47 protein-coding genes and 1 rRNA gene (1 of these 48 running past the window's edge) are annotated in these 57,671 nt (G+C 50.0%); 41 read left to right on the top strand and 7 right to left on the bottom strand.

The window, feature by feature from the left end; translation table 11 throughout:
* From argB to GON22_RS26230, 6 genes are all read left to right on the top strand, one after another.
* Window positions 1-421 carry the 3' portion of an acetylglutamate kinase gene (argB, locus tag GON22_RS21030; protein ID WP_160398081.1) on the top strand. 356 nt of this gene lie to the left of the window's left edge, so the window shows 421 of its 777 coding nt (coding positions 357-777); its start codon lies off the left edge, out of view; it ends in the stop codon at window positions 419-421.
* A 67-nt stretch (window positions 422-488) separates the two neighbouring features.
* Window positions 489-1,712, top strand: coding sequence for an acetylornithine transaminase (locus GON22_RS21025; RefSeq protein ID WP_237179281.1), 1,224 nt, complete (start codon window positions 489-491; stop codon window positions 1,710-1,712).
* A 38-nt stretch (window positions 1,713-1,750) separates the two neighbouring features.
* Complete coding sequence (gene argF / locus GON22_RS21020; protein WP_160398080.1) at window positions 1,751-2,707, top strand: ornithine carbamoyltransferase; 957 nt, start codon at window positions 1,751-1,753, stop codon at window positions 2,705-2,707.
* A gap of 64 nt (window positions 2,708-2,771) precedes the next feature.
* Window positions 2,772-4,007 carry an argininosuccinate synthase gene (locus GON22_RS21015; protein WP_160398079.1) on the top strand — a complete coding sequence of 412 codons (1,236 nt, stop codon included), beginning with the start codon at window positions 2,772-2,774 and terminating at the stop codon, window positions 4,005-4,007.
* Window positions 4,008-4,135: 128 nt separating this feature from the next.
* Window positions 4,136-5,560 carry an argininosuccinate lyase gene (gene argH, locus GON22_RS21010; protein ID WP_160398078.1) on the top strand — a complete coding sequence of 475 codons (1,425 nt, stop codon included), beginning with the start codon at window positions 4,136-4,138 and terminating at the stop codon, window positions 5,558-5,560.
* A gap of 223 nt (window positions 5,561-5,783) precedes the next feature.
* Entirely contained in the window at window positions 5,784-5,873 is a 90-nt protein-coding gene (locus GON22_RS26230; protein WP_237179280.1) for a putative holin-like toxin, read from the top strand.
* A gap of 203 nt (window positions 5,874-6,076) precedes the next feature.
* On the opposite strand, the gene GON22_RS21005 is transcribed toward GON22_RS26230, so the two are convergent.
* Window positions 6,077-7,546, bottom strand: coding sequence for a VanW family protein (locus GON22_RS21005; RefSeq protein ID WP_160398077.1), 1,470 nt, complete (start codon window positions 7,544-7,546; stop codon window positions 6,077-6,079).
* 138 nt (window positions 7,547-7,684) lie between these two features.
* Complete coding sequence (locus GON22_RS21000; protein ID WP_160398076.1) at window positions 7,685-8,542, bottom strand: hypothetical protein; 858 nt, start codon at window positions 8,540-8,542, stop codon at window positions 7,685-7,687.
* Between the two features lie 296 nt (window positions 8,543-8,838).
* On the opposite strand from GON22_RS21000, the gene ftsE reads away from it, so the two are divergent.
* The 7 genes from ftsE (at window position 8,839) to GON22_RS20965 (ending at window position 17,491) form a co-directional block, all read left to right on the top strand.
* Entirely contained in the window at window positions 8,839-9,525 is a 687-nt protein-coding gene (gene ftsE, locus GON22_RS20995; protein ID WP_160398075.1) for a cell division ATP-binding protein FtsE, read from the top strand.
* The gene (gene ftsX / locus GON22_RS20990; RefSeq protein WP_160398074.1) at window positions 9,515-10,432 is read left to right on the top strand and encodes a permease-like cell division protein FtsX; all 918 of its coding nucleotides are present in this window, start codon (window positions 9,515-9,517) and stop codon (window positions 10,430-10,432) included. The genes ftsE and ftsX overlap by 11 nt, the downstream gene beginning before the upstream one ends.
* A 12-nt stretch (window positions 10,433-10,444) precedes the next feature.
* Window positions 10,445-11,659 (top strand): peptidoglycan DD-metalloendopeptidase family protein, encoded by a 1,215-nt coding sequence (locus tag GON22_RS20985; RefSeq protein WP_160398073.1) that lies wholly within the window; start codon window positions 10,445-10,447, stop codon window positions 11,657-11,659.
* Between the two features lie 183 nt (window positions 11,660-11,842).
* Entirely contained in the window at window positions 11,843-13,306 is a 1,464-nt protein-coding gene (locus GON22_RS20980; protein WP_160398072.1) for a S41 family peptidase, read from the top strand.
* A 157-nt stretch (window positions 13,307-13,463) separates the two neighbouring features.
* The gene (locus GON22_RS20975) at window positions 13,464-13,625 is read left to right on the top strand and encodes a hypothetical protein (RefSeq protein ID WP_160398071.1); all 162 of its coding nucleotides are present in this window, start codon (window positions 13,464-13,466) and stop codon (window positions 13,623-13,625) included.
* Window positions 13,626-13,648: 23 nt separating this feature from the next.
* Window positions 13,649-15,139 (top strand): PDZ domain-containing protein, encoded by a 1,491-nt coding sequence (locus GON22_RS20970; protein WP_160398070.1) that lies wholly within the window; start codon window positions 13,649-13,651, stop codon window positions 15,137-15,139.
* A gap of 162 nt (window positions 15,140-15,301) precedes the next feature.
* Window positions 15,302-17,491 (top strand): alpha-galactosidase, encoded by a 2,190-nt coding sequence (locus GON22_RS20965; protein ID WP_160398069.1) that lies wholly within the window; start codon window positions 15,302-15,304, stop codon window positions 17,489-17,491.
* A gap of 113 nt (window positions 17,492-17,604) precedes the next feature.
* On the opposite strand, the gene GON22_RS20960 is transcribed toward GON22_RS20965, so the two are convergent.
* A complete protein-coding gene (locus GON22_RS20960; RefSeq protein WP_160398068.1) occupies window positions 17,605-17,955 on the bottom strand; it encodes a RidA family protein in 351 nt (116 codons plus the stop codon).
* Between the two features lie 504 nt (window positions 17,956-18,459).
* Here GON22_RS20960 and GON22_RS20955 point away from each other — a divergent pair.
* The 12 genes from GON22_RS20955 (at window position 18,460) to GON22_RS20900 (ending at window position 30,221) form a co-directional block, all read left to right on the top strand.
* On the top strand, window positions 18,460-19,182 hold the full coding sequence (locus GON22_RS20955) for an IMP cyclohydrolase (protein ID WP_160398067.1): 723 nt from the start codon (window positions 18,460-18,462) through the stop codon (window positions 19,180-19,182).
* A 258-nt stretch (window positions 19,183-19,440) separates the two neighbouring features.
* Window positions 19,441-19,686 (top strand): acyl carrier protein, encoded by a 246-nt coding sequence (locus GON22_RS20950; protein WP_160398066.1) that lies wholly within the window; start codon window positions 19,441-19,443, stop codon window positions 19,684-19,686.
* Window positions 19,673-22,000: a beta-ketoacyl-[acyl-carrier-protein] synthase family protein gene (locus GON22_RS20945; protein WP_336604345.1), complete on the top strand. Its 2,328-nt coding sequence runs from the start codon at window positions 19,673-19,675 to the stop codon at window positions 21,998-22,000. The genes GON22_RS20950 and GON22_RS20945 overlap by 14 nt, the downstream gene beginning before the upstream one ends.
* Entirely contained in the window at window positions 21,997-23,502 is a 1,506-nt protein-coding gene (locus tag GON22_RS20940; protein ID WP_160398064.1) for a class I adenylate-forming enzyme family protein, read from the top strand. The genes GON22_RS20945 and GON22_RS20940 overlap by 4 nt, the downstream gene beginning before the upstream one ends.
* 12 nt (window positions 23,503-23,514) lie before the next feature.
* Window positions 23,515-24,072 (top strand): adenine phosphoribosyltransferase, encoded by a 558-nt coding sequence (locus GON22_RS20935; protein WP_202113385.1) that lies wholly within the window; start codon window positions 23,515-23,517, stop codon window positions 24,070-24,072.
* 42 nt (window positions 24,073-24,114) lie between these two features.
* Window positions 24,115-24,666: an orotate phosphoribosyltransferase gene (locus tag GON22_RS20930; RefSeq protein ID WP_160398063.1), complete on the top strand. Its 552-nt coding sequence runs from the start codon at window positions 24,115-24,117 to the stop codon at window positions 24,664-24,666.
* 23 nt (window positions 24,667-24,689) lie between these two features.
* Complete coding sequence (gene tmk / locus GON22_RS20925) at window positions 24,690-25,334, top strand: dTMP kinase (RefSeq protein WP_160398062.1); 645 nt, start codon at window positions 24,690-24,692, stop codon at window positions 25,332-25,334.
* A 1-nt stretch (window position 25,335) separates the two neighbouring features.
* A complete protein-coding gene (locus GON22_RS20920) occupies window positions 25,336-25,995 on the top strand; it encodes a hypothetical protein (RefSeq protein ID WP_160398061.1) in 660 nt (219 codons plus the stop codon).
* A 104-nt stretch (window positions 25,996-26,099) separates the two neighbouring features.
* Entirely contained in the window at window positions 26,100-27,119 is a 1,020-nt protein-coding gene (locus GON22_RS20915; RefSeq protein ID WP_160398060.1) for an ABC transporter ATP-binding protein, read from the top strand.
* Window positions 27,119-27,910, top strand: a complete 792-nt coding sequence (locus GON22_RS20910) for an ABC transporter permease (RefSeq protein ID WP_160398059.1) — start codon at window positions 27,119-27,121, stop codon at window positions 27,908-27,910. Before GON22_RS20915 ends, GON22_RS20910 begins: the two co-directional genes overlap by 1 nt.
* A 3-nt stretch (window positions 27,911-27,913) precedes the next feature.
* Window positions 27,914-28,708 (top strand): ABC transporter permease, encoded by a 795-nt coding sequence (locus GON22_RS20905; RefSeq protein ID WP_160398058.1) that lies wholly within the window; start codon window positions 27,914-27,916, stop codon window positions 28,706-28,708.
* 40 nt (window positions 28,709-28,748) lie between these two features.
* A complete protein-coding gene (locus GON22_RS20900; protein WP_160398057.1) occupies window positions 28,749-30,221 on the top strand; it encodes a nucleotidyltransferase family protein in 1,473 nt (490 codons plus the stop codon).
* A 266-nt stretch (window positions 30,222-30,487) separates the two neighbouring features.
* Here the strand turns inward: GON22_RS20900 and GON22_RS20895 are convergent, their stop codons facing one another.
* Complete coding sequence (locus tag GON22_RS20895; RefSeq protein WP_160398056.1) at window positions 30,488-30,646, bottom strand: hypothetical protein; 159 nt, start codon at window positions 30,644-30,646, stop codon at window positions 30,488-30,490.
* Between the two features lie 255 nt (window positions 30,647-30,901).
* Here GON22_RS20895 and GON22_RS20890 point away from each other — a divergent pair, with 255 nt between their 5' ends.
* Both GON22_RS20890 and GON22_RS20885 read left to right on the top strand, forming a co-directional pair.
* Window positions 30,902-31,342: a MarR family winged helix-turn-helix transcriptional regulator gene (locus GON22_RS20890; protein ID WP_160398055.1), complete on the top strand. Its 441-nt coding sequence runs from the start codon at window positions 30,902-30,904 to the stop codon at window positions 31,340-31,342.
* 47 nt (window positions 31,343-31,389) lie between these two features.
* Window positions 31,390-34,617, top strand: a complete 3,228-nt coding sequence (locus tag GON22_RS20885; protein WP_160398054.1) for an MMPL family transporter — start codon at window positions 31,390-31,392, stop codon at window positions 34,615-34,617.
* A gap of 63 nt (window positions 34,618-34,680) precedes the next feature.
* On the opposite strand, the gene GON22_RS20880 is transcribed toward GON22_RS20885, so the two are convergent.
* Window positions 34,681-35,493, bottom strand: coding sequence for a flagellar motor protein MotB (locus GON22_RS20880; protein WP_160398053.1), 813 nt, complete (start codon window positions 35,491-35,493; stop codon window positions 34,681-34,683).
* Window positions 35,474-36,271 (bottom strand): flagellar motor protein, encoded by a 798-nt coding sequence (locus tag GON22_RS20875; protein ID WP_160398052.1) that lies wholly within the window; start codon window positions 36,269-36,271, stop codon window positions 35,474-35,476. The genes GON22_RS20880 and GON22_RS20875 overlap by 20 nt, the downstream gene beginning before the upstream one ends.
* Before the next feature lie 74 nt (window positions 36,272-36,345).
* Here GON22_RS20875 and uvrB point away from each other — a divergent pair, with 74 nt between their 5' ends.
* From uvrB to GON22_RS20855, 4 genes are all read left to right on the top strand, one after another.
* On the top strand, window positions 36,346-38,499 hold the full coding sequence (uvrB, locus tag GON22_RS20870) for an excinuclease ABC subunit UvrB (protein WP_442954394.1): 2,154 nt from the start codon (window positions 36,346-36,348) through the stop codon (window positions 38,497-38,499).
* Between the two features lie 45 nt (window positions 38,500-38,544).
* Window positions 38,545-41,433, top strand: a complete 2,889-nt coding sequence (uvrA, locus tag GON22_RS20865) for an excinuclease ABC subunit UvrA (protein ID WP_160398051.1) — start codon at window positions 38,545-38,547, stop codon at window positions 41,431-41,433.
* Between the two features lie 171 nt (window positions 41,434-41,604).
* Window positions 41,605-41,889: a spore coat protein GerQ gene (locus tag GON22_RS26615; RefSeq protein WP_336604344.1), complete on the top strand. Its 285-nt coding sequence runs from the start codon at window positions 41,605-41,607 to the stop codon at window positions 41,887-41,889.
* Between the two features lie 213 nt (window positions 41,890-42,102).
* Window positions 42,103-42,327, top strand: a complete 225-nt coding sequence (locus GON22_RS20855; RefSeq protein ID WP_160398049.1) for a hypothetical protein — start codon at window positions 42,103-42,105, stop codon at window positions 42,325-42,327.
* Between the two features lie 100 nt (window positions 42,328-42,427).
* Here GON22_RS20855 and GON22_RS20850 read toward each other — a convergent pair whose 3' ends face one another.
* Window positions 42,428-43,396, bottom strand: coding sequence for a sugar phosphate isomerase/epimerase family protein (locus tag GON22_RS20850; RefSeq protein WP_160398048.1), 969 nt, complete (start codon window positions 43,394-43,396; stop codon window positions 42,428-42,430).
* Window positions 43,397-43,638: 242 nt separating this feature from the next.
* Between GON22_RS20850 and GON22_RS20845 the strand changes: the two genes are divergently transcribed.
* From GON22_RS20845 to GON22_RS20800, 10 genes are all read left to right on the top strand, one after another.
* Window positions 43,639-46,170: a U32 family peptidase gene (locus tag GON22_RS20845; RefSeq protein ID WP_160398047.1), complete on the top strand. Its 2,532-nt coding sequence runs from the start codon at window positions 43,639-43,641 to the stop codon at window positions 46,168-46,170.
* Between the two features lie 129 nt (window positions 46,171-46,299).
* Window positions 46,300-47,391: a GerAB/ArcD/ProY family transporter gene (locus GON22_RS20840; RefSeq protein ID WP_160398046.1), complete on the top strand. Its 1,092-nt coding sequence runs from the start codon at window positions 46,300-46,302 to the stop codon at window positions 47,389-47,391.
* A gap of 30 nt (window positions 47,392-47,421) precedes the next feature.
* Window positions 47,422-49,005, top strand: coding sequence for a spore germination protein (locus GON22_RS20835; RefSeq protein ID WP_160398045.1), 1,584 nt, complete (start codon window positions 47,422-47,424; stop codon window positions 49,003-49,005).
* Between the two features lie 3 nt (window positions 49,006-49,008).
* A complete protein-coding gene (locus GON22_RS20830) occupies window positions 49,009-50,115 on the top strand; it encodes a GerAB/ArcD/ProY family transporter (RefSeq protein WP_160398044.1) in 1,107 nt (368 codons plus the stop codon).
* Window positions 50,112-51,350 (top strand): Ger(x)C family spore germination protein, encoded by a 1,239-nt coding sequence (locus GON22_RS20825; protein WP_160398043.1) that lies wholly within the window; start codon window positions 50,112-50,114, stop codon window positions 51,348-51,350. The genes GON22_RS20830 and GON22_RS20825 overlap by 4 nt, the downstream gene beginning before the upstream one ends.
* Window positions 51,351-51,353: 3 nt before the next feature.
* The gene (locus GON22_RS20820) at window positions 51,354-51,611 is read left to right on the top strand and encodes a hypothetical protein (RefSeq protein WP_160398042.1); all 258 of its coding nucleotides are present in this window, start codon (window positions 51,354-51,356) and stop codon (window positions 51,609-51,611) included.
* An 86-nt stretch (window positions 51,612-51,697) separates the two neighbouring features.
* Window positions 51,698-52,402, top strand: a complete 705-nt coding sequence (locus tag GON22_RS20815) for a heptaprenylglyceryl phosphate synthase (RefSeq protein ID WP_160398041.1) — start codon at window positions 51,698-51,700, stop codon at window positions 52,400-52,402.
* 232 nt (window positions 52,403-52,634) lie between these two features.
* Complete coding sequence (pcrA, locus tag GON22_RS20810) at window positions 52,635-55,046, top strand: DNA helicase PcrA (RefSeq protein ID WP_160398040.1); 2,412 nt, start codon at window positions 52,635-52,637, stop codon at window positions 55,044-55,046.
* Window positions 55,047-55,101: 55 nt separating this feature from the next.
* Window positions 55,102-57,171: an NAD-dependent DNA ligase LigA gene (ligA, locus tag GON22_RS20805; RefSeq protein WP_160398039.1), complete on the top strand. Its 2,070-nt coding sequence runs from the start codon at window positions 55,102-55,104 to the stop codon at window positions 57,169-57,171.
* Window positions 57,172-57,545: 374 nt separating this feature from the next.
* Window positions 57,546-57,671, top strand: a 16S ribosomal RNA gene (locus GON22_RS20800); the annotation flags it as partial.

Here is a 57,671-nt window from a genome sequence, read left to right as displayed (position 1 = left end):
CTTTGTCGGTGACGTAACGGACGTGAATGCTGCGGTTATCGAAGGCGTTATGGCGATGGGCTATATTCCAGTTATCGCGCCGATTGGCATCGACGATGCCGCGCAGCGGTACAACATCAACGCCGACACGGCGGCGGGCGCAGTTGCTTCGCATCTGGGTGTTGAGCGAATGATCGTTGTGACCGACGTGCCTGGCATTATGAATGGCGAGAAGGTTGTGCTTCCGACGGTAACGGTGGAGCAGATTGAGGCGATGATCGCGAGCGGTGAAATCTACGGCGGCATGATTCCGAAGGTGCGCGCAGCGATTCAATGCATTCAAGGGCGCGTGAGCGAGGTCGTTATCGTCAAAGGCGAGGAGCCGGGCGTGTTGACGCGCGCGGTGCTCGAAGGCAACGTAGGCACGCGGATCGTGCGCTAAGGCTAGAATGAGCGCTTGCGGGCGATAGCGTTTTGATTATTTTAGGCAAGTGAGAGGGGTAGTTCATATGAGCGAAGCGGTGAAGCAAGCCGCAGCAGCGAGCGGGCAACAGAATGGACAAGCAGGCGTAACGGACGCGCTGCTCCCGACGTATGCAAGATTTCCAATCTCGCTCGTGAAGGGCGAAGGAAGCTGGGTCTGGGACGATAAAGGGACCAAATACCTCGACTTCGTAAGCGGCATCGCCGTTACGAATCTGGGCCATGCGCCGAAGCGCGTGAAGGAAGCGCTCGTGAAGCAGCTGGACGAGCTGTGGCATGTGTCGAACCTGTTCCACATTCCGAATCAAGAAGATGCGGCGCGCCTCATTACGGCGAATAGCAGTGCGGATGCGGTATTCTTCTGCAACTCTGGTGCGGAAGCGAACGAGGCGGCGATCAAGCTGGCACGCCGTTATCAGCAGTTGGTGCTGGGCAACGGCCGTTATGAGATCGTTACGTTCGCGCAGTCGTTCCACGGACGGACGCTGGCAACGCTGACAGCGACGGGGCAAGAGAAGGTGAAGGAAGGCTTCGCGCCTTTGCCAGAAGGGTTCAAATACATCCCGCTGCATGACTTGGCTGCGCTGGAAACGGCTGTGACGGACAAGACGGCAGCTGTGATGCTGGAGATCGTTCAAGCGGAAGGCGGCGTGTTGCCGGTCGATCCGGCTTATCTGCACCGTCTCGTGAAGCTGTGCCGCGAACGCGGCGTGCTGCTGATCGTCGACGAGATCCAGACGGGCATGGGACGCACAGGCAAGCTATTCGCACATGAGCACTACGGCATCGAGCCGGACATTTTCACGATGGCCAAAGGGCTCGGAAGTGGCTTCCCGGTTGGCGCAATGGGCTGCAAGGAGCAGCTTCGCGAAGCGTTCGGTCCAGGCAGCCACGGTTCGACGTTCGGCGGCACGCCGATTGCGACGGCTGCGGTCAAGGCGACGCTTGAGACGGTGCTTGAGGAAAACCTGGCAGAGCGTGCTGCGCAGCAGGGCGAATATTTGATGGAACAGCTTCGTACGAAGCTGAAGCATAATGATTTTGTTAAGGATGTGCGCGGGCTCGGCTTGCTGATTGGCATCGAATGTGCGGAGCCGGTTGGAGCGATCATTACAGAAGCGCAAGGCAAGGGGTTGCTCGTGCTTTCCGCTGGACCGAATGTATTGCGCCTGCTGCCGAATTTGCTCGTTACCAAAGAGGAAATCGACCAAGCGGTTGCAATCCTGGCAGAGCTGCTTAACGGCCGCTAAGGCAGAGTTTACTATATAAGAAGTAGGGGGTACGATTCATGCAGCATACGTTGAATGAAGAATTGGCTCTTTCGCTCAAAGGCCGCGACTTTCTCGCACTGGCAGATTACGCGCCGGAAGAAGTCCGTTACCTGATCGATCTGGCTATCGATATTAAGAAGAAGCACAAAGCGGGCGAAGTTTACCAGCCGCTGAAGGGCAAAACGCTCGGCATGGTATTCGAGAAGTCTTCGACGCGTACGCGCGTATCGTTTGAAGTCGGCATCTACCAGTTGGGCGGCCAAGGGCTGTTCCTAAGCCGCAATGACTTGCAGATCGGTCGCGGCGAGCCGATTTGGGACACAGGCCAAGTGTTGTCGCGTTACCTCGACGGCATCATGATCCGTACGTTCGCGCACAAGATCGTCATCGATCTGGCCCGCAGCTCAACGGTTCCGGTCATCAACGGCCTGACGGATGCGGCGCATCCTTGCCAAGCGCTGTGCGATTACCAGACGGTTCTTGAGCACAAAGGGCGCCTTGAAGGGCTCAAAATCGCCTACATCGGCGACGGCAACAACATGACGCACTCGCTGCTCATGGGCGCTGCCAAGCTCGGCATGAACATGTCCGTCGCGTCGCCAGAAGGCTACGAGGCAGATCCAGACATCGTCGCACAGACGAAGGCTGTAGCTGCGGGCACGGGCTCGCAAATCCATGTGTGCCGCGATCCGCGTGAAGCGATCGAAGGCGCGGACATCGTTTACTCCGACGTATGGGCGAGCATGGGCTTCGAGGCGGAGCAGAAGGAACGCGAAATCGCGTTCGCGAACTACCAAGTGAATGAGGAGCTCACGAAGTACGCGAAGAGCGACTACCTGTTTATGCACTGCCTGCCAGCACACCGCGGCGAAGAAGTGAGCGAGGGCGTTATCGACGGCAAGCACTCGATCATTTATGACCAAGCAGAGAACCGCCTGCACGCGCAGAAAGCAATCATGGCTGCAATTATGTAAGCCTGTTAACCTATAGATTTCAGATTTCTACGACATTATCGATCATAGAGGAGCGTTAGCAATCATGGCAAAAGAGAAAATCGTGCTTGCCTACTCGGGCGGCTTGGACACATCGGTTATTTTGAAATGGCTCAAAGAAACATACGACGCAGAGATCATCGCCTTCACAGCGGATATCGGCCAGAGGGAAGAGTTGGACGGCCTTGAGGCAAAAGCACTTGCAACCGGCGCATCCAAAGTGTACATCGACGACCTGACGGAAGAGTTCGCAAGCGACTTCATCTATCCTATGTTCCAAGCAGGCGCGCTGTATGAAGGCCAATACCTGCTCGGCACGTCCATCGCGCGTCCGCTCATCGCGAAGCGCATGGTTGAGATCGCCCGTGCAGAAGGCGCAACGGCAATCGCGCACGGCGCAACGGGCAAAGGCAACGACCAAGTTCGCTTCGAGCTGACGGCTGCTGCGCTTGCACCAGAAATTCAAGTAATCGCGCCATGGCGCAATGAAGAGTTCCGCGCACAATTCCCAGGCCGTGCAGAGATGATCGCTTACGCCGAGAAGCATGGCATTCCGGTAACGGCATCGGCATCGAAGCCTTACTCCACGGACCGCAACCTGCTGCACATCAGCTTTGAGAGCGGCATGCTGGAAGATCCTTGGTTCGATCCAAGCGCGGATTCCTGCAAAGATATGTACGTATTGAGCGTTTCGCCAGAGGACGCGCCAGACCAATCCGAGTATGTTGAACTGACGTTCGAGCAAGGCAACTGCGTCGCGCTGAACGGCGAGCGCCTGAGCCCGCTGGGCGTAATGGACAAGCTAAACGAGCTTGGCGGCAAGCACGGCATCGGCCGTGTCGACATGGTGGAGAACCGTTTCGTCGGCATGAAGAGCCGCGGCGTATACGAGACGCCAGGCGGCACGATCCTGTTCACGGCCCATCGCAAAATGGAGTCGCTCACGATGGACCGCGACGTTATGCACCTTCGTGACGGCTTGATCGCGAAATATGCTACGCTCGTTTACAACGGCTTCTGGTTCGCGCCAGAGCGCCTTGCGCTGCAAGCATTGGTACAAGAAAGCCAGAAGAACGTGACGGGCGTCGTTCGCCTGAAGCTGTACAAAGGCAATGTCATCGGCGCTGGCGTGCAAAGCCCAGTGAGCTTGTACAACCCAGACATCGCTACGATGGAAGCCGACCCTACGCAAGCGTATGACCAAGGCGATGCAACAGGCTTCATCCGCCTGAATGCACTGCGATTGAAAGTTTCTTCCGGCGTTGAGCAAAACAACAAGTAATTCAATTTCCCGCGTGGTGCGCTACTCGGCCGCGCGGGTTCACGATACGTATAGGCACGAAACAGGGATAAGGGTCGAAATCGACGACTCTTATTTCTGTGTATAAGGACGAAGAGGAGTGTTACAACGTGAGCAAATTGTGGGGCGGACGTTTTACGAAAAAAACCGACCAACTGGTTGAGGAATATACGGCTTCCATTACGTTTGACAAAGAGCTGGCGGAAGAGGATGTGCAAGGAAGCGTGGCACACGTCACGATGCTCGGCAAGCAAGGCATCCTGCCTGCTGACGACGTAGACACGATCAAGGACGGCTTGCACCGCGTGCTCCAGCGCATTAAGCGCGGAGATTGGGAATATGCAATCGCGGACGAAGATATTCACATGAATATCGAGAAAGCGCTGATCGACGATGTCGGCCCTGTCGGCGGCAAGCTTCATACGGGACGCAGCCGCAATGACCAAGTGGCGACCGACATGCACTTGTACCTGCGCAAGCGTGTCGTTGAGTTCGTTGATCTGCTGCACAAGCTGCAATCGGCGCTCATCGAGCAAGCGAAAGCGAACATCGATACGATTATTCCGGGCTACACGCATTTGCAGCGCGCGCAACCGATTCTGTTCGCCCATCACCTGATGGCGTACGTGTCGATGTTCGGCCGTGATGCGGAGCGCCTGCAAGACAGCTACAAGCGCATCAACACGCTGCCGCTGGGCGCAGGCGCGCTCGCGGGCACGACGTTCCCGATCGACCGCCATTTTGTTGCCAAGCAGCTTGGCTTCGACCGCGTGTATGAGAATAGCCTGGACGCGGTAAGCGACCGTGACTTCATCCTTGAATTCCTGTCCCATGCGTCGATCATCATGATGCATCTGTCCCGCCTGTCAGAGGAACTGATCCTCTGGTCGAGTACGGAGTTCCATTTTGTCGAGCTGGATGACGCTTTCTGCACAGGCAGCAGCATTATGCCACAGAAGAAAAATCCGGACGTGCCAGAGCTTGTACGCGGCAAAACAGGCCGTGTGTACGGCAACCTCGTGGGTCTCTTGACGGTGCTCAAGTCGCTGCCGCTCGCGTACAACAAGGACATGCAGGAAGACAAAGAAGGCATGTTCGACACGGTTCGTACGCTGCAAGGCGCGCTTCAATTGTTCGCTCCGATGATTGCGACGATGAAGGTGAACAAAGAAACGATGCGCCAAGCCGTGAACCAAGATTTCTCGAACGCAACAGACATCGCAGACTTCCTCGTAGGCAAAGGCCTGCCATTCCGCCAAGCGCATGAGGTTATCGGCAAAACGGTGCTGTACTGCATCCAGCAGGGCAAATACTTGCTCGACCTGACGCTGGAAGAGTTCAAGCAGTTCTCGCCATTGTTCGACGACCGCATCTACTCGGTGCTGCAGCCGGAGAATGTCGTGAATGCCCGTAACGTATACGGTGGCACGGCGACGCCGCAAGTAACCGAAGCGATCGCACGCGCGGAGAGCGATTTAGAGGCAACGGCAGCTTGGGTTACGGAATTCGTGGAGAAAAGCCGCAAGTCAAGCTGATGATTGACCCGCTTGCGGTTCATCGATATACGATAAACATGAGTTGCTCATCGAGCAGGCTCATACTGAAGAACGCTTTGCCTTATCGGCAGAGCGTTCTTTTTTCCTATTTTTGCGAACATGTGTTCCTATTTTAGTTGAATGTTGCTATAATCGGGGGACAGGCGGATCTAAGGCGGCCGGATAGCCGGCCGCAAGCTGAGGCCCTCCGAAAGGGGGTGGGATGATGGAGGTGTACCAAGCGCTGACGCTAATGATTTCGTTCGCGATGCTTATCGTGACAGTGCTAGCCTTTCATAAGAAGAAGAAATAGGCCGCGCCGTGCAGATGCACGGCCGCAAGCCTATTCGCAGAAGAGCCCAGCTCGATTCATTCCGCCGCATAAGGGTAAATAGCTAAGCTCATTCCGTTGTTCATTCCAATGCTCGTTCCATTGCTCGCTCCATTGCTTGTTATAATGCTTATTCAATGCCCAGCCCATCGTATGCGCCGTTGTTTTCTATACTCCTATGCGGCTTACGCGCCGACGCCATCCTCGATGATGGCATTGTCCGGCTCGTTCCCAATAGGCGCGCCTGGACCTTTTCCGTCCTTTGGCGTTGCGCCTTGGCCGATGCCGACCATTGTTGGCTGCGCTTTGTACGTGTCGCGGGACAAGCGCTTGCGGGACACCTCGACGCCGTCTTTGAAGTATGTTTGGTAGGTCTCGACGATATAGCCAACCTTGCCTTGTTGCAGAATGAGACGGCCACCGGCGGGTACCTGGTCGCTCACGACTTCCTTCACCGTAGGCTCGATCGTTTTCACCTTGACCGATTCAACATCATACCGGACATCGTCCGGCATCGTTCCGAACAGCTTGACGGTCAGCTTCCGATTCTCAACGACGGTGCGAATAATGAGATGCTTGCCTGTCGAATTGCGGAATCGGAAGTTAATTGCCCCATCCGCGAACGTCGCATCCTGGCCAATCGGCAAGTAGGAGACGGGGAGGGAATGGTTGCGCCGCTCGACGATATCAATGCCCGCCCGAATAACGGCATTATATAAAGTGCTGGATACTTGGCAGATGCCCCCGCCGACGCCGGGGACAAGCTTGCCGTTTTGAATGACGGGCGCTTCGCGATAGCCTAATTTTTTCTCTGTTGCCGAGACAATCTTGCCATAATCGAATACTTCATCTGGTGCCAGCTCTATATTGTTAAGTGTCTTGGCTGTCGCTGTGACGTTGTAGGCCCGCCCTGCTGCACTGGACGCAAAATCCGTCGTGAAGGACATAATCATGCGGTCGATGCCTTCTGCCTCCAGCTTCTGCAGTGTAACCTCCGGTTCCAATTCCTTGATCGGGAGCGGGACCTCGAGCTTCTGCTGCGCCAGCTTAGCGATCTCCACTTGGTTTGCTGGCGGCTTGGTTTGGGTGTGCCTTGCCCATTCTTCTATTTTGGCTTGAATCGTAGCTCGATCTACTCGATAAGCGACCTGATGCGGCGTGTAGACGACGCGGTCATTAGCTGTAATTGTGCGGGTCGCATTTACCGGTTCGTTCTTCTCTAGCCAGCCCCATTCTTTCTTTAATGTATTCGCCAGTACGTCCGTATGGGCTGAGAATGTTGCATCAAGCTTCGGGGCAAAATCATGCCGATAGCGCGCCCGCTCAACAATCGATCCTTTGCGAAGCTGCTCCAGCGCTGCGAGGACCTCCTTCACATCTGCCGAATATCCGAGCTCCTTTAACGTCCAAGCGCGGTCATCGCCGCTTTGGCCATTTGCTTTGACGATCGCCTGTTGCTGCTCCCAGCTCGTCGCGTATTGCGATACCACTGCGACTGCTTCGTCAATATCCATGCCGCCGATTGGAATGCCGGCAGCGATCACGCCATCAGGCACATCCGTTCCCTTAGCGTACATCCATAGTGCTCCCCAACCGATGGAGGCGAGCAGCAGCAAGCCTAACACAACCGTGAATACGATGTGCATCCGTTTCATTTTGACATCATGCCCTCCTCTAATCGACTGACCCAAGCCCAAGTCCACTTGACCAACATATGCAGGCATGCGGCACAAACTTGCCTATTGTTGATCAAGAGTTGCACGGGCAGTTACGTTTAATCGCTTTGGCCGAGGTTATGGAGACATATAGCGCCCTTGATGCTCGACTTGCTCGAAGCGCCGCCCCGTTTGTTTCAGTACGTAGATGGAATTGCCCTCCGCACCAAACCACTCCAACCCCAGCGCATACCCGCTAGCTGCTTTGGCTGAGGCGATCACGCGGAATTGGCTGGCTTCAATAACGCCGCCGTCGTCGACCCGCCAAGTTGAATTTGAATCGTTATTGCCGGGCAGATCAAGCAGAATCGTCGTGTCAGGCGTGACCAGCACTATTCCTGCTAGCGGATTTTCGCCTTTGCGAGGCTCAAACTGGACGACGGCCACGACAGTGTCCTTGCCGATCGTTCCAATGCGTTCATGCTGGATGGCTTTTCGCTGCCGTATCTTTTCAATGCGCTTCACAGTTACTCCGGACAGCTTCTCGCCCTTGGCTGTTTTGTAAGGCAAGAACGTATAGCCCGACCATGCTTCGGTTGTAGAGATGATGCAGGACTGGTTATTGGCGGCTTTGCTGCCCCACATGGTGTAGAACAAAGCTCCGGCCTCATGGGTGAAGTTCGCTGCGGTCTGGCGCCCCGTTCCTTTGCCATCGCCTGCCTGATAGCCGGAATGTACAATCGCGAAAGGTTTGTTTGGCTCACAGATTGCGCGCATATACCGCTCCGCATCATCCGCCTTCGTTAGGCCGAGGCTGAGCAGCATTGTTCCTTTGGTATTGGCGTAAGCGATGTCTAGATTGTTCTCCTTCAATAAGTCCTTCGCCGGCGCTGGTGCCGGGTTGCTGCTTGCTGCATCCACGCCACCTGGTGCGGACGATAACAACAGCAGTGCACAGAGCGCAGCCAGTCCTTGAGTCCGTAACTTCCCCTTCATGATCATTCCTCCCATTCCTTAGTTGAACTTAATAACGCTTGGACAAACCCGGAAGTTACGGTGCTGCAGCCCAGTTTCAGTTAAAGTTTTCCTAAAGCCCGCAATCGTACATGTGGGAAAGCCCTCTACATATGAACAATCATTCTAATTCCAAATTCGACCATTATTTTAATGTGATTTTGTCGAATGGCATTTGCATTAGAATTGTTAAAAAAGGTGGAAAAGGACGGTTTTATAGAGGATTTCGCTTCTTCCTGTCGAAATAGTTGTGCTGACTACTTACAGGATGTGATAACGTGATTGAAATGCAGGATATATGGAAGACGTATGCAGACGGCACGCACGCGCTTCGCGGCGTATCGGTTCAAATAGACCGCAATGACTTTGTATACCTCGTCGGCCCGTCCGGCGCAGGCAAATCTACGTTTATGAAGCTGATCTATCGGGAGGAAGTTCCGACCAAAGGGCAAATCTCGGTGAATGGCTTTAATATCGGCAAGCTGAAGCCTCGCAAAATCCCGTATGTGCGTCGTAACATCGGCGTTATTTTTCAAGATTTCAGGCTGCTTCCCAAAATGACTGTCTTCGAGAACATCGCCTTCGCGATGGAGGTAATCGAGGCGCCCCGCCGCCATATGCGCAAGCGGACGATGGAAGTGATTGAGATGGTCGGGCTAAAAGGCAAACATAACAGCTTGCCGTCCCAGCTGTCAGGTGGCGAGCAGCAGCGTGTAGCGATTGCCCGTGCAATTATTAATAATCCTTCCGTCATCGTTGCGGATGAGCCGACGGGCAACTTGGACCCTGAAACCTCGTGGGGCATTATGAATCTGCTTGAAGAAATTAATTTTCGAGGTGCGACGATCATTATGGCCACGCATAACCGCGAGATCGTAAACTCGCTTCGCAAACGCGTCATCGCCATTGAGAACGGTACAATCGTGCGCGATGAAGCAAGAGGGGAGTACGGTTATGAAAATTAGGACCCTGTTAAGACATTTGCGGGAAGGGGTCAAGAACGTTGCGCGCAACGGCTGGATGTCGTTTGCTTCGGTCGCTTCGATTTTTATCTCGCTTTTCATCCTCGGCGTGTTTTTGCTGCTGTCCCTTAATGTTAGCCATTTTGCGGACCAAGTAGAAAGCCAGGTGCAAATTCGGGTGTTCTTGCAGCTCGAAACGGAGCAAGCAGCAATCGATAAGCTTAACAATGATATTGGCAACATGCCTGACGTGAAGAGCATCGTGTTCGTGTCCAAAGACCAGGGGCTTGAGAATCTTCGCAAGAGCTTAGGGGAAGACGGGAAGTACCTGCTAGAAGGGTTTGATAAGACGAATAATCCGCTGCCGGACTCCTTCACAGTTGAAGTGTTTGAGCCGCAGACGATTGCAACAGTCGCGAACCAGATTAAAGCGATCAACAATGCAAGCCAGGTGAAGCCCATTGCGAACGTCAAATACGGCCAAGGGACCGTTGAGAAAATATTTAAAATTACATCAGCGCTTCGAACCTTTGGTTTCATCGTCGTTATTGGTTTGGCTGTTACAGCAATGTTCCTCATATCCAATACGATCAAAATGACGATTATCCACCGCAGGCGCGAAATCGGCATCATGAAGCTGGTCGGTGCGACAAACGGATTTATCCGATGGCCATTTTTCATAGAAGGTGCCGTTATCGGATTTGGGGCCTCTGTTCTGACGCTAGGGGCGTTATTGTATGGCTATTGGAAAATTTCACAAAGCAGCCAATTCGATCTCGTGCTATCCATGATTACGCTAGTGAAATTCCATGATGTCGTGTTTTTGCTGACAGTCGTCATCGTAGGGCTTGGAACGCTGATCGGCGTTTGGGGCAGCACCATTTCAGTACGTAAGTATTTGAAAGTGTAGGTGAACGAGAACGTGAAGAGGCATGGAACGTGGAAGAAGACGATAGTGGCACTGACGGTACTGCTGATGGCTGCTACCGCTTGGCAAGCTGGTTCCCAAGCGCCGGAGATTGAGGCATCCTCTAAGGTGAGCGAGATTAATAAGCAATTGGCCAAAATCAGGCAGCAGGCAAGTGATGCGGCGAGCGCACGCAAGTCGGCAGAACAGCAGAGCAAGGAAGTGCTCGCGCTGAAGAATGAGGCAGCAACATCGGTACAAGAGCTTGAGAAACAGATGGATGATATCGGTCAACAAATGAATGGCGTGCAGCAGCAAATCAATCAGACTGAGGATGACCTGATGGCTACAGGCGAGCGGCTGGAAGCGGCAGAGGAACGCGTGAAGGATCGCGACCGGATGCTCCAATCGCGCATTCGGATTATGTACCAGAACGGCACGGTGTCCTATCTGGACGTTCTTATGAGCTCGACGAGCTTCACTGATTTTATCGACCGGTTCGATGCGCTTCAATCGATTGTGAACCAGGACAAGAACATTCTCGAGGAGCACAAGAAGGACAAGGCGCTCATCCAGAAGGCGAAAGCAGAGGTTGAGCAGAACCTCAAGGATGTAAAGGGAATGTATGAGAAGCTTGGCGCATACCAAAGCGTACTTGTTGTGAAAGAGAAGAACAAGGAAGCGATGATTGCGCAATACAAACAACAGATGGAAGAGCTTGAGGATATTAGCGAGGAGCAGGAGCAGCTGTTGATCGACCTCGCGAAGAAGACGGCTGATCTGGAGCGCAAGAAGCGCGAAGCGCAGAAGAAACAAACGGTGTTCTACACAGGAGGCAAGCTTGGCGTTCCGCTGAAGGATTCTTATCGCTTAAGCTCTGGCTTTGGCTATCGTATTCATCCGATTTATCATACGAAGAAGCTTCATGCGGGTCTTGATATGGCGGCTCCTGCGGGTACCAACATCTATGCGGCTGAATCGGGCGTTGTCATTACGGCAGGCTGGACAAGCGGTTATGGCAACACGGTTATCTTGGACCATGGCAACGGCTTGTGGACGCTATATGGCCATATTCGGACAGGCGGCATTAAGGTGAGAGTGGGCGAGAATGTGAAGCGGGGCGAGAAAATCGCCGAGGTCGGCTCGACCGGCAACTCCACAGGAAACCATCTGCACTTTGAGGTGCGCGTGAACGGCACGCCGAAGGACCCAACGGGTTATTTGAAATAATGCAATCATTGATTGATTATAGTAGTCTTGGAATGGAGTCACGCGAGTGGCTCCTTTCCTTATATCTGAGAATTTGCCAAATAAAACGGAAAGGCTTGTCATATACTACTAGTTGTGATGAAACGGGGCGTTCTTAAGGGATGGTTCCGAACAATGGAGATGGAAAGACAAGGTGGTGACGACATGCATTTCAAATTGCGTACCGTAGCGGTGTTTGTGGCTTTTACTATGGTGATATCCGTGCTTGGGACGTTAGTGGTGACGGAGAGCTGGGTTGCGAAACGGTTAAATGGCGTACCAGCTGGAGGCGAGCCGGCTGCTGATGAGGGGCTCAGTGGCAAGGAAGAAGCAAAGCTTGGTGCGGTGATGAACTTGATTGAAAACAAATATTACAAAGAAGTCGATCGCGAGGAGGTCGTCAACGGCGCCATTGCCGGCATGATGACATCGCTTGGCGACCCTTACTCCGTCTATATGGAGAAGGATACGGCGAAGCATTTCTCGGAATCGATTGACGGCTCGTTCTCGGGCATCGGTGCAGAAGTTACGCTTGAGAATGGCAAAGTAGTTGTAATCTCAGCGATAAAAGGGTCTCCGGCAGAACGTGCGGGCATGCAGCCGAAGGATGTCCTCCTCTCGGTCAACGGAGACAAGCTGGAGGGGCTGCAGCTAAATGATGCAGTGGCGAAGATTCGTGGGCCAAGAGGCACGAAAGCCAAGCTCGAAATCCAGCGTTCCGGCACGTTAAAGCCAATTCGGCTGGAGCTTGTCCGCGACGATATTGATGTAGAGACGGTGTATGCCTCGATGAAGAATGGCAACGTCGGCCTCATTGAAATTCGCCAGTTCTCGATGAATACAGGCGAACGTTTTGCACAAGAGCTGGAGAAGCTGGAGAGCCAAGGGATGAAGGGGCTCGTCATCGATGTACGCAATAACCCGGGCGGCGTGCTTCCCGTTGTACTCTCGGTCGTTGAGCCATTTGTTGCGAAGGGCAAAACGCTTGTTCAGGTAGAGGACCGGACCGGCAAACGGGAGAAGACGGTTTCCAAAGGAGAGGGCCGCACGTATCCGATTGCCGTACTTACGAACGAAGGCAGCGCAAGCGCATCGGAAATTCTCGCAGGCGCATTGCAAGAGTCGGCTGGAGCGGTGCTGGTGGGCACGAAGACGTTCGGCAAAGGGACGGTTCAGGTGAGCTATGACAAAACGCTCGGTGATGGCAGCATGGTCAAAATGACGATCGCCAAGTGGCTTACGCCGGGCGGTACGTGGGTGCATCAGAAAGGCATCTCGCCTACGATTGAAATTTCTCCGCCTGCCGTATACAAGGCAGCGCGCCTGTCTCGCTCTTCTGAGCTGCGCAAGGATCAGCTTGGTGACGATGTCCGCAGCTTACAGCTGATGCTGAAGGCGCTCGGCTACAAGGTGGACCGAAGCGACGGCTACTTCAGCGCGGCAACCGATCAAGCGGTTCGCCAGTTCCAGCAAGCTTCGAGCTTGCCGGTGGACGGGGTTGTGAATAACGCAACAGCGGACGCGATCGAGAAGGCAATTGTGGCGTGGATTCGCGACGCGAAGCATGATGTGCAGCTGAACAAGGCGCTGGACGTTGTTCAGCAGAAGCTGAATAAGGCAGCGAGCTAGCTAGTGTAAGGACAGCAAGCTGGTATGAAGGCGGCGGGCTAGTGTAAAGGCAGCAAGCTAGCGTGGCAGTAGTGGGCTAGTGCTGCTGCTGCATTTGGGGCAACGACAAAACGCCGGCATGCCGTTGGCTATAGAATTAGGGGGAGGGGCGCTCGCGTTGAGCGTCCCTTTTCGTTTGTTCATGATGAGGGGAAATGCCAAAATGCGGCTAATGGCTGCCGAACGGCATAGTGCAGGAATATCGTTACAAATGTCGAATTTAGTAAAGGTCGGCTCTGTCTATTTGTGCGGAGCGTTCTTTATTCGGTTGACAGAGTAAATCCACCCGGAGGAGATGATCGTTTGAATGCAGCGATGGAGTGGCTGCGATTAATTGGAGACGGTGTGCTTCATGCGCTTGCACAGCCGTTTTATTATATTGCCTTATTATTAATTGCCCTTATTTATATACGCGGGACGGCAATGGAACGCCGGTTGTTCCATGTTCGGTTGCATGCATGGCCGCTGCTGCTCGTTAGAACAATCGTAGCGGGCTTGGTAGCGGGAGTTATTTTATCTGGATTGTCTATCCTCATTGGTGCATCTTTAACGACGGAAGCGGCGCTATGGCTATGGGGGACGGCAGGCGTGCTTGCCCTTATCCGTGTTCGGTATTTATGCTTCGCTTATGCGGCAGGCGTGTTAGGATTGCTGCAATGGTTGAACCTGTTTATCCAATTGGAAGGCCGCAGCGATTGGCTAGGGGATATGGCTGCTTCGCTGGCGGCAATCGATATCCCGGCTGTTTTGCTGCTCGTAGCGCTGTTGCATGGTGCAGAGGCGCTTCTCGTTCGGCGGCAAGGTTCTAAATTTGCAACGCCGCTATTCATGGAAGGCAAGCGCGGCAAGCTGATTGGCGCTTACCGGATGCAAGGTTACTGGGCGGTGCCGTTGCTGTTGTTGGTGCCGACAAGTGAAGGTGGCGTACAACTGCCGTGGACACCGTTGTTGCCTTGGCTATCTGGTGATTCAGCAGGAACTGGGACTCTGGGCTGGTCATTTGCAGCGGTACCGATGGTGATCGGCTTCACAGAGTGGACGCGTTCGCAGTTGCCAGAGCATAAGGCACGCCATGCGGCAAAATCGCTATTGTGGTACAGCATCGCGGTTGTACTGCTTGCGCTTGCAGCTGCGTGGCTGCCTGCTTTATTGCCCGTGGCGGCGTTCGGAGCGCTTGTGCTCCATGAGTTGCTAATATGGCTAAGCAATCGGAAGGAAACCGAAGCGACGCCGATTTTTGTCCATGACGAGCGCGGCCTGATGGTGCTCGGCGTCGTTCCGGGAACGCCAGCTGCGCTGATGGGGCTGCAGAGTGGAGAGATGCTGCATAAAGTAAATGGCATGCGCGTTCGGACCAAGGAACAGCTGTATGATGCACTGCACCGAAATTCGGCATTTTGTAAGCTAGAGGTGCTGAATCGGGATGGGCAGCAGCGTTTCGTCCAACGGGCACGATACGCAGGGGAGCATCACCAGTTGGGCGTTATTCTGGCGCCAGATGACCATGCCGAATATTATGCAGAGCCATCACCAGGCTCGTTGTTTGAACTCTTCCTGCGTGGGCGTGCAGCGAACCGCCGTGAATCAGCGTACAGTGCTTCGCAGGCAGGGGCGGCGGCGATGGAGCAAGCGGCTGCCCTCGCGCTCCCGGCAGGATCAGGCGATTTGCCGAAGGGAACGGTTGATGAGGTGGCGGTTCTCCTGGCAGGGGAAGAGCCTGGCGAAGAAATCACAATATTGAAGGGCGAACAACTTGAGCCTCGCACGCCTTCCCGTCGCTCGCGCCATAAGTGACAGAGTTGACTGCGCTACATTTGTCCATATATAACTCGAAAACCTCCATACTCAAACGGATGCTGGAATGCCATAATGAACTCATTATGCGCATTCTTTTTTTATGTGGATTCACAATAGTGTGAGAGCATCACTACATTAGGATGAAATGGGGATACAGGCGTGACCATTCAATACGATGCTGCCAGACAGCTCTTCCATCTGCAATCTAGCTCTACAAGCTACGCATTCGAACTTATTGAGGGAAGATATCCTTCCCATTTATATTGGGGCCGCCGCATTCGCGGCAATCAGTTGCACACGCTGGCCAGCCGCCAAGAGAGAGCGTCGTTCTCGCCAAACCCATTGCCGGAGCGGCATGAAATTTCGTTCGACACGATGCCGCATGAGTATCCAAGCTATGGGAATTCGGATTATCGCACGCCAGCATTCGAAGTGCAGTATGCGAACGGCTCGACAGTAACAGATCTTCGTTATGAATCGCATGAAATCGTACAAGGAAAGCCGTCACTTGAAGGGCTGCCGGCCACTTATGCGGAGGCGGATTCGGAAGCGGATACGCTTCGCGTTACGCTACGGGACAGCCTGTCGGGTTTAGCTGTTATGCTGACGTATACAGTGTTCAATGAGCTGGACGCCATTACCCGCTCGGTATCGTTTCTTAACGAAGGGGTGGAGACAGTAACGTTGAAACGAGTTCTGTCGATGAGTGTTGATTTCCAGCACGACCGTTATGACATGCTTCATCTATCGGGTTCTTGGGCGCGTGAACGCGATGTGTTCCGCCGGTCCCTGCGTCCAGGCATGCAATCCATTGAAAGCCGCCGTGGCTCCAGCAGTCATATGCAAAATCCGTTCGTAGCGATGCTTGAACACGGAGCAACCGAAGACTATGGGGATGCATATGGCGTAAATTTCGTGTATTCCGGCAACTTTATTGGCGGCGTTGAAGTCGACCAGTTCCGAACAGCACGCCTATTCATGGGCATTAATCCATTCGATTTCGGCTGGAAACTGGAGGCGGGCGAAGTGTTTCAAGCGCCGGAGGCGGTGCTCGTCTACTCGCCAGACGGCCTTGGCGGCATGTCCCGCATTTATCATGAATTGTACCGCACGCGCTTGTGCCGTGGAACGTTCCGTGACTCGGTGCGCCCGGTGCTTGTGAATAACTGGGAAGCGACCTACTTCAACTTTGACGCAGACAAGCTGGAAGCGATCGCAGAGGTTGGCAGTGAACTAGGCATGGAGCTGTTCGTATTGGATGACGGCTGGTTCGGCCGACGCAACAGCGATAATAGCTCGCTTGGCGACTGGTTTGTGGATGAGCGTAAGCTTCCGGGCGGTTTGAAGGATGTAGTGAGCCGCGTTAATAAGCTAGGCATGCATTTCGGGCTTTGGTTTGAGCCGGAAATGATTTCGCCGGATAGCGAGCTATATCGCAACAATCCAGACTGGTGCCTGCATGTGCCGGGGCGTTACCGTACGCAGGGGCGGAATCAGCTTGTATTGGACCTTAGCCGTGAAGATGTACAGCAATATTTGATTGACACCGTATCTGATGTGCTGAGGAGCGCACCGATAACGTATGTCAAATGGGATATGAACCGCAACATGACGGAGATTGGTTCGGCGCTATTGCCAGCAGATCGCCAACGCGAGACGGCGCATCGTTATATGCTTGGCTTGTACAATGTGCTTGAGTCAATCACGTCTGCGTTCACGAACATTTTGTTCGAAAGCTGCTCTGGCGGCGGCGGGCGATTCGATCCCGGCATGCTTTATTACATGCCGCAAACGTGGACGAGCGACAACACCGACGCGGTTTCTCGCCTCCGTATCCAATACGGCACAAGCATTGTTTATCCGATTAGCGCGATGGGCGCGCATGTGTCGGAAGTGCCGAACCATCAGGTGGGGCGGATCACGTCACTGGAGACGCGTGGCCATGTCGCGATGTCCGGCAACTTTGGCTATGAGTTGGATTTGACCAAATTTACGGACGAAGAGAAGGGCATCGTGAGGGAGCAGATCATCATGTACAAAGCGCTTCGCGAACTCGTTCAATTCGGGGATTTCTATCGCTTGCTTAGCCCATTTGAAGGGAATCAGTCCTCATGGATGTCCGTCTCCAAAAACAAGCGCGAAGCTATGGCTGTTTATGTTCAAGTGCTTAATGAGCCGCACTCGCCATTCGGGCGAATCAAGCTCAAAGGATTAGACCCATCACTCAATTACCAGCTAGTTGGCACGGACCGTGTGTACGGAGGCGACGAGCTGATGTATGCAGGAATTGCGGTGCCGCTCTTCCATCACGACTTTGCGAGCATTTTGCTGCAATTCGTTGCTGAATAAGGAGTTGCTGCAGCCTGTGTGATCGATTGTGGGCATATGCAGGTTGATAAGGTTGAATGGAAATGCCGAGAGGGCAACGCAAGGCTGCTCTCCGGCATTTTTTTGTGCTTGGATTATTGAGAGATTGGGTTGTAGGCAATTCCATCAATCATGAGCAGGCAATCGGAATCGATGAATGCGGTTGTGGTCGTCATTCTCGCAGGAAAACGATCTGTTTCGAAATAATCGCAAAAAACCTTTTCCATTTCAGGCAAGTCGGCTATGTGTTTCAGGTATACATTTACCTTTACGACATGCTCCAGCGATATATTGCATTGCGAAAGCGTCTTTTTAAGATGCTCGAAAGTATCGTGAATTTGTTGAGTAAACGTCTCGCCGAATCCGCGGTGCAACCCTAAAAATACATTCTCTCCTGCCACAACAGCTGATGAATAACTATAGGGTGTAGGGATGTGTTTGATCATCGTCAATTGGCTCCTTGTAAAATAATTGACTTTCGAGGAGATTATAGAACAAGTGTTCGATAAATGCAATATTTATTCAGAATAAAGAAATTTAACATGTTAATAAATATATGGTTTCATAATTTGGCTGAACAACAAGCTGTTGCTTATCGGTTCTAAAGGCTGGAAATGAAAAGGAGACCAGTTAGTCGATACTTATATAAAATTCTTTTCCTTACTGAGAAATTTAATTAAATGTATCAATCATGATTATCATATTCCTTTATTTCAAGCTCGTAATAAAATAATATTTGCATTTTAATAAGATTAATATTTGATTAATTATATAAAAATGACTTTAGGAATCTCTTCTGAGTTTTAATAGTCCAACAAGAATTATTTTGAGCGTGATAAAGCATATTGAGGAGTTAATTGGTATTTTAGTTGTGGAAACGAAATGTGTCATTGACAATTTTATGTAATGTCGTAATAATAAGACTATGATTTAGAAGGAGAGGCGAGAAAATGAGTTCTTTACAAGAAGCATATGATAATCTGGCCCAAATTCACAATAATTCATATTTAGGTCGCGGCATTGTCATTGGTATGGATGAGCGGGGGGAACGGTTTGTACAGGTATACTGGATTATGGGGCGCAGCGAGAACAGTAGAAATCGTCAGTTTATTAAAGAAAACGATTTCATTAAAACTGAAGCACTTGACCCAGCTAAGTTAATTGATCCGTCACTTATCATTTATTATCCGTTGAAATCAGTCAATGGTAATCATATTGTTTCGAACGGTGACCAGACGGATACAGTGTATGACATAATCTCCGCGGGAGGCACCCTTGAAGAGGCGCTGCTTACGCGTGAATTTGAACCCGATGCGCCGAATTATACGCCTAGAATAACGGGATTAGTGAACAGGAATAATGGGAGTTATGCGTATCAACTTTCTATTTTAAAACGCATCAATGAGGATGGTTGTGGAAGGTTTTATTATAATTACCAGAAGGCTACACCGGGAATAGGGCACTGCATACATACTTACTTAGGGGACGGAACACCCTTGCCTTCATTTATAGGGGAGCCATTCAAGGTTGCTCTGAATGGGGAAATTGATAATATTGCGGATCAATATTGGAATCTGCTCGATCCCGATAATAGAATTTCGTTGTTGGTCAAAACAATTGACATTGCGACAGAGGATGTACAAATCGTTATAAGAAATAAAAATACACAGTAAATAGTAATGTTGACAATATATTTCATGTTAGTTTATACTATTATTGGAAAACAAATCAAATAACCTTTTCCTATAAGCTTTGGCGGGCACAAGGAAAAGGTTACCGGTTAGAGCGGGATTTCTTTGTCACGACAAAGAAGTTATCTTTGTCATGCCCATTTTAGATCACAGCTCTTGATTTATTATAATAAATCAAGAGCTGTATTTCAACACTAATTTGCCAGTATTACTATATTAATTTATTGAAAGGAAATTTATATGAATATAAATTTGGAACAAACACTGAAGTTGATTTTTAGCACGACATTGAAGTTAAACTTGTCTGAATTTCCCATTAATGTTGACGTTTTTCATGAACTGGGTGCCGATTCTTTGGATATGCTGTCGTTAGCTTTCGAGTTAGAACAAAAATTCGATATTACAATCGATGATGAAGATATGGAGAAATTGCGGACAATAGAGGGGGCAATATCACTTTTATTGGCTAACAATGTTCATGTATAGGGAGCAGAAAGTGAGCAAATCAGTTAGTAATAGAGTAGTAATCACAGGAATTGGTGCATCCACTGCGCTGGGTTCTGGTATTGAACAATTATGGTGCGGGCTGCGTGCTGGAGAACAACCATTTGGAGAACCCACTCGTTTTAGTGCCGACAGATATAGGGCGCGTAAGGGAGCTTTCTCACGAATGGACACGGTAAAGGGTTCTTATTTAAGGAATGCTGACCCGGCTGTGAGATTAGCTCTTGATGCAACTAGTCAAGCTCTGAAAGATGCCCGATTGAACAAAGAGCAGCTATCAGGTGTGGGTCTAGTTCTTTCAACAACGAGTGCTGGATGGGTTACTGGTGAGCAGCTTTATAAAATTGAGGGAAGTCGGGATTCAATAAATCTTTCAAATAAACGTTTGATGCTAAGTTCGCAAGCTTACTATGCTGGTGCGGCAAGAGCCGTGGCTGCTAGATTTGGGCTTCATGGCATTGTGGTGACTATGTCTGCGGCGTGTGCCTCTGGAACCATGAGCATAGGATATGCAGCTGAACTGATTCGAGACGGGGTTGCCGAACGAATACTGGCGGGCGGGACTGATTCCATTGCTGAGGTGCCATTCGCTATTTTTAACTCGTTACGAATTGTATCTAACGACTTATGCAGGCCATTCGATGTTAATCGGAACGGTATGATGCTCGGTGAAGGCGCAGGTATTCTAGTTTTGGAATCATTGGATAGCGCACAGAAGCGAAACGCAACCATATATGCAGAGGTGCTTGGCTGCGGTGTGTCATGTGATGCATTTCATATGACAAGAGCGAAGAGTGAGGGACTAGTACGAGCGATGACTACTGCGATTTCCCAATCTGGAATAGAGAGAGAGCAGATTGAATACGTGAATTGCCATGGAACTGGGACTGTTGCAAATGATTTGAAAGAAATGGAATCTTTATCTATTTTCTTTGGAAAACATGCTAACTGCGTTGCGGTCAATGGCGTCAAGTCTGTTACGGGGCATTTGCAAGGCACGGCAGGTAGCCTAGAGGCCATAGTAACTGCACTTAGTTTATACAAGCAACAGCTTACTCCAACAGCTAATCTCAGTGAGCCGGAACGGGCATTTCCTTTTCGATTTATCAAGGACTCATCTGAAGACATTCCTTTAACCTATGCGATGTCAAACTCGCTAGGCTTTGGTGGGGTAAATGCATCATTGCTGCTGGCAACAACGTTAGCTGATGATACGAAATCATCCGTCCTAGAGAAGGGGCATTCCGTTAGTCGGGATAAAACAATGTATCCCTCTGTTGTGATTAAGGGATGGTCCACTTTAATTCCTGATGATAGTGCAACTAAACGATTCACTCGTCATGGGACGATAATTAATTTAATTAATGAAGAAACGCCTGATCCGACCTATGATCGTGTGGCGTCACTTGTGGTGAAAACAATTGGTGAAGCGATAAAGTACGCAAAGTTAGAGTTAGTTGGACTGGATAATGATCGCTTTGGTGTTGCGCTTGAGAGTTTCTATGGTTCACAAAGTACGGGGGAACGGTTGTTGTCTACTCTTTTGTCACATGGTCCTCGCGCCATAAATCCGAACGACGCGACAAAGAATACATTTAATGCACCGTCAACGTTTGCGGCTATAAAGCATCAACTAAGAGGCATTAATTCCACATTTGCAATAGGAAGCCATTCAGGGGGGGATGCTATTCGCTACGCTTTTGATCAAATAAGGCGCGGCAATGCTGAGGGTATGGTTGTTGGTGGCTATGATGAGATATCCGAGTTTGCAGTTGAACAGCATCCGTTATATCGCAATGGAGAACAAGAACTTTCTGAGGCAGTCTCAATGTTGGTGTTGGTCGCCGAAAAAGAATATGAATTATCCGAAGAGTCGGTCATTGAAATTGTAGGCGTGGGTAGTTGCTTCGAACCGGTTGGGAGCTTCAATTCGTTTGAGACTGTTTTAAGAAAGTCGTTGCAATCGGCTTGTCAACAAGCTGGGATTCACCAGTTAGATGTATTGAGGTCAATATGTACGCATCCGAATGGTATGAGCTTATCCAAACAAATCGAGGGAGAAACGGCCGTGCTTGCCCAATTCGGTCTTGAACGCTCTAACATACCTATTTGGGATAGTTCTGAACGGTTGCGCGGACATACGTGGGGGGCTAGTGCTTCCTTGACATTAATTGAGGCTTCTGAAAGGCTCCGAGCTGGAGGTTCTGACGAAAGGCTTGTTTGGTGTTATTCAGCATCGAACCGAGGTGCTGTGAATAGTTTTTTACTTCGTCACTCATTACGAGGTGTTCGATGACAAAAGTAGACGACAGGAATTTAATTTCAATAGTAGCGTTTTACGATAGGTTAAAACTGCATGCCGAGGCAACTCCTAATCGGTCTGCAATAATTGAAAAGGATACTGTTACTTCCTATTCTGAATTATTGTTATTAGTCGAAAACATTCAACGTGAAATGAGAGGAGTTGGAGTAAATCAAGGGAAGAGAATCCTGATTTATTGCCGGGAAGCGCGATATTTTATAGCGGCTATGATAGCGGCAATGGAAACTGGCGCCCTAGTGCTACCTGCGGCAGTTGACTTAAAACCATTTGAACGAAGAAAGCTTATTGATCTTTTTGGACCACATTATGTATGCACGGATTTGAATGAATCATATTTTGTGGAATGGGACAAAAAAATTCATTTTTTAACGATTTCTGGGCAAATGGTAACAAAACCTATTGTTCATAATGTCTCAGAAAACACCAACATTCCAATTCAATTTCCGGAAACGTTCTCCCTTATTCATTTGACTTCTGGTTCTTCGGGAACGCCAAAAGCAATTGCTCGAGCGATTGGCAATTTAGTAGATGAGGCGCAATCGGTGGCGCTTCGTACTGATATGGGACCGGCAGATAATGTGCTGTGCACAAGTCCACTTCATCATAGTTATGCATGTGCGTTTTGGAGGGCGGCGATTTACACCGGGGCATTAATTATCGTATCTAAGGGATTTAGTCCTAAACAGTTCGTAGATATATGTTCAGAATATAAAACTACAATTGCAATTGGAGTACCTTACTTGTATATGGGCATCAGTAGGTCAGAGAATGCCGAACAACAGTTGAAGAGTTTGCGTTTAGCATATGCTGGCGGTGTGAAACTGACGGAAGAAACGGCACATGCATTTCACAAGAGTACTAACGTGCACTTGTTGCAAGAGTATGGTTTATCCGAGGGTGGTGTTGTGTCATTAAATGATAATCCACTCAAACCTGAGTCGGCGGGTAAACCGTTACCAGGTGTCAAGATTTCAATAGTTGATGAAACGGGTGCTATATTGCCACGTGGCCAAATAGGTGAAGTTTATATTGCGCGGGCATACGCTCCTTCAGGGTATTGGAGCCTTGCCGAGGAGCTGGCGTGTGTGCTTGCAACTCCTTTTGGTGTTCCGACAGGGGACCTGGGTTGGCTTGATGAAGAAGGGTATCTATATTTAGCGCAGCGCAAGAAGTGGATTATAAACGTTGCGGGGAATAAAGTGGATCCATCTGAAGTAGAAGATGTTCTAATGCAAAGTGGTTGGCTAGAAGAATGTCTTGTGTTGCCTAAGAAGGATGATGGAAGAAATGAAGTTGTACAAGCTTTTGTTGTAACGCGAAAAAGTGAAATCATTTCAGAAGATGACCTTATTAAATATTGCCGACAGCATCTTGTTGCATATAAAATACCGAAACTTATTAATTTTATAAATAAGCTGCAACGTACTGAATCGGGCAAAATTATGCGATCTTATTATCTTTCGGAGATGAATTGAGGGGGAATTGTTTTGTTGGCCGAGGCATATCAAAAAGCTAGTGTAATGCGAACTGGAGAATATCTTACTACGATAAATGAAATGACGGATCAAATTCCAGCATTGAGACCGCAGTTGTTGTGGCATGCTGCACATGAGTTGATAAAGGTTGGTGAATGGAGCGGGAACAAAATATTAACCGAGGAAGACAAAGGAGTTGCTTTAAGTACGGCAGTTTCATTAATACGTGGGCTTCCTTTGGCAATCGCTCGTTGGTATCCGTATCATTTGCCAACAGAGGTCAATGTTCCTATTGCGTGTGAATATTATAAAGGTAATTTGTATGTTAATGGAATTGAGCCTGGAGATCGAGTGATTATTGTAGATGATACGATTAGTACAGGCGGTACATTGCTGTCCTTAATAAATGCTGTGCGTCAGCGGGGAGCCGAAATTGCTGAAATTCTTGTTTTGGTAGAAAAGGCTGAGAACCAAGGGGTGGAGTTTATAAAGAGAAAAACTGGCGTTGATGTGAAAACCGTTCTTAAAATTAAAGTTGAAGAGAGCGGCGTAACAGTTCTCGGCAATTAATATGAATACGGAAACTTGCCGCAGTTATTTGGGGGAATGAAGATGGATTCTATTTTGCATGAAGCTGAACTGCTAGACATCGTGCGTCTAGCAGTTCAGCGCGGTCCGTTTACGATGAAAGATGGTACGCCGACTTCGTTTTTTGTTAATGGACGTGTGATTACAAGCAACCCATTAGCGCTAACAGCAGTGGCCAGACGGATGATAGAGCATATTGAAGAGGATGGTGCTCATGCTGTTGCGGGTGAAGATACAGGGGCTACTTCTATTATTAGTGCTCTGCTTGTACTGGCTCAGCTGGAACGAAAACCATTACACGGGGTCTATATTCGCAAAGCAAGTAAAGCTCACGGAATTAATGGGCTAGTTGATACGTCAATTCAGGCAGGAAAGCGTTACGTCTTGGTAGACGATGTATCTTCCAGCGGAGATACACTGATTCGGTGTCTATCGTTAATCAAGGAGAAGGGTGCCGCCGTGGAATTAGCAATTACGGTAGTTGATCGAGAGCGTGGTGCAAAAGAGAAGCTTCGTAGAGCTGGTGTTAATTTAATCAGCTTGTACCAAATAAATGACTTATTGTTATCGGAATAATTAGAGAAGGAAGTGGTGAGAAGATGTCGATGCAACCTCATCAAAGTCCCGGTAAACTGATCGCGATGTGTGGCGTAGATGGCAGCGGTAAATCGACAATGATTGAGCTGCTGTATAAAGAGCTGTTAACTCGATATCCGTCGGAACAGCTTGTATTTACGAAACAGCCGCGTGACATCGTTAGGGAGATGGATATTTTTAAAAAGATGATGTACACGCCTAATCCAAATGTTGATTACAGAGCTGTATTGTTGCTAACTTTATCAGAGAGAATGCAGCACGCGCACGAAGAAATTATCCCTGCCCTTCGGGAAGGGAAGATTGTAGTAAGTGACCGTTATGTATATACTTCCATTGCGAATATGCGTGCAAGGGGTTACTTGAACGAAACATGGTTTTTTGATGTCATGAAGTATCTGCCAAAACCTGATCTTGTATTTTTAGCAAATGTTTCTGCTGATCTTTCGATCTCTCGTGTTAAAGAAAGAGAGTCAGAGAAAGATTGTTACTTGAATGAGAATCTTCATCGCGATGTCACTGAACAATTTTGCAAATTAGTCGATGAAATGGGAATTATTTCGATTGATACTACAAGAAGTCCAATGAAAGCTTTTGAAGATATCAAAGTGGCAGTTGACGGTCTGTTGAATGGCACAGGGGGGGCGTGAAATGAGCTGGAACTCATTTGTGAATGAGCTGGAGCGCAACGTTGATTGGAATGATAAAAGCTATCGTGATAGTCGGGCTGTCGAACAAATTTTGTATGAGTTTGGACGTCAACCGGAGATAATTCGGGAACGGTGTGAAACTATCCTGCTTAATAACGAGTTACTAGAAGAGTACGAGCCGCATATGAATTATCCACGCATTACAATGGATAAATTCATGCTTTATATGCATCCAGAAGATTTGTTCCGAATTCGAATTCATCGATTTAAGCATAAAAAATTGAATGGGGAAACGACGGCTAAAGTGCACAGCCATAAATGGCTCTACTCCACGCTCATTCTAAAAGGGGCGTATCGTGATAAGTCTTATCGGATCCTAAATGTAAATGAGCAAGAGAAGAAGGCTGAGCTGTCATTAGTAGGTGATAGGGTTTTATCGGAAGGTGACACGTATTCTGGTATGCTTGATATAGCTCATCAGACCATAAATGAAAGTGTCGATGAGCACTGCTTAACGTTGTTCATCCGAGGAAAAGCGATGTTCCCGAACGCGCGGATCTATCAACCCGAGAGTGGAACTTTCTATCCAACGTACGGAGCAAGACAACAACTTCGTGTTGGATTAGAGCATATTAGTCGACTGCAGGTAGATTTTCATTAAACAGGATGAGTGACAGTTGAAAAGTAATGAAGTATGCGGCGATCGCTCTCTAAATAGACTGGAGAGCAGTCGCCTAATTTGTTTCGATTTGGAGGAATATGAAAATGTCGATTATTGAAGTGACGTCCCTCACGAAAGAGTACAAACAATATAAACGGTATTCAGGATTTTTTGGGGCGTTCAAAAGCTTAGTTACTACGGAACATACAATTAAACGGGCAGTTCAAGATATTTCTTTCAAACTGGATGTAGGTGAAGCTATTGGATATTTGGGACCAAATGGAGCGGGGAAATCTACTATGATAAAAATGCTTACTGGGATACTCGTTCCAACCTCAGGAGAACTGCGAGTATGCGGGCAAGTGCCTTATATGAATAGAAAAGAAATTGCAAGGAGAATGGGGGTGGTATTCGGACAGCGAAGTCAGTTGTGGTGGGATCTTCCTGTTAAAGATTCTTTTGATTTGAGCAAGGATATTTATAAAATACCAAAACACAAGTATGGGGCTAATTTGGAATTTTGTAAGGAGCTTTTGGATATGGGGGAGTTTCTGGATAGGCCCGTTCGTCAGCTAAGCCTGGGACAGCGTATGAGAGCTGAGGTTGCAATAGCATTATTGCATGAACCTGATATCTTATTTCTGGATGAGCCGACGATCGGACTCGATGTATTGGCCAAGGATCGAATACGTACGTTCCTAAGGACAGTGAACAGAGAGAAAAAAACATCTATTTTATTGACGACGCATGATCTGCAGGATATTGAGGAAATATGTCAGCGCATGCTTATTGTTAATGAAGGCAAAGTTATTTTTGATGGACAGGTTCAAGAACTTAAGGAGAAACTCGGAAATGAGAAGACTGTCACATTAAAGTTCGCGAAGGATCCGGGACCGCTTTCTTTACAGGGTGGAACTCTTTTGTTGGACGATGGCAAAGTGAAAAAGTTTATGGTACCTAGAAAACAAGCGTCATCTTTACAATTATTCACGGAACTTACAGCTAAATATGAAATTGAAGATATTTCGATCGTAGAGCCTGACATTGAGCAGGTTATTCGTATCCTATACGCTAGCTTAAAAGAATCATCTGTTATTAATAATTCCGCAGGAGAAATATTGTAATGGTGTATTTATCCGTTGCGTTAAAATCATTTTCTCGAAACTTGGCATATCGCTCAGAGGTGTGGTTGAGGGTGGTTGGGAACCTGGTGACTATATTTATTCAAATATCAATCTGGAAAGCGCTACTTTCATCCTCTGCGGTAGATGGTACCGGTACTAGTCTCCAGGATATGGTCACGTATTCTATTGTGAGCACATTGGTGGTTAGTGTGTTGATGACTCAGGTGTTCCGAGAAGTTGACAACAAAATTAATGATGGAAATATTGCAGTCGATTTGCTAAAGCCTATCTATTTCCCTCTAATATTATTTTCTCAACAACTTGGCAATGTTCTATTTAATTTAATTTTCACAGTAATGCCGAGTTTAATTATTGCATGGATGTTGTTTGATATCCGGTTCCCAGATGACCCGAAATATTGGTTAATGTTTGCATTCAGTATTTTATTAGCTTTGGGTATTTCATTTTTATTGGGTTATCTGATTGGTTTAGTCGCATTTTGGTTTTTAACCACATTTGCTGTGGAATGGACAGTAATGGCGTTAGTGCTTGTATTTTCGGGTTCCTTTTTACCTCTGTGGTTCTTTTCGGGAGTTTGGCGCACAATGGCGGAAAATTTGCCCTTTCAATATCTAGGATATGTACCATCCGCTATATTTGCGGAAAAATTGGAATTGGAAAAAGCGTTGTATTGTCTAGGTCTGGGTTCTTTGTGGACAATAGGATTGCTGTTTCTTGTGTGGGTCTTATGGACAAAGGCAATTAAGAATCTAACGGTTCAAGGTGGGTAGTTTATGACAGTGGAGCTCTTCTTCAAATTTGTGCGGTTGAAAATGAAAACCCGTCTGGAATATAGAGGGGCATTTCTCATGGGGGTAGTAGGCCAAATCATTGGCTATGGAGCGAATTATTTGATTTTGTTCTTGCTCTTGCAAAGGTTTGAGTCAATACAGGGGTGGGAATGGCCAGATTTGGCGCTCATTTACAGCGTTAATGTGTTTACATATGCAATTGGAGCATCTTTTGTGTTTAGTCCAATGGTCGAGATGGATTCTCTAATTACATCTGGGAAGTTTGATAACTACTTAACCAAGCCTTTAAATCCATTTTCGTTTCTTGTTGCACAGAACTTCAATGTCGGATATATTGCGCATATTTTAATTTCTGGATCCGTCATGGTGTGGTCAGTTACACAAGTTGATTTAGTGTGGAGTTGGGGTAGGGCCATCTATTTTATATGTATCATCATTAGTAGTTCGTTGCTTCAAGCATCATTTTTGGTTTTAATCGGCGTATGGGGATTTGTTTTTGTACGATCGCAATATTTATTAGGGCTTTATTTCAAATTAAAAGAATTTATCTCGTATCCTATTTCCTTATATAACATAGTAATGCAAGTTATTTTAACAGTGGTAATACCATTGGGCTTCATTAATTATTATCCTGGCTTATTTCTGCTATCGCGAGATGTTGGCACTGTTCAATTATGCCTTGGGATGCTCGCTCCTGTTGTAGGGCCATTGTTTTTTTTATTTACGTTGTGGATTTGGAATAAAGGTTTGAAGAAATATGAAGGCGCTGGTGGATAGGAATTGCATAAAGTATATTAACCTGGAAGGAAGGCGTTATATGCTTACAGAAAAAAATAAGCGTTTACTAAATGAATGCTTTTCAGAACAATATTTATCACGTGTAGGTGATGAATCTGAGATTATTACTTCAGCAACGAAGCATAATGTTTTCCCTTGGCTTTACCATAAATATCAAACATTAAATTTACCTGTGCGTTCTAATGCTTTTGATCAGTTGTTTGCAGAACAAAAGAATTGGATTGATCTCTTGCTTGTGGAAATGGAGATTATATTTCAGGAAACTCAATCGGGGGATATTCCGATTATTTTCCTGAAGGGACCGATAATGTCTGAACAAATATACGGAAACTGTTACTTAAGAAAGACTAAGGATATTGATATATTCATCAACGAGAGTGATGCATCCAAGATGTATCACTTGCTCTTAAAACTCGGATACAAACATTTAATTGAAAAGAGTAGAGGCGACTTTCTGCCGTTGGATAGACTTACGCTGAAGGAGTTTGGTCATCACGAATATTTTGGTTTCTATAAAGAAACGGATAACGGTAAAATCATCTGCGTTGAGATACAAAGATTTATCCATGGAACTATCAATCGACAGGAACATCTAATGAGGATTATGCGGTGCAGGGAGAGTACGAAAGTGAATGATAGGATGATTTTGCCGACAATGCCTAGTCATCTTGTGTTCTTGATACTATGCGAAAATACATATGACAACACACATTGGAGTGACGGTCCAAGGCTTAGGGACTATATGGATTTGCATTTTTTCATACTTTATAGACATGCTTCCCTAGATTGGGATGCAGTAAAGAGTGAGATGAAAATGTTTCTGATGGAGGATATTGTTTATGATATTTTACATGATCTTGAAAGAATACATCCAGCCTCAGGCGTTTCTGCAGTCATAAGGTTGCTTTTTGATAAGAAACCAGTTCCTCCTCACTTTCGTCCGAAATTCTTCTGGGAAAGTCGAATTGAAGAAAGAATATTTGATGGAGACTCTAATCATTGGGGGGAGGTTATAACCAAGATCAAAGGGAAGTTTCTCGATTCGGTCAATCCATATCGTTATTTACTTAAGGAAAATAATGAAAAAGAACTTGTTGATCAAAAGCATGGAGGGGTTATCCCGTTTCGATTTGTCCGTCACGAAGAAGGGGTGGATTTGATATGTTCGATTCCGCGACAACTAAGGGAGCGGGAAAATGATCTTTTTCTGGAGATCGGATTGGTTGAACTCCTATCTTCGCCAACGCTTTACCAATTATATGAAGTTTTTAGAACGCAACAAGAAACGAAAGATGTGCTTGAACAAACTGATGGTAGCCTAAGGGTTCAACGCCGGATCAGTAACGACCAGTTAGCGAAGTTATGTTTCTGCGAGGATTCTTCAAAATACGTGGGATTCAATTTGTTTCTCAAGGAAACAACTTCTCATGGTTACTGCCTTACTATAGGTGAATGGAGTGACTTTTCGAAGCAGTGGATTTTAGAGATATAACATGGATCAATACAGTATATTTGAGTCTCCATCACTTAAACGAGCATTAGATTAGCTTCGGCTTAACAACTTTAAGTTGCGTTTGTTGCATGGATGGAGTTTGTCGGAGTCTTTTGGAATCGCCCCATACTCTTAAAGCCCAAGTCTTTGTTGAATAGCTTGGGCTTTAATTGATTTAATTGTGAAAATTTAGATTGTCTCTTAATCGAAGATGTATGGTTTAGCGTCATTAATGTTTTAACTGGATTGTCATTCTCTTCTCTCGCTTAAAGTGCTTGTTTACATCCGCCAGTTAATCTGTAGTTTATTAAGTTTCTCTCTCCCTCATTTTGATGAACGAACTCATTGGCATTGCTGCTGAAATTATCAGATAGTTTCGTCATTTCTAATTTATTCATAAATGCCTGCTTTAATCCGCTCCTCATTTTTATTCACGCCCTCCTGCTTAACCTATACCCAATTCTTCTCCCTCTTTTTAATGTCTCCTAACGTATATCACCAACTGTTCTACTCGCTGTTTTTCATCACCCGCCCCATTCGCCGCCTGCGCCCGTTCACATTTTGTTCGATTGACGGCAAGTGGTTCGCTTTGGTATAGTTCAACAGTAGAACTATTCTACATTGCAACTATTCAACAATCGAACAACCTAAGAATTAACGATACAAAAAGGAGCAAACCAATGGACAGAGAACGATTGCAGCAGACCATCGACCGCTATATTGCCGCCTCCTTTACGGTAAACCGCAGGCTGAACGCGATGATCCGGGACGTTTTGCCTGATGGCATTACTGCAGACCAAAGTGCGACCCTGCGTTACTTGCGCGAAAATGGCCGTTCAACTTCATCGGAGCTTGCGGACATTTTCTGTGTCGGCAAAAGCTCGATAACAGCGATCATCACACGGCTGTTCGACAAGCAATTGATTGAGCGTGTGCCAGATGAGAAGGACCGCCGCGTGACGTACTTGGTGCTGACGCCTGAGGGGGAGCAGATAACACGGCTGTTTGACAGCAAGCTGGAGGAGCTGCTCGGGCAGTATTTGATTCATTTTGACAACAAGGAAGCGAAGGCGTTCATCGAGACTTATGAGAAGCTTGCTGCGGTACTCGTTCACACCTAGAACTAGCTGGATGACATAGAGAAAGAGGAGAGAGGGATAGGCGAACAATGAGAACAATATTGAAGCTCAAATGGTTGGTGCTCGTCCTATGGCTGGCAGTTGCCGCCGCATTAATGCTGACCGCTCCTAATATGGAGCAGCTTGTAAGGGATAAGGGCCAGGTGGATGTGCCAGACGGCTACAATTCCTCGATTGCAGCGAAGCTGCTGGAGGGCCTGAGCGGCGATAGCCCGGCCGGAACCGCAAGCGGCAGCAAGAACAAAGCAGAGTCCACCGTACTCGTTTTCCATCGGGAAGGCGGATTAACCGCAGGTGACTTGGCGCAGGCTGAACAGGCGGTGCAGAAGCTGAAGCAAGACGGAAGCGCCATTGGCGTTACGTCGGTAACGACACATTTTGAGATGAAAGAATTAGAGCCCCAATTGGTTTCCAAAGATAAATCCACCGTGCTCGCGCTCGTAAAGGTTGAACCGAACGGGCGTACGCCGAAGGAGATGCAAGAAGGGCTCTACAGCGCAATCGATTCAACGAAGGTTGAACATTACTTTACCGGCGGTTGGGTCATTGGTGAAGATGTTGTGCAGAGCTCGCAGGAAGGTTTGAAAAAGACGGAGCTAATCACGGTCGGCTTTATCCTGATCATTCTGTTCCTCGTGTTCCGTTCGGCGGTCGCGCCATTAGTGCCGCTGCTGGCGGTCGGCTTTAGCTATTTGGTATCCCAGTCCGTCGTTGCTTACTTAGTGGAATATGCGGATTTCCCGCTGTCGAATTTCACGCAAATTTTCATGGTAGCCGTCCTGTTTGGCATCGGAACCGATTACTGCATTCTATTAATCAGCCGGTACAAAGAGGAGCTTGTCCATCTCGGCGACCGGACAGAAGCGATTGTTGCAACATACCGTACGGCAGGGCGCACCGTCCTCTTCTCAGGGCTCGCGGTGCTCGTCGGATTCGCATCGATTGGCTTCTCGACATTTGTCCTGTACCGCTCAGCAGTTGCCGTCGCGGTCGGCGTAGCGGTTATGCTGCTGGCGTTGTTTACGCTCGTACCGTTCTTCTTGGCGGTGTTCGGCAAAGGGCTATTCTGGCCGGCAAAAGGTTCGCTTGAGCATAAACCGTCACGCTTATGGGGCACGGTCGGCGCATTTACCTTGAAACGCCCGATCTGGGCGCTCATTATTCTGGCTGTGCTTACCGTACCGTTCCTTACCGCGTATAAGGGATCGATCTCGTTTAATTCCTTGGATGAAATCGGGGACAAATACGATTCCGTCAAAGCGTTTAACTTAATCGCCGATGGCTTCGGTCCAGGCGAGACGCTCCCAACATCGGTTGTCATCAAGTCAAGCAAGCCGATGGATTCGGCAGATGGCTTGGCGGCAGTTGAACAGGTAAGCCGTGAACTATCGAAGGTAGAGGGAGTCAAAGTGGTTCGCAGTGCGACAAGGCCAACAGGCGATGCGCCGGAAGGTTTTCTCGTAGCGGATCAGGTGGGAACCGTTAGTGACGGGCTGGGCAAAAGCGGCGATGGCTTGAGTGCCATTGGAGAGGGCCTAACCCAAGCAAGCCAATCGCTAAGCGCGAACGCGCCGAAGCTAGAGGAAGCGGCAGATGGCGCTGGCAAGCTCGCGGCTGGAACCGTTCAGTTGAAGTCCGGCATTACGTCGCTTAGCAGCGGCTTGAAGCAGATTCAACAAGGCATGAAGGATGGTTCCGCAGGGACGGGTGAGCTCAAGAAGGGGCTGGAGGAAGCACGCAAGAACGCGGATAAGCTAGCAACGGCAGCATCACAGCTGCAAACGAGTTACGCCCAGCTCAATACAGGGCTTGGAACGCTTAGTGGGGCATATGCAACCATTGCGTCTGAACAAAGCAAGCTGTCGGATGGGCTAGAAGCGATCGGCACAGACCTTGGCGGACTAGGTGCTAAGTATCCTGAGCTGCAAAGCGATGCAACGTATCTCAAAGCAGTCGGTGCTGTCAACAAGCTGCAAGGAGACGCATCCTCACTAAGTACGCAGATGGAGCAGTTGAACAGCCAGCTTGGCGGCATTACGGGCGGGCTGTCCAGGGCGAATGCCGGGTTGAAACAGGCAGCTGATGGCCAGAAGGCGCTAGCCGGAGGATTGAAATTATTAGTCGGCGGCATAACGAAGCTGCAAGCTGGCCTGGATAAAGCGGAACAAGGCCAAGGGCAGATTGTGGCGAAGCTTCCAGGTGTCACGACGAGCCTTGACCAGTTGTCCGATGGCCAGAAAGAAATGCAAACAGGCTTCACTGAACTGAACAGCCAGTTAGTGGCATTGACGGGCGGACTGGATAAAAGCGTAGACGGCTTGAAGCAAGTGACGGATGGGCTCGGCTCGGCGCAGGGTTATTTGGCTGAGCTGTCGGATTCCCCTAACAAGCAAATGACAGGCTGGTTCGTACCGGAGCAAGCGTCCAAGGATGCGCAGTTTGATCAAGCGCTGGATGCTTACATGTCGCCTGACCGCAAGACGGCCAAGTTCGATGTTATTTTTGCGGGCAATCCTTATGAGCTATCGACGATGGATGAGATTGATGCGGTAAAAGCTGCTGTCGGTCGGGGATTGGATGGCACGGCCTACGCTTCAGCGGAATATGCGGTGGGTGGCGTCACGAGTGTCAACCATGATTTGAACGGCATTTCGGATCGCGACTATTCCAAAACAGTCATGTTCATGCTGATCGGAATTGGCATCATTCTTATTCTGTTGTTCCGTTCCATCATTATGCCGTTGTACATGATCGCCTCCTTGCTGCTTACCTTCTATACATCGATGGCAGTGACGGAAGTCATATTCGTCCGTTGGCTGGGTTACTCCGGCATTAGCTGGGCGGTGCCGTTCTTCGGCTTCGTTATGCTCGTAGCGCTCGGCATTGACTACAGCATCTTCCTCATGGACCGGTTCAAAGAGTATCGCCACCTTTCGCCGTCCGAGGCGATTCTGGAAGCGATGCGCCGGATGGGAACGGTCATTATGTCAGCGGCGCTCATTCTTGGCGGTACGTTCGCAGCGATGCTGCCTTCCGGTGTTATGTCGTTGCTGCAGATCGCAACAATTGTGTTATGCGGATTGTTTATGTACGCACTTATTATGCTGCCGCTGTTTATTCCGGTCATGGTACGCGTGTTTGGCGAAGCAAACTACTGGCCATTCATGCACCGTTCGGAGCGGGGCAGCAGCAGTGTCGGCCAGATGGCCTATATTAGCGGGCAATCAAGCGGCAAGCCGCATGATACTTCGCACTAATGTTAGCACAGCAAAAAAGGAGCGATGCCCTTCGTGGGAATCACTCCTTTTTGCTGTTCTGACTTACTGTTTCGCAGTGCTGCCGCCCGTACTGTGCCGCATGATCGTAATTTCAACGCGCCGGTTGCGCGAACGGTTCGCGTCCGTTGTGTTCGGCACGACCGGCCGCGTATCGCCATAGCCGGCGATTTGGAACTTGGTTGGCGCAAGCTTCGCGACTTCGGTAAAGTATCGCAGCACCGACAGTGAACGTCCCGCGGACAGCGCCCAATTGTCCCTGAACTCGCCGCCTGGCTGAATTGGCAAATTGTCCGTATGCCCTTCGATGCTGATTGGATGGTCCAGCTTGACGAATAGGCTGGATAGCTTATCGAGAACCGGGCTTGCTGCTTTTTTTAGATTCGCTTTGCCTAGGTCGAACAGAAACTGGTCGCTTAACCGGATAGAGATGCCTTGCTCTTCGTTGGAGACGAATACCTTCTCCTCAAGCTTGTTGTCTTTAATGTACGCTTTGATGATCGCATACACATTCTCAAGCTCCTGCTCCTTGCGTTTTTCTTCCTCTAGCTTGCGCTGCTCCGCTTCTTGCGCCGCATTCCGTTTCTCTTCCGGCGGTTTGGCGGGGATAGGCTGCTTGGAGGGATCGAGGGCACCGGTAACGCCATTGCCGCCTTCGATGACAGAGTCCGCTTTGCGGAACTCGAATTGCAGCGACTGCGCGAGCACCTCGTACTTTTTGGAATCGACTTGGCTCATCGCGTATAGGATGACGAAAAATATCATAAGTAACGTAATCAGGTCAGCATATGTAATCAGCCAGCGGTCTTGATTGTCAGCAGTGAGCCTTGCTCCCCGTCTACGCCCGCTGCGTCTCATAGACAGGCACCTTCTCTCTGCGGCGTTCGCCAGGCTCTAGCTGCAGCAGTGCGGATAGCTTTTTGCGAATGAGCTGTGGATTCTCGCCTGCTTGTACAGACAGGATTCCTTCCAGAATGAGTTCCATGAGCAGCGTTTGCTCCGCGGCTTGCGCCTTGATTTTGGTGCCGAGAGGCAAATACACAATGTTCGCACTGGCTACGCCATATAGCGTTGCTGTGAAAGCCACTGCGATCGAATGGCCGAGCGAAGAGGGATCCGACAGATTGCTAAGCACACGAATAAGCCCCATAACTGTACCGATAATGCCCATTGTTGGCGCGTAGCCGCCAGCGGACTCCAGCATTTTGGCTTGCTGTTCCCACTTGCGTTCAGCGGAGTCGATTTCCAGCGCCAGAATGTTCTTGGTTAGCTCGGGGTCTGTTCCGTCGATAACCATTTGCAGCCCATCGCGCATGTACACGTTGTCTAGTTCGGGCAAACTGCGTTCGAGCGCCAGAACACCTTCGCGGCGGGCGACCATCGCCATGTCGACGAGCTGGTCAATAACCTCTTCAGGTTTCTGTGTTTGTTTCGTAAAAGCAAACCGCAATGCGGCAGGAAGTTGCTTTAGTTTGCTATAGGGGAAGCTGACCGCAACGGCAGCGAAGGTTCCTCCGAATACGATAATAGCGGCGGTGAGCTGCAGCAGCCCGCCGATCTGCCCTCCTTCTAGCAGGAATCCGCCGATTAGGGCGACAAGCCCAGCGGCAATGCCGATAATTGTTGTCAAATCCATGTACACGGTCACGTCCTTCTTCTAATATAGGTGCGAATATATTCAAATTGCATCGGGAACTGGAAACCGATATAATGAGTAAATGGGAACACACATTCGAGTCGGAGATTGTCATATTCGGCGGTGATTTCCTCATTCTGTCTATTTTATCGGGTGGATTGGGCATAAAGTTGAATAGGACTTCTATCATAGATATCAATCGGGAAGAGTGGAGGGTGGATGAGTTGGCGGACACGGAACGACTGCAGAACACGTTTAAGCTTTTATCGGAATATACGCCGCAAGGCGACCAGCCAGAGGCCATTCGACAGCTAGTAGAGGGAACCGAAGATGGGCTGCGCTATCAGACTTTGCTAGGCGCGACCGGCACAGGCAAGACCTACACGATCGCGAATACAATCGCCAAGCTGAATCGGCCGACGCTCGTCATTGCGCACAACAAGACGCTGGCAGCGCAGCTGTGCAGCGAATTCCAAGAGTTTTTTCCGGAAAATGCGGTTTCCTACTTCGTCAGCTACTACGACTACTTTCAACCGGAAGCATATATTCCTTCGACCGATACGTACATCGAGAAGGATTCCAGCATTAATGATGAGATCGACAAGCTGCGCCACTCGGCAACGAGCTCGCTGTTCGAACGGCGCGATGTCATCATCGTCGCGAGCGTTTCCTGTATCTATGGCCTCGGTTCCCCAACGGAGTACGGCAGCCTAGTACTGTCGCTCCGCGTAGGGATGGAGAAGCCTCGCGATACGATTTTGCATAAGCTTGTCGACATTCAATACCAACGGAACGACATTAACTTTATTCGCGGCACGTTCCGCGTGCGCGGCGATATTATTGAAATTTTCCCGGTAGCGAACAATGAGCGCGCCATTCGGGTCGAGCTGTTCGGCGATGAGATCGAACGCATTACGGAAATTGATGTTTTGACGGGCGAGATTATCGGCGAGCGCGACCATATCGCGATTTTTCCGGCATCTCACTTCGTTACGCAAGAGGAGACGATGAAGCGGGCGCTCGTTAACATCGAGCAGGAGCTTGAAGAGCGGCTAGCTGAGCTTCGCGGCCAGAACAAGCTTCTGGAAGCGCAGCGCCTGGAACAGAGGACTCGCTATGATATCGAGATGATGCAAGAGATGGGCTTCTGCTCGGGCATCGAGAACTACTCCGGCCCGTTGACGTTCCGCGAACGCGGAGCGACGCCATATACGCTGATGGATTATTTCCCAGATGACATGCTGATCGTCATTGACGAGTCCCATGTCACGTTGCCCCAAATTAGGGCGATGTACAATGGCGACCGCGCGCGTAAGGAAGTGCTTGTGGACCATGGCTTCCGCTTGCCATCTGCGATGGACAATCGCCCACTGCGGTTCGAGGAGTTCGAGGAAAAGGCAGGACAGATGATTTACGTCTCGGCAACGCCGGGCCCTTACGAGCTGGAGAATTGCCCAACGATGGTGCAGCAGATCATTCGTCCGACAGGGCTAGTGGATCCAATCATTGAAGTTCGTCCGACCAAAGGGCAGATTGACGACATGCTCGGCGAGATTCGCACGCGGATCGCGAAGGATGAGCGCGTACTCGTAACGACGCTGACCAAGAAGATGGCGGAGGATTTGACGGATTATTTGAAGGATGTCGGAATCAAGGTCCGTTATATGCATTCCGATATTAAGACGCTGGAACGGATGCAGATTTTGCGTGATCTACGGCTCGGATCTTTCCATGTACTCGTCGGCATTAACTTGCTGCGGGAAGGGTTAGATTTGCCGGAAGTTACGCTGGTTACGATACTGGATGCAGATAAAGAAGGCTTCCTGCGCTCCGAGCGATCGCTTATTCAGACGATCGGCCGGGCAGCGCGCAATAGCGAAGGCCGGGTAATCATGTACGGAGACAAAATTACCGACTCCATGGATAAAGCGATCAAGGAGACGGAACGCCGCCGCGCGATTCAAGTCGCGTACAATGAGGAACACGGCATTACGCCGCAGACGATTCGCAAGAAAATCCATAGCGTCATCGAAGCGACCAAGGTGGCCGAGCAGAAGGCGGATTATTTGACTGGCATCAATGCTGGCGGCAAGATGTCGAAGAAGGATCGCCAATCTGTCATTCAGCGCTTAGAGGCGGAGATGAAGGATGCAGCCAAGAACCTGCAATTCGAACGGGCGGCAGAGCTTCGCGATGCGCTGTTGGAGCTGCGGGCGGAGAACGGATAACTAGTAGAATCATATCGTGTGTTAATAGAGAAAGGTGGAGCTGGAGTGGCAAGCGATCGTATTGTTGTTAAGGGCGCCCGCGCCCACAATTTGAAAAATATTGATGTGACGATTCCGCGTGATAAATTCGTCGTACTGACGGGATTAAGCGGCTCTGGCAAGTCGTCCCTCGCGTTCGATACGATCTATGCAGAAGGCCAGCGCCGTTATGTCGAGTCGCTGTCTGCATACGCCCGTCAGTTTCTTGGGCAAATGGAAAAACCGGATGTCGACTCCATCGAAGGATTGTCCCCGGCTATTTCGATTGACCAGAAGACGACGAGCCGCAACCCGCGCTCGACGGTCGGCACAGTAACGGAGATCTATGATTATTTGCGCCTGCTGTTCGCCCGCGTCGGCAAGCCGCATTGCCCTGAGCATGGCATTGAGATTGCCTCGCAGACAGTCGAGCAGATGGTTGACCGGATTATGGAATACCCGGAGCGGACGCGGCTGCAAATTCTCGCGCCAATCGTATCGGGCCGTAAAGGCGAGCATACGAAGCTGCTGCAGGAAGTGCAGAAGCAAGGCTTCGTACGCGTAAGAATCGATGGCGAGCCGCGTGAACTGGGCAATGAAGAAATCGTGCTCGAGAAGAACAAGAAGCATTCCATCGAGGTCGTCGTTGACCGGATTGTCGTGAAGTCGGACGTTCACAGCCGGCTTGCGGACTCGATTGAAACTGCGCTTAAGCTTGGCGAAGGCAGAGTTATCATTGATATTATCGATCAGGAAGAGCTGATGTTCAGCTCCAATCTTGCTTGTCCGGAATGCGGATTCAGCATTGATGAGCTTGCGCCGCGAATGTTTTCGTTTAACAGCCCTTATGGCGCTTGCCCGGATTGTGATGGATTAGGAGCGAAGATGCTGGTCGACCCTGACCTGCTCGTCACCGATCCGTCCAAGTCGATTGAGAACGGTGCGTTCGAAGCGTGGGCAGGAAGCACGTCGACGTACTATCCACAGTTTCTGGCGGCAGTATGCCACCATTACCATATTCCCCGCAACGTACCGGTAGGTGAGCTGGACGCGGAGCAGATGAAGAAGCTGCTTTACGGAACCGGCGGTGAGCTGGTGAAATTCAAGTATGAGAATGATTTTGGCCATAAGAAAGAAGCGATGGTCGCCTTCGAAGGAATCGTCAACAATCTGGAACGCCGTTATCGGGATACTAGCTCTGACTTCATGCGCGAAGTGATTGAGGGCTATATGAGTGCCAAGCCTTGTAGCGGTTGCAAAGGGCAACGCCTGCGCAAGGAAACGCTGGCTGTAACGGTTAGCCAGCATAATATCGCTCACGTGACCTCGTTATCGATTGGCGAAGCGCAACGTTTCTTCGAATCGATTCAGTTGACTGAGAAGGACCGGATGATTGCTAACCTCATTCTGAAAGAAATCAACGGTCGGCTGGGGTTTCTCGTTAACGTCGGTCTCGAATATTTGTCGCTTAGCCGTGCGGCGGGCACATTGTCAGGAGGCGAAGCGCAGCGCATTCGGCTTGCGACGCAGATTGGCTCAAGTTTGATGGGCGTTTTGTATATTTTGGACGAGCCAAGCATTGGCTTGCACCAACGGGATAACGACAAGCTTATCCAAACGCTGGAGCACATGCGGAACCTTGGCAACACGCTCATCGTCGTCGAGCATGATGAAGATACGATGCTTGCAGCCGATTATATTATCGATATCGGGCCTGGAGCGGGCATTCATGGCGGACACGTTGTGTCCCAAGGCACGCCGGCAGAAGTAATGGCTGACGAGAACTCGTTGACTGGCGCTTATTTAAGCGGCCGGAAGTTTATTGAAGTGCCGTTGGAGCGGCGTCCAACCTCTGACAAATGGCTTGAAATTCGAGGCGCCAAGGAAAACAATTTGCGCGGCTTGAATGTGAAGATTCCGCTTGGCGTCTTTACGGCGGTTACGGGCGTATCGGGCTCAGGCAAGTCGACGCTTGTGAATGAAATTCTCTACAAGACGCTAGCGCGTGACTTGAACAGGGCGAAAGTTAGGCCAGGCGAGCATAAAGAGATTCGCGGGCTGGAGCATATCGAGAAAGTCATCGATATCGACCAATCGCCGATCGGCCGTACGCCACGTTCGAACCCAGCGACTTATACAGGCGTGTTTGATGACATCCGAGACGTCTTCGCCAATACGAACGAAGCGAAAGTTCGTGGCTACAAGAAAGGGCGCTTCAGCTTTAACGTGAAGGGCGGCCGTTGTGAAGCGTGCCGGGGAGATGGCATTATCAAGATCGAGATGCACTTCCTGCCGGACGTATATGTCCCTTGCGAGATTTGCAAAGGCAACCGGTACAACCGCGAGACACTCGAGGTGAAGTACAAAGGGAAGAACATTTCCGAAGTGTTGGAATTGACCATTGAAGATTCCGTTGAGTTCTTCCGCAACATTCCGCGTATCCACCGGAAGATGCAGACGTTATTTGATGTGGGCCTCGGTTATATGCGGCTCGGCCAAGCGGCGACGACGCTTTCTGGCGGCGAGGCACAGCGGGTGAAACTGGCAGCAGAACTGTACCGCCGGAGTACGGGCAAGACGATGTATATTCTTGACGAGCCAACGACAGGCTTGCATGTAGATGATATCGATCGCCTGCTTCAGGTGCTTCACCGTCTAGTAGAGAGCGGGGAATCGGTTTTAGTTATTGAGCATAATTTGGACGTAATCAAAACCGCTGACTATCTGATCGATCTAGGACCAGAAGGCGGCAGCGGCGGTGGCACGATTGTAGCTACTGGCGTACCAGAGGCAGTCGTTAAGGTGGAAGGCTCGTACACGGGCCGCTATCTTAAGCCGATTCTAGAGCGCGATCGTGAACGGACCGTTAAACGCCGTGAGGCAGAGGTTCAGGTTGCTGCTGTAACTGTAGATTAATCGATCTCCTGTAAGGGAGGGGGTAAGCCCACTTGCCGCTATTGTGGTATGTGGGCTTGTTGCATATGCCAGTTATGCGGCTGCTGCGTGTAGATTGTCCATACGCTCCACATGCGCCGTTCATACAATACTACAAGAAGGGAGAATGATTCGAAGGAGAGAATAGAAGGGATGAACATTTCGAATGCTAGGAAGGCAACAGCCCGCCGCAGCCGGAAATATTGGCCCAAAGCCCGTAACGGCTTCCGTAGATGGCTGGCATCGATTAAGGGGAATGAAGCGACTTTTTATATGACGTACCCGAACAACGTTGAATGGAATGCCAAAATTTTTAAAGGCGTCATCGTGAGTGCAGGAGGGGATAGTGTCGTCATTCAAGACGAAGCGACAGGCAGGCAGTTTCTGTTGCTTTATCGTAATTTAGATTATGTTACAGTCGATATTATATTTGATTGACACGAAGGGGCCATTCGATCCGGAATGGCTCCATGATTTATGATTAAGGCGAATGCTTTATTATGCGCAGTGAACGTCCTGATTATATTGCAGGATTTTGAGGTAAAATGGTGACAAACTTGTTACGGTTGACCACTTGGACTTGCAAGGAAAGGCAGCAACCGCTAACATAGGAATATGATAGGTGAAGTGTGACGAAAAGGAGGTCATCCCATGTATCTTGCGGAAGAAGCAGCAAAGGCTGCAGCCACGACTAGCAACATCAATACGTTTGACTGGTTTATGCTCGCATTCACGGTACTAATCGCAATTGGCTTGGTCCGACTGTTGATGGCTAGACCAAAGAAGAACGTATTCGCGATCGGATTCGCGACGGTATCGTTTCTCGTGTTTGCATTCTCCGATTACGTTATGATTACGGAGAGCTGGATGAAATAAGGCCTAACGGTCTACATATGGTTTAACCATTGTGGGGGTCTATTACGAAATGAATACAAAAAGCGCGCGTACCGGTGTACACGCGCTTTTTGTTATTTATTTATACCCACCACATGTCGCCGAGCGGCTCACGGATTAGGATTTGTTGAAGGTTCGAAACAGCTTTCGAGAAGCCTTCGTCTACTGACATCAGGCCGTCTTCGTGCTCGATGCTCACGACATAATCGTAACCAACTAGGCGCAGCTCGCTGATGATGTCTGCCCACGTTTTCATGTCATGGCCGAAACCAACCGTACGGAACTGCCATGCACGGTCAAGCATGAGTGCGTAAGACTGCATGTCCGTTACGCCATGCATGTTGACGTTGATCGGATCGATCGTCGTGTCTTTGGCATGGAAGTGGTGAATAGCGCCAGCGCGGCCGAGGATACGAACCGCTTGAACGGGGTCGATTCCTTGCCACCACATGTGGCTCGGGTCGAGGTTAGCGCCGATTGCTGGACCAGCAGCTTCACGAAGGCGAAGCAGCGTAGCTGGGCTATGAACGGAGAATCCGCCGTGCAGCTCAAGACCGATTTTCACATTGTTAGCTTCAGCTAACTTTGCGATTTCAGTCCAGTAAGGGATAACTTTTTCTTCCCATTGCCATTTAAGAATTTCTTGATAGTCGTTCGGCCACGGAGCAACTGGCCAGTTTGGATATTTTGCACCTTCATGGTCGCCTGGGCAACCGGAGAATGTGTTCACAACAGGAACTTCAAGGCGGTTAGCCAGCTCGATCGTTTTACGGATGATCGCATCATCAGCAGCAGCCAGGTCTTTTTGTGGATGAAGCGGATTCGCATGGCAGCTAAGTGCGCTGATGATCAAACCACGGGATTCTACTGCATGTTTGAATGCGCGGAGCTTGCTTTCATCAGCGAGCAGAACGTCTGGATCGCAGTGAGCGTTGCCAGGGTAGCCGCCTGTGCCGATCTCTACAGCGTCCAACCCTTTTGCTGCGATATAATCGAGTGCTTCCTCGAATGGTTTACCTGCAAATAATACAGCGAAAACACCTAATTTCATGTAAAAACAGCCTCCCACAACATAATTTCATTGCCATTACTAGATGGGTTCATTATAGCATGTCCCAATAAGCGGCCGAAAGCGATCAGGCGTTCAAAAGCTAAATCACATATAAAGACAACAAATGGATTAAGCGCTTTAATTTTGAGAATAGCGCATATTTTTTGGCGGTGGTATCACTGTGCACGCTCTGGTACACTATTAGAATAAGAAGGAACGAAAAAGGATGGCGGATAAATAGCATGACAAGTCAAGTACAACGCGGAGATGTCGAGCTGCTGGCTCCGGCTGGCGATTGGGATTGTATGCGTGCGGCTGTGGCCAACGGCGCAGATGCAATATTTTTTGGTGTAGAAAAGTTTAATGCGCGGGCTCGCGCTAACAATTTTCAGACGGACGAGCTTCCGGAAATTATGGCTTTCTTGCATAGCTATGGCGTAAAAGGCTTCTTGACGTTCAACATTCTCGTCTTCGAGGATGAATTAGAGGACGCGAAGCGCCTCATCGAAGCTTGTATCGATGCAGGCGTAGACGCCGTTATCGTACAGGATCTTGGGCTGGTGAAGCTTATTCGTGAGCTGTCGCCGGATTTCCCGATTCACGGATCGACGCAGATGACGATTACGTCTCCTGAAGCAGTCGAGTTCACGAAGCCGTTTAATATGGAGCGTGTCGTGCTTGGGCGCGAGAACAATTTGAAGCAAATCCAGAAGATCGGCGAGCAAGCGAAGCTTCCGATGGAAGTATTCGTTCATGGCGCACTCTGCGTGTCGTACTCCGGACAGTGCTTAACGAGCGAGATGTGGGGCGGCCGTTCGGCCAATCGCGGGGAATGTGCGCAAGCATGCCGCCTGCCGTATGACCTGATGGTTGATGGCGTGCAGCAGCCGATGGGCGATGTTGCTTATCTGCTGTCGCCGAAGGATTTGGCTGCGATTGATATCGTGCCGGAGCTGATTGAAGCGGGCGTTACTTCCTTTAAGATCGAAGGCCGACTGAAAAGCCCTGAATACGTAGCGAACGTGGTGAGCAAATATCGCCGCGTCATCGACAATTACTTCGACGGGAATGACACGCAACCAACGAAGGAAGAAGTTCGCGAGCTGCAGCAAAGCTTCTCGCGCGGCTTCACCCATGGCTTCCTTACAGGGACGAACAATAAGCAGCTCGTCGACGGAACGTTTCCGAAGAGCCGCGGCGTATACCTTGGCCGTGTTGAGCGCGTGCTGCGTGACGCGATTATTTGCCGCATTGATGCGCCATTGAAGCGTGGAGACGGTATCGTCTTTGATGCAGGGGACCCGACCAAGAAAGAAGAGGGCGGGCGTGTTTATGATTTGCGCCGCCAGGGCGTGAAGATTGAGGGCGAAGCGCAAGAGGGAACCGTGCTTGAGATTGTGCCAGGACGTAATGACGTCGATCTGCGCCGTGTCAAAGTTGGCGATAAAGTATGGAAGACGAGCGATCCGGCGTTGGATAAACGATTGCGCGCCACTTTTGAGACGGACAAGCCATATCGCGTGTTCCCGATGCATGTGAAGGTAGCCGGCAAAGCTGGAGAGCCGATGCGTACTTGGTGGACCGATGTGCAAAAAGGAACGACGGTGGAAGTTGTGTCAGAGCTGCCGCTAGAGGTTGCGCTCAAACGCCCGATGGACCAGGCGCTGCTGGAAGACCAGTTCGGCCGGCTGGGCGGAACCCTTTTCCAACTGGAGAAACTCGAGAATGAGCTTGAGGGCGACCTCATCGTGCCAGTGCGTGAATTGAATCGGATGCGCCGGGAAGCGGTGGAGCAGTTGGCGGAAGAGCGGCCGAAGCCGCCCGTCTATATTAAGAACCATGTCGATCTGTTCGCCGATGCCAAGCCACAACCAGCCGAACAAGGGGCAGATGATGTTGTCATTGGCACCAAATCGCATCTGACGGTACTCTGCCGTACGCTGGAGCAGGTTGAAGCTGCCGTGAAGACGAACGCGACGATGATTTATGCTGACTTTGAATTCATTAAGCAGTTCCCGGCAGCCATTGAGATTGCGCGTGCCGCTGGCAAGCCGATTGCGCTTGCGACGCCGCGCATTCATATGCCGGGCGAGAACGGCTACCATGCGAACATCCTGAAGCTGAAGCCGGATGCTGTGCTCGTTCGCAACACGGGTGCACTCTATTATTACCTGCGTGCGAAAGCAAGCCAAGCGCCGGGCGAGCCGTTCCCGCAGTTGATTGGCGATTTCTCGCTTAACATTGCGAACCATAAGGCGGTTAACGTTTTCACGGAGGTTGGCTGCGATCTCGTAACGCCGTCCTATGATTTGAACATTCAACAAATGGTCGATCTGCTGGGCCGTTCCGACACTTCCAAGGTAGAGGTCGTGCTGCATCAGCATTTGCCAATGTTCCACACGGAGCATTGCGTCTACTGTACGTTCATGAGTGAAGGCACTGACTTCACGAACTGCGGCCGCCCATGTGAGGAGAAACGGGCATCGCTCCAAGACCGCATCGGAATGTCACATCCGGTACGCGTTGATGAAGGCTGCCGCAATACGGTCTACAATGCGATTGAGCAATCTGGCGCGGAGTATTTGAACCATTTTATCGATCTGGGCGTACGGGCCTTCCGCATCGAATTCCTTGAAGAGTCGGGCGAGAAGGTGCATGAGGTTATGGATCTGTACGAAAAGGCGCTAGAGGGCCGCGTTAGCGGAACGCAAGTGTGGCGCAGCCTCAAAGCGATTAACCAGCTCGGCGTAACGCGCGGGCAATTGGTGAAATAAATAAGTATCGTTCACAAAGTCGGGTCACCGTCCAACAGGATGGGGGTCCGGCTTTTTTTTTTGCATCATTTTACAATTAGAAGGGAATGGTAAAAGAAGAAATTTAACCTACTTTGTGGAGGGGGCGCCGTGATAACGCCGAGACAGCTGGCATCGATGGTCATCCTGTTTCTGATCGGCAGCTCTTCTTTATTTCTGCTAGGAGGCAGTGCCGGGCGGGATGCCTGGATATCTGTATGCATCGGGGTGTTGGCCGGCTTGCTGCTATTAAGCTTCGTGACGCTGCAGATTCAGAAGCTGGAACCTGATCGGAATCTAATTGAGATCTTCATGCTGTACTTTGGGCGAATCACGGGCTTCGCGTTCGGTTTATTGTATGTGATTTACTACAGCTATAAATCGGTACGGAATGTACGGGAATTCGCAGACTTGTCTATTATGTTCCTGCTCTCGGACACGCCGCTGCCTATCCTTGTCCTGATGATCTGCCTGATCAGCGCTTATGCAGTCATTGGAGGGCCGGGCGTGTTTTTTCAAATGATGGAAGTGTTGCTGCCAATATTGCTGCTCATTTATGTGCTGCTTTATTGCCTATTGATTAGCTCAGGGGTAATTGATTTCAGCCGGCTGGCACCGATGCTCGATCAAGGCTTCAAGCCGGTGTGGGATGCGGCGATTCCTGAAATTATTTCGTTTCCGTTCGGGGAAATGGTGCTGTTTCTTATGTTCTGGCGGTATGCCAAAACGAGCGAATTCAGCCAAGTTATGCAGATGACGATTAAAGGCTATTTGTTTGCAGGCGTTTTCATTACGGTGATGAATGTCGTGACGATTGCAAGCCTTGGTTCATTCGCGAACTGGAGTACGGTCCCGCTGCTTCAGGCTACGAACTTTATTGATTTCGGCAACATACTGGAGCGGATTGACCCGATCGTTTCCTTGCTGTTATTCTCCGCCGTGTATGTGAAGCTGACAGCCTATTATTTAGGTGCGTCAATTGCGTTCGCGTACTTATTTCGAGTTTCGTTGCGCATCGCTGCCATCCCTGTCGGCGTTGGCATCTTCATCGGCTCTTTGTTGTTCAGGAGCTATATGCAGCAGGTTAACATCGGGTTTGAACAAAATATACAGTACCACTTTCCGATTTTTCAGATTGCCATTCCGGCAGTACTTCTGCTCGTCATGCGAATAAGGACGGGAGTTCGGGCTGGCAAAGGATGATAAGGCCATAACTGAGTGAGGAATCTAACCATGCCCAACGATAATGAGCAGGCTCCTGCAGGCTCGGGGAATCTCCCTCTTTTGGAACAGAGCAAACACGCCGAGCAAGTGCTGCTTACGGATTTAGAATTAAATATTGAGCGAATTCATCGATTTCTAGGCGGTGGAGCGGATATTGTATGCCGCACATTGACCCATCGTTCGTTCGATAATCAATGTTATGCGCTGCTCTACATCGATGGGATCGTCGACGGTGCAGCCATTAGCATGATGCTGTTGGGGCTATTGGATGATGCGAACCGACAAGTGGCTGGTCAGGGGGCCAACGATTTATACCGGCATCTGACCGAAAGGTCCATCGCAGTAGGCAAAATCCGTCCCGTAACCACCGTTGAGGAAGCGGGCTATGCAATGCTAGAGGGCGGCTCAATCATCGTCGTAGAGGGAAGCTTGCGAGCGATACTTATCGATACGACAGGGGGAGAGAGCAGGGCGGTTGAAGAACCGAGCTCCCAGACCGTCGTTCGCGGCCCCAAAGAAGGCTTTACCGAAAATTTGCGTACGAACACAGCGCTTGTCCGCAAAATTATTAAGTCTCCCAACCTTCGTATGGACTATAAAATCGTAGGCCGGGAGACGCGCACCAATATTGCGGTTGTCTACTTGCAAGGCACTGCCCAAGCGGATGTCGTGAAGGAAGTGCACAGGCGTATAGATGCGATTGAGATCGATGGCGTATTGGAGAGTGGCTATATCGAGGAGTTTATTCAAGATAAGGCGTTTACGCCGTTCCCGCTTATCCAGAATACGGAACGGCCGGATACCGCCTGCGCGAGCATACTCGAAGGGCAAGTTGTCATTATGGTGTCGGGCACGCCGTTCGTTCTCATTGCACCAGTCACTTTCGTTAAGTTTTTTCAATCGAGCGAAGATTATTATCAGCGTTATGACATCGCTACGTTTCTTCGGCTCATTCGGTTCACGTCATTCTTTATTTCAATGCTATTGCCGTCGCTTTATATCGCGATTACAACCTTTCATCAGGAAATGCTCCCGACCTCGCTGCTAATCAGCTTGGCTGCACAGCGTGAAGGCGTTCCGTTCCCGGCGCTTGTCGAAGCGTTTCTAATGGAAATCACGTTTGAAATTTTGCGTGAGGCGGGCGTGCGTATGCCGCGCATCATCGGTCCTGCTATTTCGATCGTAGGCGCACTCGTACTTGGCCAAGCGGCCGTTCAGGCCGGGCTCGTCTCAGCTGCTATGGTTATTGTCGTGTCGTTCACTGCTATTGCCAGTTTCGTCATTCCGGCTGTGAATATGGGAATCGCGGCCCGGCTCATCCGCTTCCTGCTCATGCTCTTAGGCGGCACGTTCGGGCTGTTCGGCATTATGTCCGGATTGATGATGGTGCTCGCTCATTTATGCGGCTTGCGTTCCTTCGGAAGGCCTTACCTGCTTCCGATCTCGCCGTTTATTCCGAGCAATCTGAAAGATGTGATTATCCGCGTCCCTTGGTGGGCGATGCGTAATCGGCCGAGAGGCATTGCTTCTCCGCACAACACAACGAGAGTGGGCGGAGGTCAGATGCCCGATCCTGATCAGGAAGGAGCTTGAGCCATGAAGCCTGCCATATCAAGCCTGCAAACGGTCAGTCTGATTAATAATGCGATAACGCCAACGGCCGTGTTGGCGATACCAGGGGTGATGATTGGCCAAGCTCATAACGATGCATGGATATCCGGTATTCTTGCCGGCGTTGCCAGCGTAGTTATCGCTGCACTTATCGCTATGATTTGCAAGGCTAATCCCGGCCTGCCGTTCGTTGTTTGGATGGAGAATCGGTTCGGCAGACCGATTGGCATGGTGATCGGGATTTTATCTTGTCTCTACTATTTCAATGCCTTTTGTATGATCGTCAGGCAGTTTGCTAATTTTATGGGGGATTTGGTGCTGGATGAAACGCCTTTAATTATGCTGGTCGGCATTATGGTAGCGGTGACAGCATTTACAGTGGCTCACGGAATAGAAGCGATCGCTCGTTCTTCCTTTGTTGTGCTCTTGCTGCTTACCATTGTTATCCCCTTTTCGATTGCCATTAACTTTGGAGATATGAATGTGAACCGGCTGCTGCCTTTATTGGATGCGGATCCGATCAGTATTGTGTCCGCATCGATTACGCCGTTCGGGTGGCTGTCAGAAGTATCAATCCTGTTTATTCTGTCGCCTTATATTAAGAAGCCTGCTTCACTCGTTCGATTGAGTGTGATTGGCGTGCTTAGCAGCGCTGCCCTAGTGATTCTTGTCACCGTAATGGCCATTTCCATATTTGGCCCGAGGCTCGTTCCAATGATGTCGTACCCGTTTTTTAACATGGTCGGAATCGTAGAGGTTGGCAAGTTTCTGGAACGAATCGAGATTTTCACCGTGTCTGTCTGGTGCATGACCATGTATATCAAAATGGCCGTATTTTTGTTCGCCTCTGTACAATGCTTGTCGCATGCGCTTCATACGCACACTAGCCGGCATGTGCTGATCGGAATCAGCATGCTTGCCGTCGTTACGGCGGTGGCAGCATGGCCAAGGAACGCCGAGATCGGGTTCCTTGGTTCGATTGGAGCGGTGCCCTTCTTGTTTTTATTCAACATCGGAATGCCTATCGCAATCGGCCTGGGCTTATTAGTAACGAAGAACGGTCAGAGCAAGAAAGGGGCGCCGGCTCCATGAATGGACGTTTGCGCAAGTTCCTCATAGCTGGTGTACTCCTATGGATGGTACTGATGATGACTGGATGCTGGAATCGAATCGAATTGAATGAATTGGGCATCACTTCAGCGACAGGTATTGATTGGGATGGTGAGCAATGGGTCGTAACCTATCAGGTCGTCATACCGGCTTCGATATCTTCAGGTCTAGGAACGGCTGGCGGTGGATCGCCTAAATCGCCGGTAATTGTGTATTCAACCAAGGGAAAGTCGATTCGCGGAGCGATGATGCACAGCCATTCCGAAAGCCCCCGCAAATTGTTTTTTGCGCATAACAGGGTGGTCATCCTTAGCGAGGACGTAGCTCGCCGGGGCTTTGACGAACTTATGGACGTATATTTTCGAAATGCCGGCCCCCGCGAGACGGTAAGCATGCTCATAACCCCAGGCAAAGCCAGGCGCGTGCTGGAGCAATTTATGCAATTGCAAGTCATTCCGGGCGAAGGCTTAAAGGATATCATTACGTCCGAGACGAAAAACACGTCCGTTTTGCCTAACATGAAGGTGTATCAGGTCGCAATGGATCTTACCGGCGAAGCCAAGAGTACGGTATTGCCGGAAATCTATCTATCAGGCAGCGGAGATAACTCTTCCTTGCAATCATTGTCCCAAATCGCGACGCAATCCAAGCTGAAGCTGGGGCGATTGGCTGTTCTGCATAATGGCAAAATGGTCGGTTGGATGAGCCGAAAACAATCGTTGGGTGCTTCTTATTTGAGAAATTCGGTGCAGCAAGCTAGCTTAGTCGTTCCTTGCGGCAGCGAGAAAGGGAAGATGAGTTACGACACGATCCAAATTGTAAGGTCGTCCACCAAGCTGAAGCCGGAGCTTCAGGATGGCCGGTTGGCATACTCGGCTGTCGTACATGCTTCGGGGTCATTAACGGAATCAAGCTGTTCGCAAAATCTGTATAAGCCGGAGACCATAAGCCTAATAGAGAAGGCTGGAGAAAAATATATCCGGTCCATGATGCTGGAGGCTTGGTCGCGAGGGCAGCAGCTTGAAACGGATTTGTTTGGCGCAGCGGAGAAAGCGCATCGCAAATACCCGAAGATGTGGAAAAAGCAATGGAGCAAGGAGTGGAGCGGTGTTTTCACAACGACACAGCTTGAAGTTCATGTAGATCTTCGAATTGCCCGCATGGGCTTGAGCAATAAGTCATTCCAGTACTTGACCAACAAAGAGAAAGGAGGATAACCAATGCCCTATTCTGCTGCAGCGATTATAGTCGTTTTCATTGCTCTGCTATTTTTGGGCGGCAGGCCGCTTATTCGCAACAAATGGTATCGCGACTTCGCCGTATTCTTCCTTCTGCTCGCTTGGTCTTCCTTTATGGCGATGGGAATCGCGATGAACTGGTCTTTCGCAGAGTCATTAACGAGCGTTTACTGGGTTGGCGTCGTCCTGAAGCCGATTTCTGCTATGCTTGGGCTGACAGTCGGCGAGGGTGTAGATTAACCCGATCTGCCGCGCCACGGTTTGACAGCCGGACAGCCGTTGCCCTAGACTGTTGTCATTACACCAATAGGCAGGAGCGTGGCAGGATGGACGGGGCGTGGTACGCCGGCTGGAGGCATGTATTCAAGCTTGACCCGGATCGCGAGATTTCGGATGAGGCGCTTGATGCGATTTGCATGTCCGGCACAGATGCCATTATGGTTGGCGGTTCGAGCGGCATTACATTTGATAATACGGTGGAGCTGATGTCGCGCATTCGTCGATATGCGGTAGATTGCGTACTGGAAGTGACGAGCCTAGAGGCTGCGGTGCCAGGCTTTGATTACTATTTTGTTCCGCTTGTATTGAATACGGATGATGCGCAATGGCTGGTCGGCAGGCAAGCAGAAGCGATGAAAGAGTTCGGGAGCCTTATTCCTTGGGACATCACAGCCGGCGAAGGCTATATTATTTTGAACCAAGATGCGACGGCTGCCCAAGTGAGCGGCGCGCGCACGGAGCTAGAGCCAGCAGAAGTCATCGCCCTCGTACAGCTGGCTGACCGTTTGATGCGAATGCCGGCAGTTTACTTGGAATACAGCGGCACATTTGGCGATATGTCGCTTGTTCGGCGGGCTTCTGAAGCGGTATCGCAAGCAAGAGTCATTTATGGCGGCGGCATTAATAATGCGGAGCGGGCTGCTGAGGCGGCGCGGGCGGCGCATACAGTCGTTGTCGGGAACATTATTTACAGTGATTTGCAGGCAGCGCTCTCGACGGTACAGGCTGTCCAAGATACGCCATTTGAATAACGGATTAGCGAAGAGGCAGCAGGTTCCAGCAGGGTTCCGCTGCTTTTTTATTTGGAAATTGACACTGCGGGCGCGGTTGACTAGACTAGACATACACAGGCGAACAACGATGCGAACACATTAGCGAACGGGGCTGCCGCAGCTTCCGTTTTTGGAGCTGTCCAACCAGCGTCCGTGCGGCCGTATCGCCGGCTTGAAGGCCTAGCCAATGGCAAAGGAGTTACGTATAAAAATGATGTTTAACAACCATATGGATATCGATGCTGCTGTAGCCAAATTAAACCCTCAGCAGCAAGCTGCCGTTCAGGCAACGGAAGGGCCGCTTCTCATTATGGCGGGAGCGGGCAGCGGCAAGACACGCGTGCTGACGCACCGCATTGCTTACTTGATTCAGAAGAAGCGGATTGCGCCATGGAGCATTCTCGCTATTACGTTCACGAACAAAGCGGCGCGAGAGATGCAGGATCGGGTAGCGAAGCTCGTCGGGCCATCCGGCAGCGACATCTGGGTATCGACGTTCCACTCGATGTGCGTACGAATTTTGCGCAAGGACATTAGCCGGATCGGCTTTACATCCAGTTTCTCCATTCTCGATTCTGGAGACCAGCTGTCCGTCATTCGAAACATTATGAAGGACCAGAATATCGATACGAAAAAAATCGAGCCTAAGACGGTTCAAGCGGCTATTTCCAGCGCCAAAAACGAATTGCTCTCGCCAGAGCGCTTCGCGGCCAAGGTAGGGGACTACTTCGAACAGATCGCAGCGAATGTCTATGAGCAGTACCAGAAGAGGCTGCGTGCCAACAATTCGTTGGACTTCGACGATCTTATTATGACGACAATCAAGCTGTTCACAGATGAGCCGGAAGTTTTGCAATTTTACCAAAATAAATTCCGTTTCCTTCATGTAGACGAGTATCAGGATACGAACCGGGCGCAGTACATGCTGTGCCGCATGCTTGCTGATAAGCATCACAACATTTGCGTCGTGGGCGATAGCGACCAGTCGATTTACCGTTGGCGCGGTGCTGATATTACGAACATTTTGAATTTCGAACAAGACTATCCGGAATCCAAAACGATTATGCTCGAGCAGAACTACCGTTCGACGTCGAATATCTTGAATGCGGCGAATGCAGTTATCGGCAACAACACCGGGCGCAAGCCGAAGCGGCTGTGGACCGATCAGGGCGCTGGCGACGCAATCTCGATTTATCAGGCGGATTCGGAGCATGATGAAGGCTATTTTGTAACCGGGGAGATCGGCAAGAGCTTCAAGGAAGGGCGCAAATATGCGGATCATGCGATTTTGTACCGGACCAATGCGCAATCGCGGGTAATCGAGGAAATTTTGATCAAGTCGGATATCCCTTATCAAATCGTAGGCGGCATAAAATTCTACGACCGCAAAGAAATCAAGGACTTGCTTGCTTATTTGCGCCTTATTTCCAATCCGGACGATGATATTAGCTTTACGCGAATCATTAATGTACCGAAGCGGGGCATCGGGGACACAACTGTTGGCAAAATCGCTGAGGAAGCTGCGCGGCGCGGCATCTCGATGTACGCTGCGCTTGGAACGCTGGATGAATTCGGCGGGCTGGATGTCGCAGGTAAAACACGCGCTACACTTGTCCAATTCCGCGATATGATTGCGAACCTGACGCGGATGGTGGATTACCTATCCGTCACGGAGTTAACGGAGAAAGTGCTCGAGATGTCAGAGTACCGGCTAGAGCTGCAACGGGAAAATACGCTGGAGTCGAAGGCGCGTGTCGAGAATATAGAGGAGTTCCTGTCCGTTACTTTGGAATTTGAGAAAAATAATGAAGATAAATCGTTGGTTGCCTTCTTAACCGACTTAGCGCTTATTGCGGATATTGACTCAATGAACAAGGAAGAAGAGGACGGGCAGCCGCAGGATGCCGTCGTTCTCATGACGATGCACAGTGCCAAAGGCTTGGAGTTCCCAGTCGTCTTCATTATCGGGATGGAGGAAAGTGTATTCCCGCATAGCCGTGCATTCATGGATAATGAGGAGCTTGAGGAAGAAAGGCGCCTTGCTTATGTAGGCATCACGCGCGCCGAGAAGCGCCTCTACCTGCTATGCGCGCGCATGCGTACGCTGTTTGGGCGTACCGCGACGAACCCGCCTTCCCGTTTCCTCATGGAAATCCCAGAGGATGTGAAGCAGATGGCTTCGCCTGGCCGCATCGGCGGCAGTGGCGGCGGCCTTGGCTACAGCGGTGGCGTTGCAGGCGGCTGGTCTGCAACGCGCCGGGGGGGCGCCGCAGCGCCTTCAGCCGGAGCCCAGCAGGCTGGCGGCTTCGGGTACCGCGGGGGCACCCAAGGCACCGTCCGCACCTCGACGGGCGGCGCGGCTGGTGCCAGCGCCGGCAGCAGCGGCGGCGTGCGCGTTACATCGCCGCTGGATTCCGCCGCTAAGGTGACGGGCGGAGCAGCGGCAAGCGGCGCGGCGAAGCAGTTCGCCACGGGCGATAAAGTTGCCCATGGCAAGTGGGGCGAGGGCGTCATCGTCTCGGTCAAAGGTGCCGGCAATGACACCGAGCTGCAGATTGCTTTCCCAGCGCCAGTAGGCGTGAAGAAGCTGCTGGCCGCTTTTGCGCCAATTACAAAGGTATAGATGCTCGATCAGATATCGGTTACGACCATTTTAGAATGCCGAAAGAGGGATACCCATGGAATCTCGCCTCAATGAACACGAAGCGGCCGTTGCCGCCACCCCGCAGCAGCTAGAGCGCATGCATCAGCTTATTGAAGAGATCGAGCGCCACAGCTATAGCTATTACACGCTAGATCAGCCGACGGTCAGCGATGCCGAATTTGATAAGTTATATGACGAGCTGGTTGCATTAGAAAAAACGATCGGCGTCGTGATAGAGCATTCGCCAACCCAGCGTGTCGGCAATGAGCTGCTTAAGGGCTTCGACCAGCATCGCCACCGCTCCCGCCTGTGGAGTTTGGACAAGGCACAGGACGTTGAAGACCTGCGGGCATGGAACCAGCGCATTCTAAAGGGAATTAATGATTGGAACAGCAAGCATCCAGAAGAGGCTCCGCTGCCAGATCCGGCCTATGTGCTTGAGCTCAAATATGACGGCCTCACGCTTAATCTAACCTACGAGAACGGACGGCTCATACAAGCGGCTACTCGTGGCAACGGGGTTGTAGGCGAAGGCATTCTTGCCCAGGCCAAGACAATCCGCTCGATTCCGCTCACAATTCCTTGGCAGGATGGCACGATTGAAGTCCAAGGCGAAGGGATTATGAATTTGTCGGTGCTGGAGGCGTACAACCAGACGGCAGAGGAGCCGCTCAAAAATGCCCGCAATGCAGCAGCAGGCGCGCTTCGCAACCAGAATCCCAAAATAACGGCTGAGCGCAAGCTCAATGCTTTCTTCTATAATATCGGCCACGCTGAAGGTGTGTCGTTTGAGACGCACAAGCAGCTGCAGCAATTTTTGATAGAGAACAAGTTCAAAGTCAATCCTTACGTATCCTATCATGATTCAATGGAGGGCGTAGAGGAGGAGCTGCTGCGCGTAACGGAAATGCGCCCGACGCTTGATTATTTAATCGATGGCGCGGTCGTCAAGATCGTTGATATGCGGACGCGTGACGCGCTGGGCTACACAGATAAGTTCCCGCGTTGGGCGGTTGCATTCAAATTCGAGGCAGAAGAGACGACGACTGTTCTGGAATCCGTTTCCTGGGAAGTGGGCCGTACCGGCAAAATCACGCCAGTTGCCCGCGTAGAAGCGGTAGAGCTGGCTGGCGTAACAGTACAGAACTGCACGCTTAACAATATGGGCGATATCGATCGCAAAAATTTGAAGCATGCGCTGGGCACGCGAGTATTCATTCGCCGTTCCAATGATGTCATCCCTGAAATTCTGGGCAAAGCCGATGACGAAGAAGGAGCGGAAATTGAAGTTCCTGCCGTATGCCCATCCTGCGGAACCGCCTTGGAGCAGCGCGGAGCGCATTTGTTCTGTAACAACAAGCTCGGCTGCAAGCCGCAAATGATCGGGCGCATCACTCATTTTGCATCCCGCGATGCGATGGACATCGAAACGTTCAGCGTTATGACGGCAGAACAACTATATGAAGAATGCGGCGTGCGCGATCCTGCTGACCTCTACACGCTGGGTTATGACGATCTTATTAAGCTGGAGCGATTCGGGGAACGCAAAGCACAGAAGCTAATAGAGGCTTTTGAGAAATCCAAGAGCCGCGATCTCGCTGCGTTTTTGTTTGCACTGGGCATTCCAAACACAGGCAAAGCGACAACGAAAGTGCTTGCCGACCATTTTGGCAGCCTTGATGCAGTGCTTCTGGCGACTGAGGAACAGCTTATCCAACTGCCAGACATCGGAGGCATCGTGGCAGATAGCATTGTAAGCTTCTTTGCTGATCCGCTAGTGCAAGTGAGCGTTGGCAAGATGAGAGAGCAAGGTGTCCGTGCAGAGGCGGAGGTGCGCCGCGTGCCATCCGCAATTGAGGGCGTGAACAATGTATTCACTGGCAAAACAGTTGTGCTTACGGGGACGTTGCCGACGATGACGCGTGATGAAGCTGCTAAGAAACTGGAAGCGCTCGGGGCGAAGGTGGCGGGCAGTGTATCCAAGAAGACTGACTTTGTCATTGCAGGCGAGAGCGCCGGCAGCAAGCTGACGAAAGCGCAGAACCTTGGCATTACCGTTATTGAAGACGAAGCATTATTCAAACAGATGTTGGGTGAGGTTTAAGCCTAGCAATGTACGGTTGTAAGCCGCAGTATGCGTAAGGGCAAATTGTCTGCGCATGCAGCGGCTTTTTATATGTATATGGAGCGTAATTTAAAATGATCGCAATTGGTTTATTTTACAAGTTGTATTTTGGATTCGAGCGTGTTATATTATTTCTTGTCGCTTCGGACGACATGTTTCAACAACAAACGACAGGAAACAACAAGAAAAACTAGTTGTTGACACGAAAGTCCAAAGATGATAAAGTATTATCTTGTCACCGCGAAACACTGCAGGTTGGACAAGCGATACAAGTTCCTTGAAAACTGGACAAATGGATCACGTCGATCCAAACGATATGTAACACAAGTCAGTACGAAATGAGCTACAAACTTTTTATGGAGAGTTTGATCCTGGCTCAGGACGAACGCTGGCGGCGTGCCTAATACATGCAAGTCGAGCGGAGTTGATGAGGTGCTTGCACCTCTGATGCTTAGCGGCGGACGGGTGAGTAACACGTA

The sequence above is a fragment of the Paenibacillus sp. MMS18-CY102 genome, from assembly GCF_009789195.1.
Taxonomy (GTDB): domain Bacteria; phylum Bacillota; class Bacilli; order Paenibacillales; family Paenibacillaceae; genus Paenibacillus_T.
This window is presented reverse-complemented; position numbering and strand designations above follow the sequence as displayed.

Excerpts from the sequence above, each read along its gene's own strand:
- GON22_RS21025 (WP_237179281.1), top strand. The coding sequence starts at position 489 with ATGAGCGAAGCGGTGAAGCAAGCCGCAGCAGCGAGCGGGCAACAGAAT.
- argF (WP_160398080.1), top strand. The coding sequence starts at position 1,751 with ATGCAGCATACGTTGAATGAAGAATTGGCTCTTTCGCTCAAAGGCCGC.
- GON22_RS21015 (WP_160398079.1), top strand. The coding sequence starts at position 2,772 with ATGGCAAAAGAGAAAATCGTGCTTGCCTACTCGGGCGGCTTGGACACA.
- GON22_RS26230 (WP_237179280.1), top strand. The coding sequence starts at position 5,784 with ATGATGGAGGTGTACCAAGCGCTGACGCTAATGATTTCGTTCGCGATG.
- GON22_RS21005 (WP_160398077.1), bottom strand. The coding sequence starts at position 7,546 with ATGAAACGGATGCACATCGTATTCACGGTTGTGTTAGGCTTGCTGCTG.
- GON22_RS21000 (WP_160398076.1), bottom strand. The coding sequence starts at position 8,542 with ATGAAGGGGAAGTTACGGACTCAAGGACTGGCTGCGCTCTGTGCACTG.
- ftsX (WP_160398074.1), top strand. The coding sequence starts at position 9,515 with ATGAAAATTAGGACCCTGTTAAGACATTTGCGGGAAGGGGTCAAGAAC.
- GON22_RS20980 (WP_160398072.1), top strand. The coding sequence starts at position 11,843 with ATGCATTTCAAATTGCGTACCGTAGCGGTGTTTGTGGCTTTTACTATG.
- GON22_RS20960 (WP_160398068.1), bottom strand. The coding sequence starts at position 17,955 with ATGATCAAACACATCCCTACACCCTATAGTTATTCATCAGCTGTTGTG.
- GON22_RS20955 (WP_160398067.1), top strand. The coding sequence starts at position 18,460 with ATGAGTTCTTTACAAGAAGCATATGATAATCTGGCCCAAATTCACAAT.
- GON22_RS20950 (WP_160398066.1), top strand. The coding sequence starts at position 19,441 with ATGAATATAAATTTGGAACAAACACTGAAGTTGATTTTTAGCACGACA.
- GON22_RS20945 (WP_336604345.1), top strand. The coding sequence starts at position 19,673 with ATGTTCATGTATAGGGAGCAGAAAGTGAGCAAATCAGTTAGTAATAGA.
- GON22_RS20940 (WP_160398064.1), top strand. The coding sequence starts at position 21,997 with ATGACAAAAGTAGACGACAGGAATTTAATTTCAATAGTAGCGTTTTAC.
- GON22_RS20930 (WP_160398063.1), top strand. The coding sequence starts at position 24,115 with ATGGATTCTATTTTGCATGAAGCTGAACTGCTAGACATCGTGCGTCTA.
- tmk (WP_160398062.1), top strand. The coding sequence starts at position 24,690 with ATGTCGATGCAACCTCATCAAAGTCCCGGTAAACTGATCGCGATGTGT.
- GON22_RS20920 (WP_160398061.1), top strand. The coding sequence starts at position 25,336 with ATGAGCTGGAACTCATTTGTGAATGAGCTGGAGCGCAACGTTGATTGG.
- GON22_RS20915 (WP_160398060.1), top strand. The coding sequence starts at position 26,100 with ATGTCGATTATTGAAGTGACGTCCCTCACGAAAGAGTACAAACAATAT.
- GON22_RS20910 (WP_160398059.1), top strand. The coding sequence starts at position 27,119 with ATGGTGTATTTATCCGTTGCGTTAAAATCATTTTCTCGAAACTTGGCA.
- GON22_RS20905 (WP_160398058.1), top strand. The coding sequence starts at position 27,914 with ATGACAGTGGAGCTCTTCTTCAAATTTGTGCGGTTGAAAATGAAAACC.
- GON22_RS20900 (WP_160398057.1), top strand. The coding sequence starts at position 28,749 with ATGCTTACAGAAAAAAATAAGCGTTTACTAAATGAATGCTTTTCAGAA.
- GON22_RS20895 (WP_160398056.1), bottom strand. The coding sequence starts at position 30,646 with ATGAGGAGCGGATTAAAGCAGGCATTTATGAATAAATTAGAAATGACG.
- GON22_RS20890 (WP_160398055.1), top strand. The coding sequence starts at position 30,902 with ATGGACAGAGAACGATTGCAGCAGACCATCGACCGCTATATTGCCGCC.
- GON22_RS20885 (WP_160398054.1), top strand. The coding sequence starts at position 31,390 with ATGAGAACAATATTGAAGCTCAAATGGTTGGTGCTCGTCCTATGGCTG.
- GON22_RS20880 (WP_160398053.1), bottom strand. The coding sequence starts at position 35,493 with ATGAGACGCAGCGGGCGTAGACGGGGAGCAAGGCTCACTGCTGACAAT.
- GON22_RS20875 (WP_160398052.1), bottom strand. The coding sequence starts at position 36,271 with ATGGATTTGACAACAATTATCGGCATTGCCGCTGGGCTTGTCGCCCTA.
- uvrB (WP_442954394.1), top strand. The coding sequence starts at position 36,346 with ATGAGTAAATGGGAACACACATTCGAGTCGGAGATTGTCATATTCGGC.
- GON22_RS26615 (WP_336604344.1), top strand. The coding sequence starts at position 41,605 with ATGAACATTTCGAATGCTAGGAAGGCAACAGCCCGCCGCAGCCGGAAA.
- GON22_RS20855 (WP_160398049.1), top strand. The coding sequence starts at position 42,103 with ATGTATCTTGCGGAAGAAGCAGCAAAGGCTGCAGCCACGACTAGCAAC.
- GON22_RS20850 (WP_160398048.1), bottom strand. The coding sequence starts at position 43,396 with ATGAAATTAGGTGTTTTCGCTGTATTATTTGCAGGTAAACCATTCGAG.
- GON22_RS20845 (WP_160398047.1), top strand. The coding sequence starts at position 43,639 with ATGACAAGTCAAGTACAACGCGGAGATGTCGAGCTGCTGGCTCCGGCT.
- GON22_RS20835 (WP_160398045.1), top strand. The coding sequence starts at position 47,422 with ATGCCCAACGATAATGAGCAGGCTCCTGCAGGCTCGGGGAATCTCCCT.
- GON22_RS20830 (WP_160398044.1), top strand. The coding sequence starts at position 49,009 with ATGAAGCCTGCCATATCAAGCCTGCAAACGGTCAGTCTGATTAATAAT.
- GON22_RS20825 (WP_160398043.1), top strand. The coding sequence starts at position 50,112 with ATGAATGGACGTTTGCGCAAGTTCCTCATAGCTGGTGTACTCCTATGG.
- GON22_RS20820 (WP_160398042.1), top strand. The coding sequence starts at position 51,354 with ATGCCCTATTCTGCTGCAGCGATTATAGTCGTTTTCATTGCTCTGCTA.
- GON22_RS20815 (WP_160398041.1), top strand. The coding sequence starts at position 51,698 with ATGGACGGGGCGTGGTACGCCGGCTGGAGGCATGTATTCAAGCTTGAC.
- pcrA (WP_160398040.1), top strand. The coding sequence starts at position 52,635 with ATGATGTTTAACAACCATATGGATATCGATGCTGCTGTAGCCAAATTA.
- ligA (WP_160398039.1), top strand. The coding sequence starts at position 55,102 with ATGGAATCTCGCCTCAATGAACACGAAGCGGCCGTTGCCGCCACCCCG.